47 protein-coding genes and 4 pseudogenes (1 of these 51 running past the window's edge) are annotated in these 57,671 nt (G+C 51.3%); 21 read left to right on the top strand and 30 right to left on the bottom strand.

Features of this window, described 5'->3' with window-relative positions:
• The 6 genes from ACR0MJ_RS20070 to ACR0MJ_RS20045 form a co-directional block, all read right to left on the bottom strand.
• Window positions 1-82, bottom strand: the 5' end (the start) of a protein-coding gene (locus tag ACR0MJ_RS20070) for an O-antigen ligase family protein (protein ID WP_480762337.1). It extends 1,286 nt beyond the left edge of the window; only the first 82 of its 1,368 coding nucleotides appear in the window; its start codon is at window positions 80-82; the stop codon falls past the left edge of the window.
• A 7-nt stretch (window positions 83-89) separates the two neighbouring features.
• A complete protein-coding gene (locus ACR0MJ_RS20065) occupies window positions 90-1,208 on the bottom strand; it encodes a glycosyltransferase family 4 protein (protein WP_170737441.1) in 1,119 nt (372 codons plus the stop codon).
• Complete coding sequence (locus tag ACR0MJ_RS20060) at window positions 1,190-2,116, bottom strand: sulfotransferase (protein ID WP_170737439.1); 927 nt, start codon at window positions 2,114-2,116, stop codon at window positions 1,190-1,192. The genes ACR0MJ_RS20065 and ACR0MJ_RS20060 overlap by 19 nt, the downstream gene beginning before the upstream one ends.
• A 33-nt stretch (window positions 2,117-2,149) precedes the next feature.
• Window positions 2,150-3,241: a glycosyltransferase family 4 protein gene (locus tag ACR0MJ_RS20055; protein WP_480762334.1), complete on the bottom strand. Its 1,092-nt coding sequence runs from the start codon at window positions 3,239-3,241 to the stop codon at window positions 2,150-2,152.
• A 146-nt stretch (window positions 3,242-3,387) separates the two neighbouring features.
• Complete coding sequence (locus tag ACR0MJ_RS20050) at window positions 3,388-4,353, bottom strand: methyltransferase domain-containing protein (protein WP_480762332.1); 966 nt, start codon at window positions 4,351-4,353, stop codon at window positions 3,388-3,390.
• A 2-nt stretch (window positions 4,354-4,355) separates the two neighbouring features.
• Complete coding sequence (locus tag ACR0MJ_RS20045) at window positions 4,356-5,399, bottom strand: glycosyltransferase family 4 protein (protein ID WP_170737434.1); 1,044 nt, start codon at window positions 5,397-5,399, stop codon at window positions 4,356-4,358.
• Between the two features lie 410 nt (window positions 5,400-5,809).
• Between ACR0MJ_RS20045 and ACR0MJ_RS20040 the strand changes: the two genes are divergently transcribed.
• Window positions 5,810-6,787 (top strand): UDP-glucuronic acid decarboxylase family protein, encoded by a 978-nt coding sequence (locus ACR0MJ_RS20040; protein WP_170737432.1) that lies wholly within the window; start codon window positions 5,810-5,812, stop codon window positions 6,785-6,787.
• 18 nt (window positions 6,788-6,805) lie between these two features.
• Here the strand turns inward: ACR0MJ_RS20040 and ACR0MJ_RS20035 are convergent, their stop codons facing one another.
• Window positions 6,806-7,783, bottom strand: a complete 978-nt coding sequence (locus tag ACR0MJ_RS20035; protein ID WP_480762329.1) for a replication initiator protein A — start codon at window positions 7,781-7,783, stop codon at window positions 6,806-6,808.
• A 453-nt stretch (window positions 7,784-8,236) separates the two neighbouring features.
• Between ACR0MJ_RS20035 and ACR0MJ_RS20030 the strand changes: the two genes are divergently transcribed.
• The gene (locus ACR0MJ_RS20030; protein ID WP_170408834.1) at window positions 8,237-9,628 is read left to right on the top strand and encodes an AAA family ATPase; all 1,392 of its coding nucleotides are present in this window, start codon (window positions 8,237-8,239) and stop codon (window positions 9,626-9,628) included.
• 114 nt (window positions 9,629-9,742) lie between these two features.
• Here ACR0MJ_RS20030 and repC read toward each other — a convergent pair whose 3' ends face one another.
• From repC to repA, 3 genes are all read right to left on the bottom strand, one after another.
• Complete coding sequence (repC, locus tag ACR0MJ_RS20025; RefSeq protein WP_170737420.1) at window positions 9,743-10,930, bottom strand: plasmid replication protein RepC; 1,188 nt, start codon at window positions 10,928-10,930, stop codon at window positions 9,743-9,745.
• A gap of 198 nt (window positions 10,931-11,128) precedes the next feature.
• On the bottom strand, window positions 11,129-12,064 hold the full coding sequence (repB, locus tag ACR0MJ_RS20020) for a plasmid partitioning protein RepB (RefSeq protein ID WP_170515644.1): 936 nt from the start codon (window positions 12,062-12,064) through the stop codon (window positions 11,129-11,131).
• Window positions 12,054-13,289 carry a plasmid partitioning protein RepA gene (gene repA, locus ACR0MJ_RS20015; RefSeq protein WP_170737409.1) on the bottom strand — a complete coding sequence of 412 codons (1,236 nt, stop codon included), beginning with the start codon at window positions 13,287-13,289 and terminating at the stop codon, window positions 12,054-12,056. The genes repB and repA overlap by 11 nt, the downstream gene beginning before the upstream one ends.
• A gap of 522 nt (window positions 13,290-13,811) precedes the next feature.
• On the opposite strand from repA, the gene ACR0MJ_RS20010 reads away from it, so the two are divergent.
• The 3 genes from ACR0MJ_RS20010 (at window position 13,812) to ACR0MJ_RS20000 (ending at window position 17,765) form a co-directional block, all read left to right on the top strand.
• On the top strand, window positions 13,812-15,395 hold the full coding sequence (locus tag ACR0MJ_RS20010) for a GMC family oxidoreductase (protein WP_170737407.1): 1,584 nt from the start codon (window positions 13,812-13,814) through the stop codon (window positions 15,393-15,395).
• Complete coding sequence (locus tag ACR0MJ_RS20005; protein WP_480762326.1) at window positions 15,392-16,417, top strand: Gfo/Idh/MocA family oxidoreductase; 1,026 nt, start codon at window positions 15,392-15,394, stop codon at window positions 16,415-16,417. The genes ACR0MJ_RS20010 and ACR0MJ_RS20005 overlap by 4 nt, the downstream gene beginning before the upstream one ends.
• 919 nt (window positions 16,418-17,336) lie before the next feature.
• Window positions 17,337-17,765 carry a hypothetical protein gene (locus ACR0MJ_RS20000; RefSeq protein ID WP_480762324.1) on the top strand — a complete coding sequence of 143 codons (429 nt, stop codon included), beginning with the start codon at window positions 17,337-17,339 and terminating at the stop codon, window positions 17,763-17,765.
• Between the two features lie 126 nt (window positions 17,766-17,891).
• Here ACR0MJ_RS20000 and ACR0MJ_RS19995 read toward each other — a convergent pair.
• Window positions 17,892-18,574, bottom strand: a pseudogene (locus tag ACR0MJ_RS19995) (IS6 family transposase).
• Between the two features lie 87 nt (window positions 18,575-18,661).
• Window positions 18,662-19,717 carry a tyrosine-type recombinase/integrase gene (locus ACR0MJ_RS19990; protein ID WP_170737401.1) on the bottom strand — a complete coding sequence of 352 codons (1,056 nt, stop codon included), beginning with the start codon at window positions 19,715-19,717 and terminating at the stop codon, window positions 18,662-18,664.
• Window positions 19,718-20,310: 593 nt separating this feature from the next.
• Between ACR0MJ_RS19990 and ACR0MJ_RS19985 the strand changes: the two genes are divergently transcribed.
• From ACR0MJ_RS19985 to rfbA, 7 genes and pseudogenes are all read left to right on the top strand, one after another.
• Window positions 20,311-21,042 (top strand): metallophosphoesterase, encoded by a 732-nt coding sequence (locus ACR0MJ_RS19985; RefSeq protein ID WP_170737399.1) that lies wholly within the window; start codon window positions 20,311-20,313, stop codon window positions 21,040-21,042.
• A gap of 689 nt (window positions 21,043-21,731) precedes the next feature.
• Complete coding sequence (locus ACR0MJ_RS19980) at window positions 21,732-22,511, top strand: FkbM family methyltransferase (protein ID WP_480762319.1); 780 nt, start codon at window positions 21,732-21,734, stop codon at window positions 22,509-22,511.
• 3 nt (window positions 22,512-22,514) lie between these two features.
• Window positions 22,515-22,772 (top strand): annotated as a pseudogene (locus tag ACR0MJ_RS19975) (ISNCY family transposase); the annotation flags it as partial.
• A gap of 219 nt (window positions 22,773-22,991) precedes the next feature.
• Window positions 22,992-23,561: a dTDP-4-dehydrorhamnose 3,5-epimerase gene (gene rfbC / locus ACR0MJ_RS19970; RefSeq protein ID WP_170737392.1), complete on the top strand. Its 570-nt coding sequence runs from the start codon at window positions 22,992-22,994 to the stop codon at window positions 23,559-23,561.
• Complete coding sequence (gene rfbB / locus ACR0MJ_RS19965) at window positions 23,558-24,598, top strand: dTDP-glucose 4,6-dehydratase (protein WP_170737390.1); 1,041 nt, start codon at window positions 23,558-23,560, stop codon at window positions 24,596-24,598. Before rfbC ends, rfbB begins: the two co-directional genes overlap by 4 nt.
• Window positions 24,595-25,476 carry a dTDP-4-dehydrorhamnose reductase gene (gene rfbD, locus ACR0MJ_RS19960; protein WP_170737388.1) on the top strand — a complete coding sequence of 294 codons (882 nt, stop codon included), beginning with the start codon at window positions 24,595-24,597 and terminating at the stop codon, window positions 25,474-25,476. Before rfbB ends, rfbD begins: the two co-directional genes overlap by 4 nt.
• A 3-nt stretch (window positions 25,477-25,479) precedes the next feature.
• Window positions 25,480-26,346 carry a glucose-1-phosphate thymidylyltransferase RfbA gene (gene rfbA / locus ACR0MJ_RS19955; protein WP_170737386.1) on the top strand — a complete coding sequence of 289 codons (867 nt, stop codon included), beginning with the start codon at window positions 25,480-25,482 and terminating at the stop codon, window positions 26,344-26,346.
• Here rfbA and ACR0MJ_RS19950 read toward each other — a convergent pair.
• From ACR0MJ_RS19950 to ACR0MJ_RS19940, 3 genes are all read right to left on the bottom strand, one after another.
• Complete coding sequence (locus ACR0MJ_RS19950) at window positions 26,335-27,303, bottom strand: hypothetical protein (RefSeq protein ID WP_170737383.1); 969 nt, start codon at window positions 27,301-27,303, stop codon at window positions 26,335-26,337. The genes rfbA and ACR0MJ_RS19950 overlap by 12 nt on opposite strands.
• A gap of 450 nt (window positions 27,304-27,753) precedes the next feature.
• Window positions 27,754-27,873 carry an integrase core domain-containing protein gene (locus ACR0MJ_RS19945; RefSeq protein WP_170737381.1) on the bottom strand — a complete coding sequence of 40 codons (120 nt, stop codon included), beginning with the start codon at window positions 27,871-27,873 and terminating at the stop codon, window positions 27,754-27,756.
• A gap of 567 nt (window positions 27,874-28,440) precedes the next feature.
• Window positions 28,441-29,142 (bottom strand): hypothetical protein, encoded by a 702-nt coding sequence (locus tag ACR0MJ_RS19940; protein ID WP_480762315.1) that lies wholly within the window; start codon window positions 29,140-29,142, stop codon window positions 28,441-28,443.
• Between the two features lie 562 nt (window positions 29,143-29,704).
• Here ACR0MJ_RS19940 and ACR0MJ_RS19935 point away from each other — a divergent pair.
• Window positions 29,705-30,099, top strand: a pseudogene (locus ACR0MJ_RS19935) (transposase); the annotation flags it as partial.
• Between the two features lie 166 nt (window positions 30,100-30,265).
• On the opposite strand, the gene ACR0MJ_RS19930 reads toward ACR0MJ_RS19935, so the two are convergent.
• The 3 genes and pseudogenes from ACR0MJ_RS19930 to ACR0MJ_RS19920 all read right to left on the bottom strand — a co-directional run bounded on the left by ACR0MJ_RS19930 (window position 30,266) and on the right by ACR0MJ_RS19920 (window position 32,213).
• Window positions 30,266-31,153: an SDR family oxidoreductase gene (locus tag ACR0MJ_RS19930; RefSeq protein ID WP_170737378.1), complete on the bottom strand. Its 888-nt coding sequence runs from the start codon at window positions 31,151-31,153 to the stop codon at window positions 30,266-30,268.
• 192 nt (window positions 31,154-31,345) lie between these two features.
• Window positions 31,346-31,519, bottom strand: a pseudogene (locus ACR0MJ_RS19925) (IS5/IS1182 family transposase); the annotation flags it as partial.
• 70 nt (window positions 31,520-31,589) lie between these two features.
• Window positions 31,590-32,213 (bottom strand): glycosyltransferase family 61 protein, encoded by a 624-nt coding sequence (locus tag ACR0MJ_RS19920; RefSeq protein WP_480762313.1) that lies wholly within the window; start codon window positions 32,211-32,213, stop codon window positions 31,590-31,592.
• A 989-nt stretch (window positions 32,214-33,202) separates the two neighbouring features.
• On the opposite strand from ACR0MJ_RS19920, the gene ACR0MJ_RS19915 reads away from it, so the two are divergent.
• Window positions 33,203-33,568 (top strand): integrase core domain-containing protein, encoded by a 366-nt coding sequence (locus tag ACR0MJ_RS19915; RefSeq protein WP_170737373.1) that lies wholly within the window; start codon window positions 33,203-33,205, stop codon window positions 33,566-33,568.
• A gap of 266 nt (window positions 33,569-33,834) precedes the next feature.
• Here the strand turns inward: ACR0MJ_RS19915 and ACR0MJ_RS19910 are convergent, their stop codons facing one another.
• Window positions 33,835-34,509: a sugar transferase gene (locus ACR0MJ_RS19910; protein ID WP_170737371.1), complete on the bottom strand. Its 675-nt coding sequence runs from the start codon at window positions 34,507-34,509 to the stop codon at window positions 33,835-33,837.
• A gap of 959 nt (window positions 34,510-35,468) precedes the next feature.
• On the opposite strand from ACR0MJ_RS19910, the gene ACR0MJ_RS19905 reads away from it, so the two are divergent.
• Together ACR0MJ_RS19905 and ACR0MJ_RS19900 are read left to right on the top strand one after the other, a co-directional pair.
• The gene (locus tag ACR0MJ_RS19905) at window positions 35,469-38,081 is read left to right on the top strand and encodes a right-handed parallel beta-helix repeat-containing protein (RefSeq protein WP_170737366.1); all 2,613 of its coding nucleotides are present in this window, start codon (window positions 35,469-35,471) and stop codon (window positions 38,079-38,081) included.
• A 201-nt stretch (window positions 38,082-38,282) separates the two neighbouring features.
• On the top strand, window positions 38,283-38,567 hold the full coding sequence (locus ACR0MJ_RS19900) for a PqqD family peptide modification chaperone (RefSeq protein WP_170737364.1): 285 nt from the start codon (window positions 38,283-38,285) through the stop codon (window positions 38,565-38,567).
• Window positions 38,568-38,574: 7 nt separating this feature from the next.
• Here ACR0MJ_RS19900 and ACR0MJ_RS19895 read toward each other — a convergent pair whose 3' ends face one another.
• Window positions 38,575-40,386 carry an ABC transporter ATP-binding protein gene (locus tag ACR0MJ_RS19895; RefSeq protein WP_170737362.1) on the bottom strand — a complete coding sequence of 604 codons (1,812 nt, stop codon included), beginning with the start codon at window positions 40,384-40,386 and terminating at the stop codon, window positions 38,575-38,577.
• A 296-nt stretch (window positions 40,387-40,682) separates the two neighbouring features.
• Window positions 40,683-42,581, bottom strand: a complete 1,899-nt coding sequence (locus ACR0MJ_RS19890) for an asparagine synthetase B family protein (protein ID WP_480762303.1) — start codon at window positions 42,579-42,581, stop codon at window positions 40,683-40,685.
• A gap of 90 nt (window positions 42,582-42,671) precedes the next feature.
• Here ACR0MJ_RS19890 and ACR0MJ_RS19885 point away from each other — a divergent pair, with 90 nt between their 5' ends.
• Entirely contained in the window at window positions 42,672-43,118 is a 447-nt protein-coding gene (locus ACR0MJ_RS19885) for a lasso peptide biosynthesis B2 protein (RefSeq protein WP_480762300.1), read from the top strand.
• Window positions 43,119-43,598: 480 nt separating this feature from the next.
• Here ACR0MJ_RS19885 and ACR0MJ_RS19880 read toward each other — a convergent pair whose 3' ends face one another.
• Complete coding sequence (locus tag ACR0MJ_RS19880; protein WP_170737356.1) at window positions 43,599-43,796, bottom strand: hypothetical protein; 198 nt, start codon at window positions 43,794-43,796, stop codon at window positions 43,599-43,601.
• Between the two features lie 321 nt (window positions 43,797-44,117).
• Complete coding sequence (locus ACR0MJ_RS19875) at window positions 44,118-44,642, bottom strand: class I SAM-dependent methyltransferase (RefSeq protein ID WP_170515600.1); 525 nt, start codon at window positions 44,640-44,642, stop codon at window positions 44,118-44,120.
• A 489-nt stretch (window positions 44,643-45,131) separates the two neighbouring features.
• On the opposite strand from ACR0MJ_RS19875, the gene ACR0MJ_RS19870 reads away from it, so the two are divergent.
• The gene (locus ACR0MJ_RS19870) at window positions 45,132-46,412 is read left to right on the top strand and encodes an O-antigen ligase family protein (RefSeq protein ID WP_480762297.1); all 1,281 of its coding nucleotides are present in this window, start codon (window positions 45,132-45,134) and stop codon (window positions 46,410-46,412) included.
• Here ACR0MJ_RS19870 and ACR0MJ_RS19865 read toward each other — a convergent pair.
• A complete protein-coding gene (locus ACR0MJ_RS19865; protein WP_170515605.1) occupies window positions 46,399-46,761 on the bottom strand; it encodes a VanZ family protein in 363 nt (120 codons plus the stop codon). The two genes, ACR0MJ_RS19870 and ACR0MJ_RS19865, sit on opposite strands and share 14 nt — an antisense overlap.
• 294 nt (window positions 46,762-47,055) lie before the next feature.
• Here ACR0MJ_RS19865 and ACR0MJ_RS19860 point away from each other — a divergent pair, with 294 nt between their 5' ends.
• Window positions 47,056-49,374 (top strand): GumC family protein, encoded by a 2,319-nt coding sequence (locus ACR0MJ_RS19860; protein WP_480762293.1) that lies wholly within the window; start codon window positions 47,056-47,058, stop codon window positions 49,372-49,374.
• Between the two features lie 355 nt (window positions 49,375-49,729).
• On the opposite strand, the gene ACR0MJ_RS19855 is transcribed toward ACR0MJ_RS19860, so the two are convergent.
• Window positions 49,730-50,050: a hypothetical protein gene (locus ACR0MJ_RS19855; protein ID WP_480762290.1), complete on the bottom strand. Its 321-nt coding sequence runs from the start codon at window positions 50,048-50,050 to the stop codon at window positions 49,730-49,732.
• Window positions 50,051-50,446: 396 nt separating this feature from the next.
• Here ACR0MJ_RS19855 and ACR0MJ_RS19850 point away from each other — a divergent pair, with 396 nt between their 5' ends.
• Window positions 50,447-51,592: a glycosyltransferase family 4 protein gene (locus ACR0MJ_RS19850; RefSeq protein WP_480762288.1), complete on the top strand. Its 1,146-nt coding sequence runs from the start codon at window positions 50,447-50,449 to the stop codon at window positions 51,590-51,592.
• Window positions 51,593-51,679: 87 nt separating this feature from the next.
• Here the strand turns inward: ACR0MJ_RS19850 and ACR0MJ_RS19845 are convergent, their stop codons facing one another.
• From ACR0MJ_RS19845 to ACR0MJ_RS19830, 4 genes are all read right to left on the bottom strand, one after another.
• Window positions 51,680-51,994 (bottom strand): hypothetical protein, encoded by a 315-nt coding sequence (locus tag ACR0MJ_RS19845; protein WP_170737348.1) that lies wholly within the window; start codon window positions 51,992-51,994, stop codon window positions 51,680-51,682.
• 163 nt (window positions 51,995-52,157) lie between these two features.
• Complete coding sequence (locus ACR0MJ_RS19840; protein ID WP_480762285.1) at window positions 52,158-53,516, bottom strand: hypothetical protein; 1,359 nt, start codon at window positions 53,514-53,516, stop codon at window positions 52,158-52,160.
• Between the two features lie 46 nt (window positions 53,517-53,562).
• On the bottom strand, window positions 53,563-54,174 hold the full coding sequence (locus tag ACR0MJ_RS19835; RefSeq protein ID WP_170408850.1) for a polysaccharide biosynthesis/export family protein: 612 nt from the start codon (window positions 54,172-54,174) through the stop codon (window positions 53,563-53,565).
• A gap of 207 nt (window positions 54,175-54,381) precedes the next feature.
• A complete protein-coding gene (locus tag ACR0MJ_RS19830; RefSeq protein ID WP_170737340.1) occupies window positions 54,382-55,365 on the bottom strand; it encodes a glycosyltransferase family 2 protein in 984 nt (327 codons plus the stop codon).
• A gap of 502 nt (window positions 55,366-55,867) precedes the next feature.
• On the opposite strand from ACR0MJ_RS19830, the gene ACR0MJ_RS19825 reads away from it, so the two are divergent.
• Window positions 55,868-57,043: a glycosyltransferase family 61 protein gene (locus ACR0MJ_RS19825; RefSeq protein ID WP_170737338.1), complete on the top strand. Its 1,176-nt coding sequence runs from the start codon at window positions 55,868-55,870 to the stop codon at window positions 57,041-57,043.
• A 95-nt stretch (window positions 57,044-57,138) separates the two neighbouring features.
• Here the strand turns inward: ACR0MJ_RS19825 and ACR0MJ_RS19820 are convergent.
• Window positions 57,139-57,671: malectin domain-containing carbohydrate-binding protein (locus ACR0MJ_RS19820; RefSeq protein WP_480762279.1), on the bottom strand; the 533-nt coding region annotated here is incomplete at its 5' end.

Genomic DNA, 57,671 nt, shown 5'->3' with positions numbered 1-57,671 from the left:
GGACATTCATCTTGGGAACGGCAGTCAGCATAAAAACAAAAACCGCCATTGCTATTGTACCGTGGGAATACTGCTTAAGCATGGCCGCTCTACCGCGCTGCGGCATGATAAGCCGCAATATATTTCTCGGACATCAGTCGCTTGTCAAAAGATTCAGCACGACGGAAACCAGCCTCTCCCATGTTCTGCCGTTTCTGCTCATCGTCAATCAGTTCCATCAAGGCCCCTGCAATCGCCCGTGGTTCTGTTGGCGGCACAAGCAGAGCACACTCCCCGTCGGTTCCCACAACCTCGCGCAATCCTGCAATGTCGGACGCAACTACGGGCAATCCGGCATTCATCCCTTCAACTGCAGCCAGACCGAACCCTTCCCAAAGTGACGTCATCAAAAAAATATCCGCCTCCTGCAAAAACGGGCTTACATCGGTGACATGCCCCTCAAAGCGCACTGGCGTTTTTACGGTCGCCGCCCTAGCTTCCAGATCAGCCCTTAGGTCACCATCACCGACAATACTGTAATCGCACTTGTTTTCAGGTATCAACGCAAGGGCCATAATTGCCGCCGAATAATTCTTTGCTTGGCGCAAGCCGCCCACAGAAACGATTTTGACTCGATCTGAGGTGGTCCGCTTAGTGAAATCATCAAATCTCAGATTGGCGCCGTTCAGAATGACCTCTGCTTTGTTCGACAAAGTCGGATAAGCGGCCACCAAGCTTTCCAGCGTACCATCACTGATACAATAAATTTTTTCGAACTGTTTATAAATCAGCGGGTCGACAATCCTCCCCACAAAGGATCCGCGGCGGTTGTTGGATGTACTATGTTCCGTAAAAATCACCGGACAGCGGATTGCACCGCTCTTTCTGAGACCGGCAACCCAAGCGCTGGTTGGAAAGAGGTGTGCATGCACAACATCGGGCTGCGGGGTCATCGCGCGCAGGTATTTGCGCAAAGCCAGAATGCCCCCTGGCTTGTAAGGGCTCGAAACCCCCAAAGATACGGCATTGCGCAGCCCGGCTGTCTCGCAACGTTCCAGCGCGACGAGATGCGCATCGACACCAGATGCAAGCAAATCCAGGTGAAGATCCTTAACAAGCCGCTCTGCTCCCCCCCCATGATAGCCGAAACTATTTATAATCTGCACAACTCTCACGATATCTTCACTGTCTTTCTTGTTTCTTCGTGTCTCTACGTTGTATTGCACCACTCAGACAGATCCTTACCGACAATATTAGATAGCTTCTCGATATCGTCTCGGTAGAATTGCGCTAGAAATGCCTTTGTTTGCGCGTCCATTTCCGGGCGCTCCAGAGTTTTAGAGAAAATCAAAGACCGCACTTTCACTTTGGCCGATTTAGGTATCAGAGCCTTTATTCTCTTCAATCTTGCGTGCTTTGAATTCAGCGCCCGGATCATCCACTTTGCTTTTGCAGCGCCGCCTTTTTGTGCATGAATTTCACGAACGACAAAGCTGTCATCGATCTTCAGCCAACCAAAAATATCCATCATTGTTTCCGCGGGAGCGCGGTTTAGATCATCAAACAACACCAGCTTGATCCGACCCCGCCCGAATTGAGCGATCCAAGGTGCAAGCAACTCGGCTTGAAGCCCCTTGTTCAGTTTTGGAACGTTGATCTTACTCAGGATCTTTTTGTCCAAATAATCCGACGCATAACGTGCAACGTAATCAGCAAAATTGCCGGTCTCAGTTCCATCGCGCAAAAACAGAAGATACTCGGAGAAAAGGCGATCCACTGGGTTGCGCAGACAGATCAGAATGCGCGCCTCAGGACAATCTTTGAAAATTTCAGCCGCGGTATCAGGATGGTAGATATAATGTGAGGCTTCGCCCACAATTTTTGCCCCCCTCACATTCTGAAACAGGCTTTGATAGGTCTCACCTGTCCGGTATTTTCCCTTTTTCAAGAATGTCTCCAGGAAATCCCTGTCTTCGGGTGACGGGTCTTTAATATTGCGAAATGCTTCAGCCAGATAGTATTCTGGTTCCTTGATTGGGGACATGTAGATATCCGGATGCTGTTCGAGCATCAGGTTCAGACTTGTAGACCCGCATCGCATGCCGCCGATGACGAAAAAGTTTGGCTGTGTGAACATCAATAAACCTCTGAAAAAACCGAATATATGTCATCACCTGAATTTCCGCAAAAAATCCTTCAGCCCCGTCGGTATTCGGTGTCGCCAGTAACCAGGAAAATTGGGGTCGGGCCTGAACGCGCACCACGGGCGGGGTGTCCAGTCCGGTGCGGATTCCGACATCACATCATGGATCAGGGCGGCATAAGCATCGGCAGCAACCTCATTTGTATACCGCGCCCGCGCTTCAGCACCCACAGCCCGGCTAAGCGCCGCGAGCTTCGCTCGATCACGGTGCAGGGCCACGATGGCGCTGGCAAAACCCTCCGCGTCCCCCAGTTCCTCGATAAACCCCGTGCGTCCTGTCTCAACCAGGAAATCGGTAATGCCTACGATCCGACCACAAACCGGCACGCATCCGGCCATCATCGCTTCTAGAAGAGCGTTCGGACAGCCTTCAAAATGCGAGGTGAAGAGATAGATATCAGTCTTGCCCAAAAATTGCGGTATCTCCGCAGGGGTGAGCGCTCCCATAAATTCAACGCGGCCCTCGGCCAGATGTGAGGCCATCGCCTCTTGCAGCCGCGCCCGGTCCACGCCTTTGCCCGCAATCCGCAATCGGAACGGCACCCCTCCCGCTCTGAGCGCATCAGCAATGGCGGGCAGATACATCACCCCCTTCTGGTTATGCTCGAGACGACCCAGAAACCCCAGTTCCAGTTGCGCGCCAGTGCCACGCTCAGATTGAGCTGCGGCCTCGAACTTGGCCGCATCGATGCCGTTGGGAATAAGCGCAACTTTCGCGGGGTCAGCGTCGTAATCGGCGACGAGGTCATCACGTAATCGCGGAGTTAGGGCTATGATCCGGGCCAAACGCTCCCGGCCTGACATAGTGATGCGATAGCCGTGATCAAACGCATTAGCGCAACGCGAAAAAACCCGCATATGTGTGGGTAAATGCGGGATTGCAGACAATATACCTTCGGAGTTTATCGCCATGACACAGTCTATATCGTTGTCTGCGCACCACTTCGTGAAAACCTGCGCCTGCCGTTTCATACTCAGAGAAGCCGGGGCCAATTGAACACAGCCGTCATCCACATAGGCGTCTTCCCAGAGCTGTGCTTGCGGCTTTCCTACGGTCACACAATAAAGCGAAACCCCCCGCGCCGCGAGAGCGGGGCGCATATTGCGGTAAAACGTGAAGGTCCCACTGTCTTTAGGCACGGAGCCGAAAGCGACTCTGATGGGCCTATCAAAACAAGCTGACGTCTCCGATTGAAAATCTGTCATCATGTATGACTAAAGCCCGAAACACCGTACCGAGCCACGACATCTGAAGGGTCGCATGCCTGCTGCTGACGCTTGCCATAAAAATATGTACAAGATGCTGCATCCAGGGCTTTTCGATTATGCTTAAAGATATGGTCCGCATACTTGACCCAGAAAAAAAGTGTTCGTGCAATCAAAGCCAGCCCGCTGGAGATTCGGGCATTCTGTGAGAGCATTCTGACGAAATCAACAATTTGCCAATTGAGATTTGTACCTGGCCCAGCGACCATCCCGGTCTCGATCTCTGCAAATTTTTCATAAAGCCGTCGATGACCAGATAAAGTATAACGTGTAAAATCATAGGCCCCTTCATGAACACCTTGCAGAAACGGTATCTCTGAGTAGATAAACCCATCATCTTTGAGCACACGATGCATTTCTTCAGCGACTTGGTCCGGGCGGATTACATGCTCCATGACTGCTGTTGTAATGATTCCATCAAAGCTTCCGGATTTAAACGGGAGCTCGTGAGCATCGCAGAAGATATCCGCACTTGCGCCCTTGTCGACATCGCAGAAAACGAAAACCGTGTCATCATCCAAAAAATGCTTTTTTAGTTGTGCTTCCTGATTGCCGCAGCCGACAACCAAAACCACCCTACCTGATTGGCCATAATCTTTGGCAATCGTTCCGAACATCCGTTCACGCGCCAAGTTAAGTGAGCGTGATGGAACGATATTCTTGATCCTTGTTCGCAAAGTCTTTTTCTGGGCCGTTGGACCCCTTCCTCCGGTTTCCGTTTTATAGGCGGATCGTGGAAAAAGATCGTTGGTATTACTCATCAGAACCGGGATTGAATTGCAGTTGATGCTCTCGTTCCCACAATCGCCACACACCAATACCCCGCTGGCAGAAAGCGTTAATTCTCCGCCGCACTCCAAGCATAGAAGGCTGGGTTGAAGTTCATTTATGGATAGTCTTTTCAAACCTATATCTTTCCGATTCTAAAAATGACTGATATCTGGTGGGCCAGAGCTTTTGTGCTGTAATGCCCTTCTATCTTGGCCCTACCATGCGTACCAAAGTTTCGTCTCTCGCCCTCATCCGCTATCAGCCGGGACAGGCTAGCGGTCCATTCCTTGTCTGAGGAAACCAAAAAACCATCCAATCCATCGGTGATCACATCACCATTGGCCCCTACCCTGCTTGCCACTACAGGAATGGATGTGGCCATATATTCCAGAGCCTTGAACGCGCATTTATAGATGTTGAACGGGTTATCAATAAGCGGATAGAGGCCAATGTCGAAATCGGCCACTGCAGCTGCTACCGCCTCGGGATCAGACCAGTTCACTTCATCCACTAGATCGAGTACCAGCCCGTCAATATCACCAAAGACCTCAGCCAGTTTTGGTTCGCCGCAGGCACCGACAATTTTAAGGCGGATGTCGTGTTTCGCGGCAAGACTGCGCAGCGGTGCTTCAAGAATCGAGGTCAGATCTTCGACATAATGGGCGCCGTTGCCGATCCAGCCCAGACACACTTGTCCCGCGTCACCTGCAGTGCGTGCCCTGTACTGATCCAGGCGAATGCCCGAGGGGACGAAATGCGCCCTACCACCCGCCTCTTGAACCAAAGTTTCCAGATTGCGGCTGCCGGCAAAAACACCGTGCGCATCGCGCATCATGGTTGCCGCATTGCGTTGCGACACCTTACGCTCTGCCCGCGAGGGCGCATCATCGATATCGAAAAACACTCGCTTGCCCATAAGCTTAGCCATGCGCAACAAGGCAATATCATAGCGAGAATACTGCTTCTGGAAAATTAGGACATCGTGCTGCATCGTAACCGCCAACATCCGCAGGTAGTCTCGCCGGCGCGGCGCGTGATGGTAGGAAACACGATAGCCCAACGTCTCGAGTTCTTCGCCGATCCAATAGCCACGCACACGCGAGCTGGCCTTGTTGCGATCTCCCAGCAGAATAAACGCAACCCTGAGGTTTTGAGGGTCTGGAACGGAAGGTGTCGTCATGGGAGGGCCGGACCTTTTCCTTCGCCGGTATCAGTAAAAGTCGGCCTGAAGGTTGCTCTAGGCATGGCGCGCGCGCCAGCACCGTTTCGACCCTCCCAAAACATAATCCAACCTTTTACAAAACCGCCAACAAACCGCAGTCTGAACAAAAATTTGTACGAAGCACACCGAAAAATTTTGACACTCCAAACTTATTATCGAAAGCCGTGGCAAATGACACCAGGTATCCGGCTAAAACAAATACGCACCGCACAGAGCCTTGGGAAACCATAGCTCAGATAAATCACAGGACTGTCATGCGCTCGCTATCAAACCGGACCAGTCGGACTAGGTTACCCGGAATTGCAGCGTGACCAAACGAGAATCTATGTTAAGGCGGTGAAACAACACTTTTCCCAGGGCGACCGCTTATGAGTGATACAAGTATTAGCAATCCTACTTCCAAACGCATCATGGTTACCGGCGGTGCTGGATTTCTGGGCAGCCATCTGTGTGATCGCCTGGTCAAGGCCGGTCATGAGGTCCTGTGTGTCGACAACTATTTCACCGGACGGCGCGGCAATGTCAGCCATCTCATGAACGCACCCAATTTCGAGTTGATGCGCCACGACGTGACCTTTCCGCTTTATGTGGAGGTGGATGAGATTTACAATCTGGCATGCCCTGCTTCACCGATCCATTATCAGCACGATCCGGTCCAGACGACCAAGACGTCGGTGCATGGTGCGATCAACATGCTAGGCTTGGCCAAGCGTGTGGGGGCGAAGATCATGCAGGCCTCCACATCCGAAGTGTATGGCGATCCCGATATCCACCCCCAGCCTGAAAGCTATTGGGGCAATGTGAACCCGATAGGCGTCCGCTCGTGTTATGACGAAGGCAAACGCTGCGCCGAGACCCTGTTCTTTGATTACTACCGACAGCACAAATTGCGCATCAAGGTCGCCCGGATTTTTAACACCTACGGGCCGCGTATGCATCCTCATGACGGGCGTGTGGTCTCGAACTTCATCATGCAGGCGCTCAAGAACGAAGATATTACCATTTTCGGAGACGGTCAGCAGACACGCTCGTTCTGCTATTGCGATGATCTGATCGAGGCCTTTATCCGCCTGATGGCCACGCCAGACGATGTGACGGGCCCAATCAATACCGGCAATCCAGGCGAGTTCTCAATGCTGGAACTGGCAGAAGCGATTATTGAGCTGACGGGCACCAAGTCCAAAATCGTTCACAAACCCCTGCCGCAAGACGATCCCAAACAGCGCCAACCCGATATCACGCTGGCCAAAAAACACCTCGACTGGGAACCTAAAGTCCCCCTTCGCGAAGGCCTTGTCCCCACGATCGATTATTTTGAGCACCTCGTGAAAGCGGGCATCGCATGAGGCTGGGGTAAGGAGCGCCTAGTTCATTTTTCTGGCAACCCACCCCAGAAACGCCTTGTCGGCGTTTCGCGGAGGGGTGCGAGCGGCGAAGGCCTGCCATTCGGCTTCCAGCGCGTAGATGTCCGCACCGGGGGCCAGCCTGCGGGCTTCATCCAGCGTCTCGGGGGTCAGCGACAGCCTGCCGCCTTCATCCACCACCGTATCGCGACGCGTGACAGAGATGATGTCGCCGGGTTCTTCTTCCAGCTTGTAGTCCGGCAGATTGTCGGTGGCGATGATATCGCGCACCATAGCGCGGAAGACGCGCCGCGGGCTGGCGGAACCCGACTTCTTCAGCAGCACCTCCAATGAGACGCGCCAGCCTGATTGCTGACCGCAGTGTTTGCGCGCTAGCGCGTACAACCGCCTCTCCAACGGACGGCGGAGCGTAAAATACGCCCGGCTCAGCGTCAGAACCGAACGCGCCAGCACCGCCTCATAGATCCACTCGCTTAACGTGACAGATACCGAAACCATGCGCCCTGCCCGGGTTTTGCGTACGATTTCCCAGCGTTCAATCAGGCCAAAACCTGTCGTGATCTCGCGCTCACCTGTGACTATATTGGTCGTGATGCGAGTTCCCGCGAGCCGCTCAAAGGCCTCTTTCAAGCGGCGGTAGGCATCTCCGCTGGTTTCACGACCGGTGGCAAGCAGCAAGTCATGCGCTGTAAGCGTGAGCTGCCGCGATACAGCACGACCCGCGTTCAGCGCCGCCATCAGTTGGCTGATACAAAAGATCAGAATGTCGGCATCAAAGATCGTGGCCCGCCCTTTCACCGAGGGTGTCACAGTCACTGCCACATCATTGTGAGTATAGTTCAGAATGCGCCTATCTGGGCGCGTAGCCAGTGAAAAGAGCGGATGCTCCAGTGAAGCCAGATCATGTTTTGGACTAGCCGCAAAGAAGTCACATACAAAGAAATCGCCCGGGCCTGCCGCCGGTATGCCTGTCGTCATCTGCCTCTCCATCCGCCGGCTTGCCGGACTATGCATTACTTACATTTTTTGGTCGGGGAAGGACTGCTCGGCTCCCCTAAAATGGATTCGTCGTTTCATTGACACCCAAGTTATCCACAGGGTGAGCTCAGGTATAGTCTTTTACCCGCACAAATCGGGGGTTCAGAGTCAGCCCTTCGGGGGTTCAGAGTCGTTTTATCGGGGTTTTAGAGTCATTCTGAATACAAAAAACCATAAATAAATGTTTTTATTCAATACCTTATAAAGGTAGTTTTTTACCTTAACTACAAATAACAAAATTTTAACACCATAAGCAGGCAAGAAACTGACCAAAACCGCGATTTGGCAAGGGATGTCCCTATTTTCATAGAAAAAATAAGGGAGTGTACAAAAAATCATCCATGCTACATATTTTGTGTAATCAGGCAGAAAACATGATACATGGAGGCATTGATGGGCAATAACGGCCAAGTCCCCTATCTAGGCATTTCATCAGATGATGCGCTGGCAAGTATGGATGCGCCGATCAGCACAGAAGATCTCGCAGGAATTGCAAAAACATGCCGGAATGGTCGGGATATTCTTACTGCCTACAGGCAGAATACAACCGATCAGAAAACCCTGCGCCGCTTCTCGACATGGGAGATCACCAAATATCTCATCCCCGTGGCCCCGGCCCATTTCCGCCGGGTGCTGCGCCAGAACCCCGAGTTGCCACAAGGTCTGACGGAAACCGAAGGCGGTGCCAAATGGTTCACGCTCGATGAGGTGCTACATTTGCGAAATCACTTCGCGGCGGAAGGCAGCAAGCATCGCGACTACCTACCCTATCGCCCCCCCGGTTTGCCTGCCAAGATCGTGACCGTAGCCAATTTCAAAGGTGGTGTGGGCAAAACCTCAATGGCGGCTCATTTGGCGATGTCAGCTGCTCTGGATGGTTACAAGGTGTTGATCATTGATCTTGATAGTCAGGGATCAATGTCTTCGATCTTCGGCGGGCAAATCAAAGACAAATGGGAAACCGTCTTTCCTCTGTTTGCTCGCCATTACGGTGATCACTTGCGGCGGGACAACCAGTCGCGTCTGGATCGGGGTGAACCTCCCCTTCCCCTTGATGGCACCGTTGCCCAAGCCATAGAAATGACAGCCCAAGATGTGGTGCAGCGCACCCACTGGCCAAACATTGATCTTTTGGGCGCACAGTTGGATTTGTATTGGGTTGAATTCCAGGCACCAATCTGGCGCACCCAGGCGCGGACATGGAAGCTGTGGGATGCGCTGTCCGATCGGTTGGACGCAGATGGGATACTGCAGGAGTACGATCTTGTAGTCCTGGATACGCCCTCCTCTCTGGGGAATCTGACGATTAGCGCGCTGGCCGCCGGCGACATCCTGCTGGTACCCACGGGTGCCTCGTTCCTTGAGTTTGAAGCCACCGGTCGATTTTTTGACATGCTGCATACGACTTTTGCTTCGATTGAAGAGACCGAGAATATCGCCGCCCAGGCGCTGGGACATACGGGCCTGAGATTTAACTGGGACGCCGTGCGCGCAGTGATCACTCGTTTTGACAGCAGCAGACAAGCGGAAACCGCCGCCCTCATGCAGGGCCATCTCGGGACGGTGCTTTCCCCTTACCGTCAGGATTTCACGCCGCTTATTGGGCAGACAGACGAACAAGTCACGAGCGTCTACGAGACTGACTACCGGGATTTCAACCGCGAGGCTTACGCGCAGGGACGTCAGGCCTTTGATGCGACTTACGCTGGTTTCAAACGCCTGCTCCTTGGAGCCTGGCGCCGGGATGAGTTGGCCGCCGCCGAGAGAGCCCGTGACGGTGTATAAGCATCTCGCTTCCTTTCCGAATTGAGCCGGACCAGCCTTTAAGTTGACAGCTGTCAACTCGAACCGGTTGCCTCTGGTAGACTCTGAAAAAACTATCGTCTGACACGAAAACATTCAGGCTGCAGCACGGTTCACACCGTTCAGCAGGGCCATCACCATCGGTCCGGGAGAGAACTCTCCGACCACCGCCTTTCCCGTCAGGGCCCGCAGATACCCGCCGGGGCTGTTGATGTTGCCAAACCTTTGCAGAATGCAGACGACGGTTACAGCGGCGGTTTCCGGGCCCATCACCTCTTGAGCTTCCTGCCAGGCCGAGGGACTGATCCCCATCATTCCGCGCACATAGCTGGCGGCTATCACCAGATCACACCATTCGCGCGGTTCGCGTTCGCAATAAGGTAGGATATCAGGGCATGCCTTCAGGATCAGTGGCAGGGGCACCCTTGGCAGTTCCCGATCCGGTTCAGAAGAACCAACCGGGCCGCCTTCGCCGTTATCCCTTTCAGGGCAATGTTCAGATTCAAGGTTATCTGGTTTTGAATTATGATAGTGCCGCCCGGAATCGTCGTCATTGCCGCTCATTTTTTCTGTTTCCAAGGTAAGCAAGGCGCGGATGTTTCCGAGGATGTCCGAGGTCCGGCGTTCCAACTCGGACAGCGCTTCAAGGCCCAGCTTGCGGCGCATCTGCTTGTGAACCTCCAGCAGATCGGCCAGAAGTGCGTCCCAGTCGCCAGGAAGGGCGATTTCCTGTCCATAGAGCGCCAGTTTTAGAGCGTCGCGCTTAAGTAAGGACAGCTTCTCTCGAGCAGCCTCCAATTGCGCCTGAGCGGCGCGGGCTTCTTGGGCGGCAACGTTAATCTGCACAGCGTGCTGGAGCAACGGCCGCAGATCAAAGCCAAACGCGCAGGTAATCTCTCCGTCGACGTCACGCCGGGCGTAACGCTTGCCGTTGGGGCTGTCGTGGCGTGCAATCAGCCCTGCACGCACCAGTGCTACCAAATGACGACGCAGCGTGCTTTCGGCCATGCCATGCGCACGGTTTGACAAGGCTGCATTTGATGGAAAGACAATCAGGCTGTCGTCATCTGACAGCGCCATGTTCGGGTGAAAAGAAACCAGCGCGTTTAGCACCGCCAGATCCCGATCGGTCACGCCAAAGGCGCGGCGGGCGGTGCAAAGATTGCGCAGCAGTTCCCATTTGTCGATATGCGATATCTCGGGTGCGGTCTGCATAGCCGCCACCTGTTTGATCAGTCCAGCCGTTACCGGCCGCCCAAAAGGCGTTGTTGTAATGTGTTCCATTTGCTGTCACGAGACAAAACTTTTTCACCCGCCGGGCTCGACGCCAGTTGACAGCTGTCAACTCAAAGCCATAAAATCGGAGGTGCTAAATCACCAATTCAGGCCTCTTGGAACTTCGGTTCTGAGGGGTCTTTTCTTTTCGTCCTGCCTGTTCGTGCCTCCTTGTCGCTGCTCCACGATTATCCCGCGGTTGCGGGGTTATTCATCCTTGTCGGTTTTCCACCGGTGGTGAATATCTGCGATGTTTTCGACCAGCCAGTTCTCGAATCCTCTGGTCGCTTTGGTATCAAGCGTCAGCACGGCTTTGGCACCATTGCGGCGCATCTGACCTAATGCAGTACCATCTGCGCATCTCAGCAGCACATCGGTGCGCGGAGCAGGGGGCTTGTGTGGGGTGAGGGCGGTCAGAACTGCCTCGAAACGGTCATCGGATGTGTCGCCCTGTGCAGCATCGATCACGTTTTGCATCTGATCTTGCGGCAGTAGGTCAGCCAGCTTCAGCCAACGATCCCTACCTATCGACGGGGCGGCCCCGATGGCCTGGATCACTGGCTCGGGGATGCGATCGGATACGGACAGCATTCTTGATATCAATGTTTTGTCCACATGAAGCGCGTCGCAAATCACCTTGCGCTCATAACCCATATCCTGCATCTGGCGGGCGAAGTTGACCTTTTCGATAAAACTCAGATCACGCCGCGCGCTGTTTTCCTGACCCTGAGCCAAAATGACGGCACGGTCGTCCAATACCCTGATTAAGGCTTTGACCGGCAGCCCCAACTCGCGCAGTGCGGCCACCCGACGGCGACCATAAACGACCTGAAACCGTTCCCCATCATTCGGATTGGGCCGCAGCAGCACTGGCACCTGCTGACCGTACTCCCGGATTGACTCGGCCAGCTCAGCCAAACCGGTGGTTTCCTCCAGACGGTCGCGCAGGCCACCGTCATCAATCATCCGCGGGTCGATTTCCTGAACCGAACGTGATTTCAGGTCCGAGATCGACTGGCTGACTGCCCCGATCGCACCCGAGCCATAGCGCGGTTTGGCCACATCAACCCGTGAAGGTGCGTCATCGGATACGGGGGCAGGGGGGGCTTCCATCAACCCCTTGAGCAGGTTCTTACGCGCCATTGCCACGCCCCCATGCAGATTGGACCAGGGATGCAATCTCGCCGTTCACGGCGTCCAAGCTTTCCATCGCGCGTTCATAGGTCGCGCGAGTGAACTGACTTTTTTCGACCTCATAGAGGGTCTGCTTGGTTATCCCGGCGTCAGAGATTGCGGTGGATTTCAGCACCGGATGGTTTAGTACATGGTCACCAAACATCGAGCGCATGAAGCTGACCATCTGGTTCTGAGGGCCATCGCCGGGCTCATACCTCGTAATCACGTAGCGCATCCAGTCATAAGACATGTTGCCGCCGGCCTCGGCCACCACGCCCAACAGGTTCGAGGTCATCAACAGGAACTGACACATCGACATCACGTCGAGCATCTGCGGGTGTACCGTGACCAGAACGGCTGTCGCCGCGGACAGGGCCGCCATGGTGAGGAATCCAAGTTGTGGGGGGCAATCGACGACAACGATATCGTACTCCTGTTCTACGGTGGACAGCACGTCGCCGATCCTCGTGAAAAACAGGTTACCGTCCCGTTGCGTGAGCGCACGGGGGGTGTCGTGCTCGAACTCCATCAGGTCCAGATTGCCCGGTACGATGTCGAGATTGGTGAAGTAGGTCTTTTGGATCACGTCGCGCAGCGGTATCGGATCATCATAGCGGATCGCGTCGTGCAGCGTGCCTCCGTCCAGCAGGTCAAATTCCGGCTGAAATCCGTGCAGCGCCGACAGGCTGGCCTGCGGATCCAGATCGATCGCTAGCACCTTATAACCATCCAGCGCCATTTTTTGCGCCAGATGGGCGGCGGTGGTGGTCTTGCCAGAGCCACCCTTGAAATTGATGACAGTGATTACCTGCAGATGATCTCCTTCGCGCCGTCCGGGCAGGTAGTTGCCGGGCGCTTTGGCTCCGACTTCAAGCAATTCGCGCAAGGCCTGAATGTCTTCGGGTGAGTAATAGCGCCGCCCCCCAGCACGGGTTTCGGGTGACGGGCCGCGCCCGTCCAGATGCAGTTTGCGCAGGTAAGCGTCCTTAACGCCGAGCAAGTCTGCCGCTTCTCCCGACGTGAACTTGCGCAGGGATCGCCTGGCATCCGGCGGGAACAACTGAGCGCGATGCGCCTGCAGCCGTTCTGACAAACGCTGGGCGTGATCTCCGACCAGCTGGTCAATCCGTTCCCTATTATAGCTAGATTGCTGGGCCTCCGGTATGGGGACCCCTGCAGTTGCTTGCTCCATCTCTGCCCTCATTCGGCTCCGCGTTATTACGCTTTAGGCCGTTTTATTCACTTATTTCCGTAATTAATGCCGTGCTTGTGGCGATTCTTGCAAGCGTTTTTTCCATATCCTGTAGCAAACAGAGCAGTGGGTACGAGATTGCGCGGTTTAACTTGTTTGCGGGAATGATCGGGTGCTCCCGTGAAGGTATGCCTCAACAATCATCAAATCCACGCCCAGATTTCCCGGTCGGCATCACCAGTTCCTGAGGGACAGGGTGGGCGAGGGGGCTATGCCTCGGCCGTCACGGCCTGGATCTTCGTCTAGGCTGCCGGTCTGTGCCACATCTATCCGCAGGTCTAGATCACATGGGTTTTCACCTGGAACGCAGGCCACAATATCACGCGCCTCGACGAATTTGTGCCGTGGCATTACGTTGCTTAGACAGTCTGGTAGGCAGTATCCGCAAAGCGCCAGGATACCTTCATAGGTTGGACATGGCGGCAAGAATCGATTTTTAGTTGAACTTGGGCCGAACTTATCATGATGCACCAAGAAAACACCTCCGACGTTCCGGCTACGCTCGACGTAGACTTGTGCATAGTCGGTGCAGGTGCTGCTGGTCTGACTGTGGCACATGAACTGGCTGACGTGGGCTTGACGGTTGCGATTCTCGATACTGGTGACCTTGATCGAAACCACGCTGCACAGGTATTTTCCGACGTTGAAAGCCTTGAATGCGAGGTGCCGCGTTATGCGCGAATTCGCCAGTTCGGAGGGTCAACTACGGCTTGGTCTGGGAAGTGGTTGCCAGTAACGCCGGAAGATTTGCAAGGACCAAGTTGGGTAAAAGACGGTGGTTGGCCCATCGGTCCCGAAGACCTACAGCCATACTATGCGCGCGCCTCCATAATTCATAAAGGACCTGCTCTTGAAGATTATGCGCAATGGACAACCATACCCAAGATAAATGCGTCGGATACGCGTTTGAAGCCAGCCTCGGTCTATTGGCTTGACACTGGGCAGTTGGACTTTGGCCAAACGATAGGTAAGGCCATCGCAAAAAGCGAGACGATAACCGTGTTTCTGCAATGCACAGCAACCAACATCGTCCTGACAGATGACTTGTCCCGGGTGGCGTATCTCGAAGCTCAGTCCAAACCGGGCCATAAGACGATGCGAGTGGCCGCGCGAGAATATGTTCTGGCTTCGGGGGGCATCGAAAACGCGCGTCTTATGCTGGCGTCAAATGGGCAGATGAAGAACGGGATTGGAAACACATACGATGTCGTTGGTCGCTATTATATGGATCACCCCAGCGGAAGTGTCGCGACGGTGACACTCAATCGCGGGAAGACCTTCCCGGACGATCTTGGCATGACTATTCCGTCGAATGGCCAAAACAGGATGGATACCGGGTCATACATGACCCCTCAAACGCGCGAGAATGGGCGCTTCGTCAATTCGTACTTTGTTTGGCGGGCCGCGCTGGACGTGGTGCCGACCGCTGAGATACGCAAGCTCTTTTCAACACTTGTGTTGATCAAACACCGCCCGAACCATTTCAAATTATACGTCGAACTATTGCGCGATCTGTTTAAGGTGCAGAAGATCCTAGCTGTCCGATACCTGTGGTTTCTTGTGTCTAAGAAAGCGGGGCTTCGGGGGCCTGACCGCAAGTTCCGGATCAATTACCATATCGAAATGGTGCCGGACCCTGAAAACAGGGTGACCCTGTCGGATAGGTTGGACCCTCTCGGAAAGCCATTGTCAAAGGTGCGCTGGAAGGCGTCAGAGGCTGAATTGCAGTCAGTCCTAAAACTGCATGATGAAATCCGGACCCTTCTGGATGACACTGGTTCTGGAACTCTTTTCTGGGACACAGGTCGGCCTCCGAAAACCGATGAGTTGCCGTATTCCAGCTCCTCACACCATATGGGTACGACCCGAATGGGCGAAGACCCAGCGAGTTCCGTTGTTGATGTACAGTGTCAGGTACATGGCATCGACAATTTACACATTGCCGGTTCTTCGGTCTTTCCCTTCGGCGGCTTTGCCAACCCAACTTTCACCATTGTTGCATTGGCTATTCGCCTTGCGGACCGACTTAAGGTTAAGCTTCTATGACACCAAAAATTGCTATCGTGGGTGCTGGAAAACGCGTCAGGTTCACAGTTCTACCGGCCATTCTGGCCTTAGGAAACCAGGTCGTGCTCTCTGGTATCCACAGCCGCAATCCTCGTTCTGTGGCGCTACCAGATGGCAGCGAGCTGTCCACGATCACATCCTTGGATGCCAAGCACTTCGAAGACATCGATATAGTTATCGTTGCTGTGCGTACGAACGCGATCCGGGGCGTTCTTAAGGCGCTCAACGATATCCCGCACAAGAAAGACATTTCTATTGTTATGGATACGCCTCCTCTTCAGCTTTCTGATTTTGTAAAAAGACGTGCATTCTCAGGGTTCAAGTCGGTCATCGTAGGGGAGGACTGGTTCAAGCTCTCCCCAATACTGCTCATCAAAGATCTCATTGCAGGTGGTGCGATCGGTGCGCCGCGACAGATCATGTTGGACCGCATGAGCTATCGCTACCACGGGCTTGCGACCTTGCGATCCATCGCCGATACGCGTTGGCTCCGCTCGATAAAGGCAACGATGTCGGAATATGGCAAACCGTCATATGTGATTGTCACCGGGAACGGCATTTCCTGTCGGACGATCATGCCAAGAGACTACGCACGTGGTACCTTATTTGTAACCGGAACCCGCGGCTGGATATCAAACCATGCACCTGATGGTGACGCAGGCAGTGGTCATCTTATTGGATTTCCGCAGGAGGCGTCTGGCTGGTATCAGCCGATATCACTCAATGGAGATATGTTGCCCGCCGATGCAGTTGATCGATATATGACAGCTCTCCCAGTAGAGTATCTCGAAGACAAAACTGCAATCAACCGGCTGAAAATCCGGGGATATGCAAGGTTGATCGAAGACCTAATATCCGACACCGTGGAGTATGACATTATTGACGGCCTATACGATTACGTTGCCACCGCAGCCGTAGAGCGCTTAAAATATTTTCACGATCTGCGAGTGCCCAATTCACAGCAAAGTGTCCTACGCACCGCGTTGTCCATTCACCGGTAAGAACGGTAAGCTAACGGGCGTGACTTATAAAAGTCCGCATTGCAGAGGCGCAGTGTTGGGCGGGGCAGTGGGTTGCTAGGTTCGGATCAACGCTGCACTTAGTTGTTTGATCCCAAAGTTTGGTAGTGAGATCCATTTGATGGAATGGAAAGACGCCTAATCCAGCGGTTAAAGGATGTCGACAAAGGCACCGTGGTCGCATTTTGTGCCTGTTCTTTTGAGAAAACACGAGACCCAACCCGATCAGCAGGAACAAAGAGTAGCCTGATTTACGCGGAAGTCTGTCCAAACATTGGGGAGTAGCTCACTAATCTGGGAAGCCAATCCGTGCAACAAGGTCAGCCCAAACATGGCTTGGGAATAAGCGATTGGCCAAATCCGCCTGAGTTTCTGCTCAAATTGGATTTCTCAACGCGAAACAATCGTCAAACTGTGACATTTTTCCATCCATTCTGAAAATAGTGGAATTAAACATGATTTCCGCCCGGGAAGAATTAATTCTTGTTTTTCCTAAAGATTTCACCGCTGGCGAGAATCTCAGACGCCACATCTCACGCGACGGCTCTGGAAATGCGCCAAGAGAAAGGTGTATTTATGACCAAACTGTGGCGTGGTTCATACAACGCATGGTTCTGATCGTGCATATGGTCGGTGTAGTTCGTAATGAGTATATAGGAGTATAACTATGGGCATTCGGTCCTATGGAATATCCGCAATAGCCGCTGCGGTTTTGTTTCAGTTTAGTGTAGCAAGCCCAGCCGAGGCATCTGCCTGTACCGTCTCAACCGCCCGACAAGCTTCGAGTTCACCAGAGATACTGTGTGAATGCGATGCCGTCACATCGGATATGATCAAGTACATCCAAAGACGTGCTGACTTCAGCAACTACCTTACTAGGACCGGTGCAGAGTGCCCCAAGTTGGCTGCACTTCTGTCGGATTTACCAACAGCGTCTATTGGGCTTTCCGAACAACGCTCCGGTGAAGGACCTCCAGATGAGCGGCCGAACGATCCAGAACCTGATGATCAACCTGATCCGAATGACGATCCAGACCCCAAACCAGATCCAAAAGAAAATGAGAATGAAGCTTGTGAGTGTAGTATACCCGATGACTATGCTGACAAACTTAGAGACATAGTTGAGCAGAACACTGTTGGTGAAATCGACGAAGAAGCATTCAATAAGCTACTTGAACAAATCGAAAAGAAAAAAGGGCTGCAACGCAACAAGCGCACTAAGAATTCGACACAGTCGCAGCAGCGGGTGGACAACTACGACAATGAACAAAGGTCTAGCGCAAAAGAGCGCAAAGCCGAACGCTTGAGAGAAGACGATATTGGTCGTTAAAGCGTAATGCGCCCCGTAGGTCTTATTGCATAGACAAGCAGTTTGGCTTGTTCAAAACTAGGTAGTTGGGAAGGGTTCTGTCCCAACTACCTTTGACAGCAGCATCAGCGGATTTGGCATTATTCGTTACCCTGCCAGTTGGGTAAACTGCTGAAACGGAGAGAGTCCAGGTGTGAATTGACCTTTCCGTATCATGTTTATCAGTTCGATGCTGGCTAGGGCCGATGCAGCTGAAGCGAATGGCTTGAAATCCAGCATGGGCCCGATCCGACGTTTGATGAAACGATGATCTTGTTCATTGATGTAATTGAGATATTTCCGCCTCACCATCTCTGTCGGGATCGTGCAACCAAAGCTTTTGGGCATCTCGTTGATCGCTTTGATCCTAGCTGTGTTCACCCCGCTTTTGTCGATGAGGATATTACGTGGCAGCACGTTGACTACGAGCGCGCTGGCAAAAATTTTGTTGCCGCAGCTTTGTTCCGGCGCATGCACAGCATGAAACCAAGCGTTCTACCGAACTTGTCGATGGCCCGATAAAGGTAAACCCATTCGCTCTTCACTTTCACATAAGTCTCATCCATGCGCCAAGAACGACCCACGGCGCGCTTTCGACATCGCGCGGCTGCAGCCACGAGCCCGGTATATTTGCTTACCCAACAGCTCAGCGTCGCATGATCCAGGCCAGCGCCGCGTTCGGCCATGATCTCCTCGAAATCCCAGTGCGAAATACCGTAGCGCAATTAGAAAAAGACCGCGTGCGAGATCACGTCTTTTGGAAAATGTGCCCCTTTGAATGAGATCGTCACAGTCTGCTCCTGTCATATCCGAACGCGCGCCATCAGATACGCAGGCGGAATGACAGTTGGGAATAGAGTTTGCGAAAGAACCACATTTCACCCCAACAAGTCCGCCGCTGGATTTTCAGTGATGTCGACATCGTCATAATATTTCTGCGCCTGCGCCATGGAGCGGTGCAGCGACAGGCGCATGGCGGCCTGGATCGGGGCACCGTCGAGGGCGGCTTGGGTCAGAAAGCCGGAGCGCAGCCCGTGGGGCGAGGCAAAACCCTCCGGCAACCCGGCCAACCGGAGGCGATGTTTGACGATCTGATAGATCGCCTCCGGGGACAGGCGGCGCTTGAGCACACGATCCGCTTTGGAGATCGGGCGGAACAGCGGCCCATCTCTGATCTCGCCAACCTCGATCCAATGCACCAATGCCTGCGCCGGGCGGCCCTTTAACACCAGCCGCGGGGTCTCGCCCTTTCCTGTGGTTTTGGTCTCCAGCAACGAGATCCAAACGATCCCACTTTTGTCGAACTCTTTCATAGACACATCTTCGCGCATCAATCCGGTGATCTCAGACCGGCGGCGACCCCCGGAAGCCCAACCCAGCATCAGGAGCGCCCGGTCACGGCAATCCCGGCGGCTGCCGCGACATGTGGCGAGCAACTGTTCCAACACCTCCCGGGTGATCGGGTGCTGCGATTTCGGGGCAGGGGGTCGGGCGGCGGCCCGACGGGCCTTGGCGCGGGCCTGTTTCACTTGTGGCGTGCCAAAGGGGCTGGTCAGGTTCTTCATCCGATGAAAGGTCAACCAGGAGGCGATGCGCCGGTCCAGCGTCGACGGTGCCGGGCAGGCGAGGGACTTGCGCAGCCCTTGCGCGATGAGTGTCTCCGCCGTTTGAAGTGCGATGTCTGTGTCCGGGGCATCTCCGAGATCGCGGGCATGATCGAGAATGAAAGCCAGGGCTGTGGCCTCACTCTCAGGCCAATCCAGCGCCGCGCTGAAGCGCGCTGACTTCCAGGCGGTGACATAGAGCAGGTCGCGCTCATAAGCGCGCAGCGTATTGGCCGGCGTGCCGCGGATATAGAGGTCCGTCAGCGCCTCTTGATCGGCTTGAGACAGGGCAGGGAAGGCGGCCGGGAGATATGGGGCAGGGGGCTTCATGTGGTCCATTCTGCGTCTTCATTCCAATAGATGTCCGAGAGGCCGTCATTGTAAGGCGGATTCACTTTATGTTGATAAGAGATACTTATCAGGTGTAATAGAAAGTTAGCGGTGTGGCAAAAGTAACGTGCAAAAGGGCGTAGTCTTGCGCGTAACGAAGGTAGGGAGTTTGCCAGAAAAGAGGATTAGCGATGCCGCTGAAAGTTGTTCTTTGCTAGATTCTGATCGATCATGCTTATCTCCGCCATTCAGGCTGTTTGCTAACCCACAATGGCACACCGAGGCCAACGGGAGCGTTCACACCTTCACAGCCTAAGGGTCAATCCACGCTTGGAGCCTCTCGGTTCCAGCAACTCGCCGAACTTTCCACTTAACCCCGACACTGGTCCTGAGTTGGTTGCTATCGACTTCAATCTTCGTAAAAGAAACTTAAATCGTTTGGGGGCGATAGTAGGTATCGGGCTTGTTCAGATCATGAAAAAGGATACGATTCCAATCGATTGATCTTGTCGCAGCAAACGTTTTAGCACAGGCGCTGCCTTATTTGGCGAGCGAAATCTGAGCACTGCCGTTGCGATGGATTGGAGCAAAAGATGTTGAAAGCCTGGGCCGCCAAGCGGCGAGAGAAATATCAAGTATTTCAGCCGATAGAGCCTGAACAACCGTTCTATGCAATCGGTGATATCCACGGTCGTTCTGATCTGTTGGAGCGTGCGCTGTTGCAACTGCCAGAGGCCGCCCAGATTGTTTTTGTTGGAGACTATATCGACCGCGGCGAAGATAGCGCAGGCGTTTTGCGCAGACTTATTGGTCGCCCCAACTCTCATTTTCTCATGGGAAACCACGAGGAGATGCTGTTGGCATTTCTAGAAAATCCACGTGCGAATGGGTCTAGATGGCTGCGCTATGGTGGTTTGCAAACACTGGCTAGCTTTGGTGTTTCGAACGTTACGGAAACCTGCGATCCAAACAGGCTGGAAGCTGTACGGGACGCCCTTCGCCAAGCGATGGGGCCAGAGCAAATCTTCTGGTTGCATAATCTACTTTACCAGCACCGAAACGGCAATGTCATCGTCGTACATGCCGGAGCTGACCCAAAGCAAAAAATCGACCTACAAGACAAACATAGCTTTATCTGGGGCCACCATGACTTCGGAAAGGTCATGCGAGAGGATGGTTTGTGGATCGTTCACGGTCATACCATCGTTAGCAACCCAGTTGCGGAGAAAGGTATTATCTCGATCGATACCGGCGCTTACGCGACCGGACAGCTTTGCGTTGCTAATATTTTTCACGGCGGTGTTAGTTTTAATGTTGTCGGCTGAGCAATAAAGATTGTGAAGGTGAGGCGTCGAAGCTGCATAGCTTGGCTGTGGCTACAGATTTAGGTACGCCTTTCGGCACGGGGCGGCTTTCCACGATCAAAAACCGTGCGAGACCCTAGCAGGCCGGGCGTTTGTAAGCTCAGTTTTAAGTTAAACGATTTACCGACTGCGGGTCCATTGGAGTGTCGATAGCACAATCTATATTATCCCGCAAAGGAAGCATAGGATGTAGACGGCCCGGGCCGGGAGGAACAGCAGGTTAAAACCTGCAAGCGTTACGGACTGTTTTGGGAAACAATAGCGACGCTATCAGTGTGCTACAGCTGGGCGCAGACCCGGAGATCAAGCCGGAAATCCATACCCCTGTATCCGCTTCCAGAAATTAAAGGCATAGTGACAGCCGGTATGTTGGTCTCGTAGCTGATGCTTCGCTGTACCGAAAGCGTCCCACCAACCGTTCATGACGTATGTATGAGATAGAGATCGGTGGCAAGAAGATTGAGCGGCTTCTTTTACAGTTTTGGAAAACTCTGTGAAGCAATTGACTAAATCAAACTTGAAGGGCTTATTGATGCTATAGAGAAGACTAGATAAAATTATACTGGCGGCTTTGGAGGAGAGAGGCAATTAAGATACTTAATTCTCTGTTTACTGAAGGCGTTCCGTTTTTGTTAAGGTAAAACAATCCTATGATTTCACTCTATGAGCCGTTTCAACCGTACTTTCTATTAGGGTTAATTCAACGATCGCAGTCAGACGTATATATCGACGTTGGGGCGCACCGCGGAGTCTACTTAAGGTTGGTTGCAGAAGCCAGTCAAGTATCGCGGATCGAGGCATTTGAGCCCGACCAATACTCGTTTGAAGTGGTTCGCGGATGTCTAAGTAAGTGGCAGCCATCCGTTGAAATCAGGCTCCATAATCTTGCTGCATCAAGCAAAAATGGAGAGATAGAGTTCGGTTTCTTATCGCCTGGTAGCCCTATGAACCACGCCATGGCAACCTCTATCCATAGGGATAAATCAGTACCTATTGTAGAGCGGATTAGTTGTGTATCTTTGGACGCCCATCTGGGGCTACAGAATAAACGAGTTTGCCTCAAAATCGATACAGAAGGGCACGAAGTAGAGGTTCTTAAGGGTGCGGAAGAAATACTCTCGTCATGCAGTGTCGTTATGCAAGTCGAAACATTCGATGAAGTTAGCGCTTTGGAGTTTCTGGAGGCTCGAGGATATCAAAAGATTGCAAAAATTGGGCCTGATACTTTTTTTTCAAATATTCCAGAGATGTGCGCACCGAGTGAGTTGAAGAATTGTTTCGAAATTGCTGCAAACATGCTGGTGGAAGACGGGATGAAACAAGTCGCCGAAGGGTTTAAGATAGCCGACGGTCGTAAGAAGCCACAAAGGGGCTCGAGGCTTCCAAGGAAGCTATTGAAGAGGCTTAGGCGCGCTATTCGGATAAGATAAGCAAAGGTGTTGCGCGTGACACTGTGCAAATGGATGCAGGCAGACGGAATCTGGCTATCTCGCAAACAGCGCAGGAACTTCCACCAACCGCGCTCGCACCGGGAATGCTTTGGCGAGCTCATCCAGATCGACGGTTCTGACCACCGCTGGTTCGAGGATCGCGCTCCGGCCTTTACGTTGCTTGTCTTTATCGACGATGCGACCAGTACATTGATGCAGCTGCGGCTGATGAAATCGGAAAGCACATTCTGTCATTTCAAACAATTTGTCGAACTGGTCACCTAAGCTCAATCTAATCGCCGAAATGACGCCCCGTGTTCAAAACTTTGCAGCAAATCGTCAGGACGTGATACATTTTTATCCCCGAAAAGTATGAGCTCGATTTACAAGAAAGTTGATAAAAGCTTTGGCGTTGCCGGAACAGGTATGACATGGTCCCGGAAGGCGGCAACATCGCATTGTGGAGTGAGATTTGTAACTATGGAATTGGTACCACTTGAAGTCCCGGAGGTGATCCTGATCACCCCTAGGCGATTTGGTGATCATCGCGGGTTTTTCGAAGAAACTTACAACGTGAACAGTTTTGCCGCCGAAGGAATTGAAACGGTCTTTGTGCAGGACAACCACTCGCTTTCCAGCGCTGTCGGCACGGTGCGGGGGCTGCATTTTCAAGCTCCTCCTAGGGCTCAAGCCAAACTGGTACGCTGTGGGCGGGGGCGGCTTTTTGACGTCGCAGTGGACATACGAAAGGGTTCGCCCACATTTGGTCAGTGGGTTGGTGAAGAGCTCAGTTTTGAAAATGGCCGGATGTTGCTTGTTCCGGCTGGCTTTGCCCATGGCTTCATGACATTGGAGGCGGATACCGAGATCATCTACAAATGTTCCGACACCTATGCGCCGGAAGCAGAAGGTGCAGTTCGATGGGATGATCCCGATATTGGAATTAATTGGCCGCAGGACGTGGCCGAGCCGCTATTGTCAGAAAAAGACAAAGCTGCACCATGCTTGCGGGATATCGAAACTCCTTTTGAGATTGAGGGCATGCAATGAAAATTCTGGTGACAGGTGGTGCGGGATTCATTGGCTCTGCCGTGATCCGGCGCGCCGTTACCGCAGGCCATGCCGTCATCAATGTCGATGCGCTGACTTATGCAGCCTGTCTGGACAATGTTGCCTCGGTGGTAGATGCGCCGGGCTATACCTTTGAGCATGCCGACATCCGTGATGCGACTGCGATGGCCACGATCCTGAACACACATCGACCCGACGCGATCATGCATCTGGCGGCCGAAAGCCATGTCGACCGTTCGATAGATGGGCCTGCGGCCTTTATCGACACTAACATCACCGGCACTTATGTTCTCTTGGAAGCCGCGCGCGCGTATTGGGCAAAATCTGATCGCCCGGAAAGTTTCCGCTTTCACCACATCTCGACTGACGAAGTTTTCGGATCTTTGGGCAAGACCGGGTTTTTCACCGAAGATAGCCCCTATCAGCCCAACTCGCCCTATTCGGCCTCGAAGGCCGGGTCCGACCACCTTGTCCGGGCCTGGCGCGAAACCTATGGCCTGCCGGTGGTTCTGACCAATTGCTCGAACAATTACGGCCCCTATCAGTTTCCGGAAAAACTCATCCCGGTGGTGATCCTGAACGCGCTGGCTGGCAAACCCATCCCGATCTATGGGGCAGGGGACAACATCCGCGACTGGCTGCACGTCGAAGACCATGCCGAGGCACTGCTGTTGGTGCTGGAAAAAGGTGAGCTGGGCCGCAGCTACAATATTGGCGGTGAGAACGAGATGACCAATCTCGATTTGGTCAAAATGCTCTGCGCGATACTCGATCGGTTGAAGCCGGGCAAAACGCCGTACGCCGATCTGATCACCTTTGTCACTGACCGCCCCGGTCATGATCGTCGCTATGCCATCGACCCAGCCCGTATTCGGAACGAGTTGAGCTGGCGCCCCTCTTACACGCCTGAAACCGGGTTGGAGCAGACGGTTCAGTGGTATCTGGACAACGGGGAATGGTTTGCAGCTTTGAGGGACCGCAGCGGTGTTGGAGCGCGCTTGGGGATTTCTGGATGAAGGCGCTGGTCTTTGGTCATAGTGGGCAGGTGGCCACGGAATTGCGCAGACGTGCGCAGCCGCGCGGCATAACAGTCGAGGCGCTTAGCCGTTCTCGGGCGGACTTGTCCGATCCGCAAGGCTGTGCTGCGATCGTCAGGCGGACGGATGCAGAGGTGATCATCAATGCTGCCGCCTATACGGCGGTCGACAAAGCCGAGGATGAGGCGGAACTGGCCCGATTGATCAATTCGGAAGCTCCGGGTGCCATAGCGCGCGCCGCTGCCGAGCGCAATCTCCCTTTCCTGCATATCTCAACTGATTATGTGTTCGACGGGTCGGGAGACGCATCCCGCACCACAGAAGATCCGCCCGGCCCTCTGAGTGTCTATGGCAGGAGCAAGTTGGAAGGAGAGCGCCAGATCGCCCAAGCAGGGGGATGGCATGCGATCCTGCGGACAAGTTGGGTGTTTTCGGCGCATGGAGATAACTTCGTCAAATCCATTCTCAGGCTCACCGAAACCCGCGACAAATTGGCTATCGTGTCGGATCAGATTGGCGGGCCGACGCCGGCCGCCGATGTTTCCGATGCTTTGCTGACCATTGCCGAGACGGGACAGCGCCTTAACGGCGGGTTATTTCATTATTCCGGCGCGCCAAATGTTAGCCGAGCAGATTTCGCTCGCGAAATCGCAGCACAAGCTGGTTTGTCAATTCAGATTTCTGGCGTTCCGACAAAGCACTACCCGACCCCGGCGCCCAGACCCCTGAATTCGCGTCTGGAATGTTCGCGTCTGAGTGATATTTACGGGCTCCGGCAGCCTGACTGGAAAGCTGGTCTGATGCATGTGCTGGCCGAACTGAAGGCCCCAGGCGGGTCCGCTGTGAAAGAGGGATAGAGCATGCAACGTAAAGGCATCATTCTGGCTGGTGGATCCGGCACACGGCTGTATCCGATCACCATGGCGGTCTCGAAGCAGCTACTGCCGATCTACGATAAACCGATGATCTTCTATCCGCTGAGCGTGCTGATGCTTTCCAACATCCGCGAGATCGCGATCATCACTACACCGCAGGATCAGGATCAGTTTCAGCGCTTGCTGGGTGATGGCGGCCAATATGGCCTATCGCTGACCTGGATCACGCAGCCGTCTCCTGACGGTCTGGCTCAGGCCTACCTGTTGGCAGAGGATTTTCTAGCGGGCGCACCATCCGCAATGATCCTTGGCGATAACATATTCTTTGGCCACGGTCTTCCGGATTTGCTGTGCGAGGCCGACGTACAGGAGAGCGGCGGAACCGTATTTGCCTATCGGGTTGCGGACCCCGAACGCTATGGCGTGGTCGATTTCGAAGGCAAGAAAGCCCGCGGCATCATCGAAAAACCTCAAATTCCGCCGTCAAACTACGCAGTGACCGGATTGTATTTTCTGGATGGCGACGCGCCAGCCCGCGCGCGCCAGGTTCAACCGTCCGAACGCGGTGAGCTGGAAATCACCACATTGCTTGAGATGTACCTCAAAGAAGGACTTTTGAATGTTCAAACCATGGGCCGTGGTTTTGCCTGGCTGGATACCGGCACCCATGGTTCCCTGCTGGATGCTGGAAACTTTGTCAGAACCCTGACGGATCGGCAGGGCATGCAGACTGGAAGCCTTGATGAAATCGCATGGCAAAACGGCTGGATTGACGCCGCCGCGCTTGCCGAACGTGCGCAACTGTTCGCTAAGTCCACATATGGTACTTATTTGAAGCAGCTACAGGAGTGATTTTGATAGTTGCGCTGAGCCTCCGGGGTGTGCATCACCGAAGCGCTCAATCAGATAGTGTATTGAAGCCGGCATACGCTCGACGGACCAGGGTCGGCTAAATCTGAAGGTCTCAATTTCGCTCGCGATATCTGCTGCGTTTTGCATGGTTGCCGGCAAGTCTCCGAAGAGACGCGCGAGGTCGGGTCTATAAATCGTGTTCATGACTTGGGCAAATGCTTCGGATGGCCCCAATAGATCCAACTTTGGTTCATCTGCAACATCTAGGATCACAAGCTTATGCAAGTGACGTGGTTCAGTGACGAAAAACTCCGGCGAAAAGACGTGGAATTTTTCAGCGCGGGTTGTATCGCGTGTAAGGGTATCAGGCTGCAATCCGGCGCGTTCGACTGTATCTTTCCACAGCTTTTGACGGAAAATACCACAATGGAGCAGCGTCTTGCTTTCAGTCGGGTCGATGACCGCAACATCGTCAGATAACAAGCGCCAACCGGTTTCCTTAAGGATTTCGTAGGCAGTTGTCGACTTTCCTGCGCCACTTTGGCCGGTAAAGGCCAAAATACCATTTGGGGTCTCAACGGCGCTCACATGTAGCGGAAGAAGCTTTCGTTGATGCAGGAGGGCTCCGAATATCGTGCCGAACAGGTAATACCTGATATCAATCAACGAGGCATCGGTGTCGGGCTGAATGACAATCCTTCTTCCTTCAGATATCAGGTACTTTCCAACGTCTTTCACAAAATACATGCATTCGGTTCTGTTGAACTCCAGGAAATCCTCTACTTTATGACTGTCTTCCAAGCTGTTCGGGACAGAGCCTCTTGTGATGTGAACAACCTGATCTGATGGCGGCGTGTGAACATCCATCGCTTTGGGTGCGGCGAGTTCCGGAAGTTCAAAATCAGACACAACAGGAAATCCGAATACGTGGTACAAGTAACGTGCTGTCTTGGTCATGAGTTGTGTTTAAACCAGTTCTGTTTTTAATTAACTAATTCGAAGCAATGCAGAAAGATAGTGGCCGATTGTGTTGAAAAACTCAAAAAATTGGCTCTGGTATTTTTCTTCCGAAACTCCATTTGTCGGAAAAGAGGGATATGTTTGCCCAGAAGAGTCCGTGAGCGCTTCTGGGCAAACCATTAATTTGTCCGACCCCTTCGCCCAATCATCCGATTGGCACTTTTTGTGCCGGGTTTCGGAAAATTCGGAGTTTCTCAAGAATATCGGCTCAGCCCCTTAATCCTGGCCATTTGGATGTAAATCTGTTCCTGTTTCTTTCTCGTGATTAGGTTGTGGTCAAGATCTGTTGAGCGAAGCAAGCCGGGTGGTCCGGTTGAGAATTGGTGTAGGCGGCAGGAGCTAGTTCACCAATTGATATGTATGGCGTTGTGTGTTGAGGACGGTTCTTCAATCGCCGAAGATGTGTTTGTCCAGACATTCGTCCGGCAAACGTTCATTGAATGAATCGACGATGGCATTCTGCATAGGTTTCCCCTGCACGATGTAGACACAACTGTCTTGCAACATTTTAGAATGGGATGAAAAGTCATTCCGCCCCGTTGTCTGAGACAATCATGTCCGGCTGGCCACGGCGGCAGATCAGTTCGTCCAATTCACGGGTCATGCGGGCATCAAACAGAGAGTAGATCCACGACGGGGTTAGTGCCTCCCGCGAGCAATCTCCACGATTCACAACACGTGGAACTGCTGACCATCTTTGAGGGGCAGGGACACAAAATCCAGAGGTGGCACTAGATTTTTGACCAGTTTGCAGCCCGGTTTAAGGTGGATTTTGGTTTCACTTCAGGTTGCTTTTTCTGCTCCAAGCTGACTCAGTATGCGTCGTCGGGTGGGGATCACGCAATAAGCGTGTCGGTAACGACCTGTCGCTCTATCGTCTTCGCAACTTGGTGGAGCGCTGATTCAATAAGCTGAAGAATGCCCGCCGTGTCACCACTCGTAATGAGAAGACAGCCTAATGCTTCATTGAAGACACATAAATCCACCTTTGGTTGGGTCATTTTCAATATGGCTTAGCCAATCCATACTGGTAATCATAATTGGACCGAAGTCGGAGCAGCCTATTCAACGATGTCATGTGAGCTTTTTTATGATCGCCTTAGCTTGCCTCCTTATGGCCTTAGCTTGCTTCCTTAGGCCAAAGCTAGAGGATGCGGTGACCGACCATGCCTCTTGGTCAACAAAGAAAGGTGTGGTTGATTGCGAAACTAGAAATTGCTTGGTGTCATGGCTTACGCTTTCCTCCCACCCTGCTGGCTGTGCATCTCCGAGTGAAATAACTTCATCCAATGTCATCTTATTCAGAAGATCGCGACGAATTAGACTTGCACACGTACCAAAGAATTTTGCGGGATGGGCAAAACTATTTGAGGGATCTCGGCTGTAATCTAGTTTTGGTTTCCATTGTTTCTGACTCTCGTCGGGCTTATCAAGCGTAAGCAGGTTAATGCCTAGTAAGTTTCTGTCGTTATCCATTAGTTCGACGGCCTGTTGGATGGTTTGAAGGAGTTTTTGCCTAGACCCTCGCACTTTCACATCATCATCAAGATGAAGTATGTATGGTGCATCAGCGATATCGAAGCTGTAGACAATACCGAAATTGGAGTGAGGTGGGTGGCAAAAGGGCGTATAACGAATGTCATCGAATTTCGACGATACGCTTGTCATTAAGAGAGCATTGGTAGCGGAACAACTGGGGCTTCTGTCATCCACAAAAAAACGGCGACAAAACCCTAAGTCTAGCAGTCCATCCCATGTCTCAAGAGCTTCCTTCACGATGCGGGCACGAGGGCTTCGCGTTGACGTAAGATATGAGCATGTTGAGAAAGCCACTTGCGCGATACAATTTTGAGCCATTAGCTGATGCCTTGTTTATTTTGCATTTGGTTTTAACGTCTACGTTTTTGTGCCATTTAAAATTTTGATATGTAACTATAAAAATACTGCTCTAATTTTTTTGATTAAAGCGGTTTGAGCTTCGAAGTCCAAGATCATTCCCATACCGAGGGTGATTGTTCGTGGCATCTGAGACAAAGCGGTCAATAAAATAGTTTGGCATTGATGGTCTGGAAAAGAGTTTTAATGGCAGCAGAAGCGTAGCTTTTTTGCCTCGCTCATCACCATCTAGTATTTGAGTGATTTTCCGTTCTCTTTCCTTCCCAGCAAGATAAGGGATTTGTAGCAATTCAGTTTAGAATGGGCCGCGGATGGGGCTCCCGTTGCAACCAAACAAAAATGTCACGCGGTCCACAAAGCAGAAGTGTCACTAGGAGGCATGATAGTAGCAATGTTTGGCAGCCCGCAGGTTTCAAATATCGCAGGGCCGGACATCACGGGCAAGATCCATCTCCGCGTGAACGTGCATGGTCTACCCATGAGAACAGAAATCAGGTCAGGCCAGACCTCCGACCGTCTCGGCTTTAATCTGGTCATGGCAGACAATCTGCCCCGTTGCGCGTTCTTTTGGTAGACCTTGGTTATGAGGCTGACGGCATTCGCAAAACTATGGACAACCGCGATATGCTGCCAGTCATCCCCATGTGGAAATCACGCAAGAATCGTGTTGGTGTCGTCAGGCCGCTCTATTGCCTTCGTGACTTGGTGGAGAGTTGCTTCAACAAGCTGAAGAATGCGCGCCGTGTCGCTACCCGATATGACAAGACCGCCGAAAGCTACCTCGGCTTCATCAACATCACATCGATCCGCCTCTGGCTGCGCCATTTGTCAACATGACCTAGACGTCGATAGGGATTGCTATCCTCGAGATGCTTACCTGTCTCCCTGGGGTGGGCTCGACCGGCATTGCCGGCTCCATCCGATTAGGTCGTGATCTGGCGCCTGTTGATGTAGCATTGAACCAATGTTCTGCTGAAGGAATGTCGTCCTCTGAGGCAAACAGTTAGCGCGCGGCGCTCATCGCAGCGAGGCCCTCATCCACCCCTAACGGATTAATCCCCAAGACTTTCTGAATTTTTTCATTTGTAAATGACGTATCTTTTGGCCGGTTCGCAATGTCGCCAAAGTAAGAACTCGGGACCGCTTTGACCTTCTGAAGATCGAAGCCAAAGTTCCGTGCAACGGCACTCGCTAGCCCATGCAAAGTAACGCGTTCCCCGCCACAGACGTTAAACGTACCCTCAAACCTGCCGTTCAGCACAGCCCAGCACGTCTTTGATGCGTCGTCCACCCAGAGAGGCTTGCTCCATACATCGTTGACTGCAACGATTTCCTCTCCTGCTTCGAGCTTAGACAACCAAAAGGTTACGAGGTTGCCGCGACGCCCCTCATTCGGCCAACCATACATGAGGATTGGGCGGACGATGGATGTCAACCCGCCAAACTCTCTGGTCACTTCCTCCCCCAAGACTTTAAGCTCGCCATAATAGTTTACTGGCGAAACTGGGTCATCCTCTGAATATGGTGGCTTCTCACCGTTGAAAACAGCGTTGCTCGAGAGGAAAATCATGTGGGCGCCAAGGCGTTCGGCAGATTCAGCAACAATGCGGGTTGCATCCACATTAATTCTGTAGGAAATCTCGCGGTTTTTTTCTGCGAAATCGACGCTGCCAATAGTGCCTGCATGCACGATCGCGTCGGGCTGGATCGTATCAATCAGAGACTTGAGGGCGTCCTCGTCGGCGAGATCTACTTTATGCCAATGAGTGTTTGGATTCGGTTTTGAGAATGCTGAATGATACGTTGCGTGGATATCCAGCTTGCCTGGATTCAACCTAATCATGCTATTGCCAAGCAGACCAGATCCCCCTGTTATCAAAACCTTCTTCATCTTATTTCCTTTTCCCGCAGACCTCTCCAACAGGCCTTAAACGGACATTAATGCTGTTCACTGATTGCAGGATCGTTTGGCTGTGTCAAACAATTAAACAAAAGAGTATGGGAGTACTTGCGACGACAACGACACTTAGTATGACGCGCAATGAAACGAGGGGTGGGATGGATCGTCACCCTATCGCTTTCAACGTTTGTACAAGGTCGTATGTGGCCCTGGAGTGCCCCATTTGATTTGGATTGCCGTTATTGTTTGAGAAACGGAGGACACACCTGTTATCAACGGGAGGCTTGCCATGGGGTTTCGGGAAATAGGGCGCTAGTCGGCAATTTTCTCATCGCTCAACCAAAAAAGATCAGACATTGTCACCGCTTGTTTTGGGCGAGATGAAGCATGCCGAAAAACAGAAATCAATGGGTCCTGCCCCCATGATTCACCGCACTAATTCAGCATCTGATGCGTTCTGATAGGTTACGTTCACTTCTATGGCTGAAGCCTCTTCCGGGCTAAGCTTCCGAATAGTCAGTCGATCTTGTTTTTTTGTTCCGTTTTCAATGTGCTCAGTTATCTGCTTGCGAAGCTCACTTTCAGATCGATGCGAACTCCTGATTATCCCGTGATATACTGCTCCGCAGGCGGCGCTCAAAAAAACAAAACACGGCCACCACCACCCATCTTCTACAATCTCGATTACTACACGGGGCTTCCATTCCATTATATGAAAAAGAGCACCCCCATGGTCCGCTATTACGATATCTGCTTCATCTGCAATCTTTTGATAGTACTTTCTGTCCTTCCCATTGGTATCAATGACCCTACCGCCGAGCTCTTCAACAATTTTACCTATAATCTCACTAGGGTAGTTGCGGCCCGCCATTTCGAAAAGGCGAGAGAATGACCCTCGTGATAGATAAACTATGCTGCCGGGTTTAGGTGTAACATCGGGGGAATTGTATGCGGCTTTATACGCTTGAACATCATCTTCGAATAACAGGTTGCACCTGCTCTTTTTTTGAAGAACATAAGCCTTGCGAATGAAGATGTCGCTATCTGCCAAGATATACTCAACTCCGAGGTCTGAAAGGTCCTTTTTTACATACGGACGATTTCCAATCCACGAAGGTAGTATCAGGGGGGTAGGAAACTTCTTAGCAGAAACTATCGAGTTTCGTTGATCGCCAGCCCAATCTCCATATGTGAATGGTGTGGTAGACTGTACGATGGTACCCTCCTTTATCCGACGAGATGGTCGGATGGATATTTCTTTAAAGAATCGTAGCGGGGATCTTATGTTGGCAGATGAAGCGCTACGGTCCAAACAACGTCCCACCCAGGCATAGCCTCTTGATGTGTATGTGACGTTTGAAGCGAAATAATTAGCTGGTGTCGCATATAGATCGCGTGAAGCTACGAAAGAACGTTCAAGTCTGCTGCTCCCAGAACACTTAGTGTCGTCTCGGCCAACGATGTAATCACGTAGCTTAACTCTTTTCTTTTGTTGTTCCGGTTGGTCTCCCCAAAAGTGAGCATGATACACTAACTCTTGCGATTGGCCGTCAGTCCGCGCATTCATAAGCCGCAACCTTCGAAGGATTCGCAAAGTTAGAGACGAAAATTTGTTTTTCTGTAATAAATTCACCTCATGGTAAATTTCCTGATAAGTACTAGTTGACTTGTCATTTGACACTAAACAACTCCTTAAAACCATTTTTGCACTTAGAATTCTTGACTGTCTCGTGCCTGCCCGATGAACTCGCTCTTTTGAGCATGATGAGTTCGAGTTATGCTGCGTCGGAAGCGTAGCGGTATGGCATTATGTCGTCCAGCCGAGTGATTTTATGGCTGGCGATTATCTGACGTCTGGGATTTTCTGATAGGTTTAGGGGTTTGAGTTACGAAAGATTTCTGGTTCATCGAAGCCTATATGGAGTGCAGATTAATAAGAAACCCGGACCATCGAAGCGCGCTGCTGACAAGTTGGTTATTCTCGACGATTACAGCCGCTAATCGTCGATTGGGAGATTTGCACCACGATGAAGGCACGCGATGCAACAGATACACGTGGATGCTTCAGGCCGCGATAACGCGACCGTCGCGCACAAACCGCGACTGCTCAGTGAAAATGGCTTATCTTACGTGGCCACTGATCTGGTCAAATACCTCGACGACAATGGTATGGATCGTGTTCATGGTGCAGCGTATCACACTCCGACCCAGAGCAAGATCAAGCGTTGGCCCCAGATCATGAAGATCCGGGTTTTGCTGGAAAACTACTTCCTGCTCGGTGACCTCGAACAGCGGATTGGCACCTTCGTCAACCACTACAACAACCATCGCTACCACGAGAGTCTGACTAACTTGACCCCGGTCGATATCTATCGCGGCCGCAACGCGAAAGTCCTGAAAATGTAAGCAGAGATCAAAAAAACGGACAATCCGAAAACGCCGGTTGCAGCACCAAGCCGCTGCCGCTTAGATGGAGAAGAAATCAAACCAGAGCCTCGGCTAAGAAATGGCCTCAGCTTTCGGAGAAACTTTGACGATGAACACCTTACTCTGGGGTTAAAGGAATTAATGTGACAGCAACAATGCCATTCATGCGGATATCAACAGGCATGTGTTCAGAAACCGATTTGAGATATTGAACGTCGGCAATCAAATACAACCAAACAACCTCGTTATCGCGCCCCGTGAGAAGTAAGGATAACGCGTGCTGTCAAAAGAAGTACTTTGAGATCAAGCCACCAATTCATATTGCGCACATAGAATACATCATGTTTTGTCTTCTCGCGCACCATTTCCTCAGAATCCGTATAGCCCTGCGTCACCTGCGCGTAACCCGTGATGCCTGGCCGCACGGTTCCCCGCACGTGGTAGTCAGGCATCGCCTTGTAATAGGTTTGAGCAAATTCAAACATTTCGGGACGCGGCCCGATCAGACTCATTTGCCCCATGATAACGTTCAGGAGCTGTGGGACTTCGTCCAAACGCGTCATTCGCATAAAGCGACCGAATGGTGTTATCCGCCACTCCTCCAGCCCATCAAATGGGCCGCGCTTGACGGAGCTTTCTTCGGGCAGCATCGTGCGAAATTTGACCATCTTGAACTTGCACTGATCCTTACCCATACGCGTTTGACAATAGAACAGGGGCCCTGGGTTCCAGAAGATATTCAATACGGAAACAACAATACAAAGGGCCGCAAAGATCGGCATTGCCGCAATGCTCACGATGATGTCGGCAACGCGCTTAGACGCAAAGTAAACGGCTTTGCCTCTATTTGTGGTGTTATTAATTGTTGATTTAAAATGCCAGCTTCCACTGGCAGCAGTGTCATCAGTCAAACCGGTCATACTCAAAACCTCGTACTAACTTAACCCAAGATACGCTGAAAATCAGCGAAGCAACTCACTATTTTACGGCTGAAAGCCCCCAGTACCCTTATAGCTCAAATACCATCAAGAATGTATCCATTTTTACTCGTAATGTGCAAACGGCACTCACACGAGAATCTGTATACCACACTCTCACTACACTGTCGTTAGGTAAAGTATTGTTAGAATTATGAGCAACATATTTTTGACAAATTTCGACCAGACCGCCCGTAAGGCAGAACAATACGGCAAAATTTACTCGATTGATGACCTCAAGGTCCATTCATTGAGCGCTTGGTTAAGTTGAAAGACGGCATTTCTCATTGCGATATTGTGTCGGATGACTGAGGTGCTCGCGCGACCATACTTACAGGTTCGGCGATACAGAGATGCGCTGGCACTCACCACAAAAAAGAGCCAAAGCTGCCGTGCTATTGCTCTGGCCCGAACGGCCAATCTACACCGCTTTGACGAGCTTGAGTGGAAAATGGGCAGGCTCGCGCTGAAATTATCATTGTCATAAGCGAAATTTCTCCGGTTTTTGATTGCCTGCCCTAGGGTCATGTTGTGCTGACCTTGCCTCATATTTAAGACTTCTTTTCGCCACCGAAAAACCGGAGTTTCGCCCACCAAGGGCCAATAACAACCGGCATACATTTGAATATGAGTAAGAGAGCAGGGAGCAGACGTAAGAAACATTGCAGAGCCGAGGCTCCGCGCTTCCGGGCGGATCTATATTCGCGCGCATTTGAAGCGAGTCCTTCTGTTCAAACGCGATGTCGATCAAATCCCTGGCGGTACATAGTTCGTCAAGACAGCGCGGTTGGCGCTAATCCACAAATGCCACTCACATGAACACCAAGGGGCCCTGACTAAGATCATTCGAAACTCTTTTGCATCGCATGATCGCTGCCCACAAATGTAGACAGGTTACCAGAATGACGATAATCCACTCATCCGACCTAGGCTGGACCGAAGGCCAGGACATCTCCAAAGAGTTTGCTGCACTGGCGAAAACGTTCAAGCCAGGCGATACATTTGTCTTCGACCACATGTATGACATCTCCGGAAACGGCATACAGCTGCCCGACAATTTCACGCTTGCCGGGGGAGCGCCGGGGGCGGGTATCAATGTGATCGATACCGCCTCAAATTCGAACCCGCTGATCGAATTGGGGAATGCTAATACCCTTGTTGATTTAACCGTTACGCACAGCAATGCCCCTCAAACAAGGACAGATTCGACTAATCCGAAGTCAGGTGTCGACTATCATAACAAAGTCACTATTGTTGCTGAAAACAAAGACGACGTAAAAGTTCTGAACAGTTACTTCGAAGGTAACGTCGGGATTCAGCTCGACATCCGGGGGGGCGATAACCTTCTGGTCGAGAATACAGAATTTAATGGTGGTTTCTACCAATTGCGGCTTGGAGGAGACCTCAGCGGCCCCACTATCCAAAACTCATTGTTTCAGAATTCCCTGGGGGATGGCATCAAAACTGTCCCAGGTGGTAACGGAACTGGTGTCTCCGAAGCGACAGTTATTGGTTCTGTTTTTCTCAATAATGGCAGAGATGGAATCGACACCACCGGAGGGTTTGCAGACTCGCTTGTTACGGGCACTTACTTCGTCGGCAACGGCGTGTCCGGAATGGACATCAAATCAATCTATGATTCATCTGATGACCTTATGGGAAACCGGAATGACGGCATCCTCATTACGGATTCTGAGTTTATTAACAACACCAATGCCGTTGTTGTCACAACTGAGGATAGAGGTTCGTATCTGAATACGAGTAATGCTCAACAATACGCCGCTCAGAATATTGCCATAGAAAACTCCGTCATTGAGAATACTTCGTCGAATTACTCTAGTCGCATGCTGTTGGTGAAAGACGGATATAATGTACATTGGAGTGATGTAAGCCTTCTGGGTTTGGTGCATGAATCCAGAGAAATTTCAAACCTTAATATAGGGTTACCTCAGAACGTCTCCGGTACGGGCGTAACAGAAGGTGAAACCCGCGGACAGGCTGGCGACGCCTACTATCAGAACTTGGCGGGGCCAGATTGGTCGAACATCTCTTATCCGGTTGATGGGACGCCAACACCACCGGAAACTACTCAGCCTGGTCCGGGTGAGGTCGAATCGGGTGTCGATGAACCGGTTGTAGAGGAGCCGATCAAGAGCGATCCTGTTGAGGACGATCCGGCACCTGTCGAAGCGAGCAACTATCTCGATATCTTCCTCGCTTACACTGACACCGATCAAACGGTATCGCAGCTTGGTGACGGTTCGAGTGTTGATGGCAGCCTCACGGATGGCCGTCCGCTGACCATCGTTGCCACCTCGCAGGACGGCGCGCCGCAGATCGGCAGCGTGAAGCTTACAGTAGATGGCGTTGGTTCCCGTGTGGAAAATGTGGAACCTTATGCCCTCTTCGGAGACGACGGCAAAGGCGACTTCTTTGGTGGACAGAAACTAACCGAGGGAACTTATAGCGCTGAACTCGTCGTGTTTGATGGTCAAAAGGGCTCGGGCAGCGTGCTTGAAACTGTTACATTCGAATTCACTGTTGGTGACACAGGCTCGGCACCGGTTGTAGAAGATCCCATCGTTGAGGATCCGGTGGTAGAAGATCCTATCGCTGAGGATCCGGTGGTAGAAGATCCGGTTGAAGTGGTTGCACCTGAGGAAAATCTAGCGCCGGACGCAACCCCACAGGAACCCTACAGCCAACTTCTGGATCTCCAGTTGATTGACACCAGCACAGACACGTTTCTGACAGACCTCTACCAGGGTGCCAAGCTCTCCAGCAGCGACCTCTCTGGTAAAACAGTTACGCTGTCGGCCGAGGCACTCAACCCAAACGTCAACATTGGCAGCGTAAGGCTTGAATTGGACGGACAGTATAGTCGGGTAGAGAACGTTGAGCCCTATGCCTTGTTCGGGGACAACGGCAAAGGTAATTTCTTTGGTGGAAAGCAGCTCTCTGACGGGGCCCATTCCATTACTCTTACCGTGTACTCAGACAAAAACGGCAAGGGGTCGGTCCTTGAGAAGGTAACGGTGGAATTCGAAGTCGGAGATTATGACAGCGTTCTCATTGACGGAAGCGCACATATTGTTTCGAGCTACTCCGAGGCGCAGGATGAAGGAGTCGCGACGGTTTCCATAGATCAAAGCGCAATCGAGCTTGAAGGTAGTGCTTGGAAATCATTGGCTATCAATGAGGATATCACGGAGGCGACAGTTCTTGAGTTTGATTTCAAGAGCGATGCTGAAGGTGAAATTCAAGGTATTGGATTCGTCAACGAGGATGGCGAACTGGAAACCACGTTTTTCCAACTCGACGGGTCGCAGACCCTTGGCATTCAGGACTTCAATGATGGCTATGAGACAGGATCGGGCTATACTTCCTATTCAATTCCCGTAGGTCAGTATTTCACCGGCTCTGTGCAACAGCTTGTTTTGGTAAACGATGACGATGCCAACCTCGCCGCGATGAGCACATTCGACAACATCAGCTTGATAGATGCTATTGTCTAAGGCATTGGGGCTGGATTAATTTCCAGCCCCTGCTATCACTGGCGCAGTAAACGCGGACCATTCTGGAGCGCGCGATCCGGAGCATGTAACTTTCTCATTCGACAAACACTTTTCAAAGCCCGTTGCCCGCTAACCAGTTCCGGGAGGGGCAGCTTCCAGAATTGTCCTGTTGGGAAGGCGTTTAGTACGAGGTATGAAATTATGACCATCACAATAGAAAGTGTCATTACGATGGACAGAACTTTGGCAACGACGAAAGTCGGGGACGAGACGGTTATTTTCGACGACGAAAGTGGGACGTATGTTGGCCTGAATGAGGTCGGAACAGTCATTATTGAGGAACTCAGCGAGCCTAAATCAGTATCCTCGCTGGTTGATACCCTAATATCTACATATGACGTTGATCAGAATATTTGCCTGGAAAACGTTATCTCATTCCTTGACGACATGCTTGAAGCGAAGCTTATCTCGATCAAAGCAGCTTGACTCTCTTTTACGATGTCAGTTCCTCAGAGAACGTGTTGTCGGCCAGAAGTTCATCATATGTAACCTTTCTGGCCAATCGACCCTTCTCCAGAACGAGAACATAATCGCAATCTTTCAAAGTGCTGATCCGATGCGCAATCATGATGATTGTTTTGTCACCTGAAAGCGCATTTATCTCTTTCATCAACTCTCGCTCTGTGGCGTTGTCCAGAGCGCTGGTCGCCTCATCAAATACGAGTATCTCGGGATTGTGATAGAGGGCGCGGGCAATCCCTATTCTTTGCCGCTGGCCCCCGGAAATGCGGACGCCGCGTTCACCCACATGCGTGTCGAATCCTTCGGGCATCTGTGTCTCGATAAATTCGAGCAGCTGGGCCGACGTTGCCGCTTTGCGCACAGCCTCATTGTCAATTTCATCCTTGGGGATGCCCAGTGCGATATTCTCGCTAACTGAAGCATCCACCAGAAACACTTCTTGGGGGACATATCCGACACTTGCTTGCCACTGACGCACACGACTAGGAGTCAGGTCTTTGTCATCTATGACAATACGACCGTCCGTCGCCGGCAGTAGGCCAAGAAAAACGTCTACGAGTGTCGTCTTACCAGCGCCGGTGGTTCCAACCACGCCGACCGTCTGGCCACGGTCTATACCGAATGTCAGATCTTTGAGTCCACCTTCGTCTGAGCCTGGGTACTGATAGTTTAGGCTTATGAAGTTGACACTTTTTGTAAGACCTAAAGGTGTCACGTGGGATTTTGGAAAGTCGGTCGACTCGGTGGGTAGGTTTAGGTCATCGTAGATAGCGTTCACGGCCGCCTCTCCGAACCTAAGGGAAGAAATAGATGAGTACATAGTTTGCATGGTTGGAAGCATTCGATACCCGGCAAACGCATAAAGGCCCAATATCGGCAGGATATCTGCAACTGTTTCACTTCCTGGACCGCCATTGCGTGCTACTAAAACCAATGTCAGGATAATAATTCCGCCGAACGCTAGGGCTTCAAGTCCAAATTTGGGCACTTGCCGAAGAGTTAAACTTAGAGCACGAATTTTTGCCTGTCGTGCGGCGGCATTTGCAAATTCTGCTACGTAGCTTTGTTCCCGCCCGAGAAGCTTAATCTGTTTTACTCCATTGAACGCCTCAACAACTATCTTAAAGCGTGCTTGGTTTGCCTGGAGAACGTCGTCCCCCATACGCGAAATCATAGCTTTGAGGCTATAATAAAGTAAAAAATAACATCCTCCGAAAGCCAATACAGAAATAATTGTTGTAGTTGGTTCTGCCCACAGAAGAAATGAGGCGATCAAAAAAAATGTCATTAGGCTGTTTATTATTTCAGTGGCTGGTCTGAAAGCGTTGGCTACTACTTGAGCACTTTCGTTGAGTATATATGTGCCGAGCTGACCTGTATGCCGGTTCAAAAAAAACTCGTAAGGCTGGCGCAGATAAACGGATAAGAGCCGAAGAGAGAGGCTGTATTCTCTCATGGATATCCAGCGGTTTAAGGCATATGCTGTGACGCTCCTCAAAATACCCACTGCTATCAGCATGCACACAAATGCGACACCAACCATCGTGATAAACGAGTCTACGGTCCGAAAGTCAAAGAGGACGTAAAAGTAATTTGCGATCGGGTTTGTCTTGACTAGGTCTGGGTTGCCCAGCAACGATAGGAATGGCATGATTGTCGCAACACCGATCATGTCGCCAACACCCTTTACAATGATCAAGCACAGCAAGAGCAAACCGGATTTGCGTTCTCTTGGCGTCAGCATCCGGAGAGCTTTTTGAAATGTTGTTAATTTTTGGGACATAACTTCCAGCTTAGTAAATGAATTTAGCTAGCCTAGTCTGGCGATCAACTCCACCTGAGTGGTTCGACCTAATTGTTAGTTCATGACCGACTTTAGGTCTATAGGGGTAATGACCTCTAGAGAACAACGGGTGCTGGATTAGGGTCCTAAGAAGCCACTTTGTAGCGCGTATAGCGCCAATAGAACGCCATCGCAGGGCACTGATCGTGCACGCTTCAGTGGCTCAACTGGATGGCAGTGTTCGTATGATACCATGCAAGTCAAATCTGACAGGCCGCTGTCTCAGCACGACACAGTTACGGTTTTTTAGAGATCGAGCGGTTTCTTTGTTCAAGGTACCAGATTCTAATAGACAACGAGAGGCGCCTGAATAGCAGTGTCTCCTCTTTGCCGAGAGGGCCTTGGGATTTTCGGATTACTTCTCTAACTTTTGGCATATCAAGCCATGAACTCTCTCCATCAAACATCCCGACGCGCTCATACTCCAATAGAGCCTTCCAATAGTCCAACCGGCGTTTGGAGCGCAGCGCTTCATTGGCGACGTCATATTTCTGCAAATCGTCGGGAAGCACGTCCTTAGTCGCGTGCCGGGCTAAAAACCGGGGCTTCCCATCCGCAAAAAGAAGTTCATTGGGAACACCCAGGATAAACTCCATAATGCGGCGATCCATCAGAGGATATCGATATTGGATACCGAACCTGGATGACCACGCGGCCCATGTATCCGCCCTTTCGGCCAAATGACCGTAAAGCTGGAGATGCGCCAAATACACTTTAGGGTTCGCTGGTTCGGGCAGTTCCTGACCATACCACCAGGTCTTCAAACTGGGGTCGCTTTTCAGAAATATTGGATGGATAAAGGATGCGGGCTCACCAAAATTCGGGTCCTGCGTCAATCGTCGCTTCAACCATTCAGGCATCAGCGGCAGCAGACCGTGATAGTAAAGACTGCGCAGAAGGATTTTGGGCTTTCTACGGCCACCGGATACGATTCTTAGAACCCGAAAAGCCTCAGCAAACCTGAACCGTTTCAAGCAATATGGTAGATAAAATCTCCCCATCGTAGAAAACGCCTCATCTCCGCCCCAGCCGGAAAGAAGGATGCGAACGCCATCGTGGGATGCCTGAGAGAGAATGCCGGCCTCTTGAGTTAGGTCTGCGAATCCCTCAATTTCGAATTCCCGCTGATGGAACGCTTCCAGTTCTTTGTAATCCTGACTGCCGAAACGTATCGAAATACCTGAGCTCTCGCATATGCGATTGATATTATGACGTTCGTCAACCTTACCCTTGTCTGGAAAATCGTCTGAAAAATCAGGTGCCCAAGCGTAAGCTGACACCAAAGATCGATCTTGCGATCTGAGCGCTCTTGCCGACAACGCTGTTACTGCCCCAGAATCTATTCCACCGCTCAAATGCGCACCCACGGGCAGTTTGGTATCAATATTATCTTCCATCACTTCAGTAAGAAGATCGGTCAGTTCTTGAACACAATCTTGTGCCGAACGCCCGTGGGCCGTCTTGACATCATGTGGATTCCACCAGCGTTTTTGTTTTTGCCCAGATTGGTCAACAGTCATGTAACAGCCGGGATCAACGAAATTTATTCCTTTAATGAGCGTCTTTGTCGGCAGCCAGGCAACTTCGCGCACCATAAACCGCAGCAGGATGTCCTGATCAATCTCACGACTTATGTCATCAAACTCCAAAAGGGCGGCAATGTCCGTGGAAAATGTAAAGCTGTTGTCTCTGCGGGCCCAATAAAGCGGGCGTTTACCAATATGGTCCCGCGCCAGAAACAGCTCTTGGGTCTCGGGATTAAACACCGCAAAGGCATAGTCACCGAACAGGAAATCCGGACTGCGTTGCCCCCATTTCAGATAGGCGCTTCTGATCAGTTCAAAATCGGTTAGGCCGTTCTCTGACGATGGTAGCGGCTCCAATTCGGCCGCCAAATCTTCGCCCGCATCGATGATAGCATCTGCCGTCAGAATACAGCCATTGCGTTCCAGTTCTAAACCATCAGACTGCCCGGCCTTGACGCCGAAATACTGAAGGCCAAATGCAAAATTTTCTCCGTAAACGGTGGATTTACCATCGGGCCCATAGTCGGATAATGTCTTGAAGGCCCTGTCGAATTGGGACCTGTCAAGCGATCGTCCGCTGTATTCAATTCGACCAAGGATTGCGCTCATAGTTTTCTCAATAACTACAGATCATCTCAAACTGGACGCTAGCGACAAATTTGGGATGACTGAACCCACCATCTGTGCGAAGTACTGAAAATGTCGCGATTTTCCCAGTTCATATCTTTACCTGCTCAAAAGAAACGCATCGTTTTCGAGGCATTTTTTCGACTTTGCCAAGCCTGGATTTTGGTGAGGTGTTTTCCGTTTAAAAAATGGAAAGGGCGTCTGGGGACATCCTCACCTGGCGAAGTGTTTCCCGCAGAGATTGAAATAACGTTGGAAATCAGGTTGGTCCGTAAGGCTATCAATCAACTGAACCGCATATTTGGCGGCGTATTCACGTGTTTGATGGTCGGGATGGCAGGACAAGATATGTTGCGGCGAAGGGGGGTCAGCTCATCTCTGGTATTTGGCGTGAACACAGGTCGTTCCGAAGCCAAAGAAGACATGCACGCGCATGCCTGGCTTTGCGTGGGACATGAAGTGTTGCTAGGGGAAGATCAGCGAAAAAGATATTCACCTGTTGTTAGCTACAAAAGCTGACAACAGGCTACCTGTTAATTCCAAGGCAGAAATGTCTTGGAATTTTTTTTTAAAGTCGCTCAGGAGCCTTGGGGGCCGCCAATGCCAAAGCAGTACAATTCAATTTCCCGGCGAAGAGTAAGAGGGCCGCTAAGTGTCTTTTCAACGTCAAGCGTTTTCAGCTTAGGGGCTTCCCAGGTTTTAAGTTTTTTGGCCACTATTCCGTTCCTTTAAATCGTTAACCTTCCCCTTTTTACCAGCAAATTTGAACCGAAGCAATACAGTTGGTACAGGCACAGGACCGATGTGCGCGAAGCGCTACAGTCTTGCGTTTCAAGCCTTTTTTGCGCAAAATCGGAAACAATCTTATGCGCTCGATCGGGTTTTGTTTCCTTGGGAGATGGGCCCATCATAAGCGTGTAAAGCGGAGATACCTACTTATTCACCCAGCGCTCAAGAATCGGCGCCATATTTCACAAACCGCGTTCAATGAGCCTTGAATCAGGTAAATTTCTCACTGTGGTTCTGTGTGTTGTTCATATCCCGAAACGCCCATTGCAAAACAGCGAGCACAAATATGGTGGCGGCACCGATCAGTGTGCCCCACATTAGACCTGATATGAAACCGAACGACAAACCAAACCACATGGCAAAAGTGGCTGCCCATCCCACCACAACGCCAATGAGAAATGTGGCCATTTTTTAGCTTGTCCTTTTTTGAACGTTATTGCACCACTCGCCTTAATAACAAGTTAACAGCCTTTTAGACGCTTATGCTACAATAATTGTCCCGAACGGTGGAGTTCTGCCTATCTATGTTGAGATGGATCATAACACGTAAAAGGAAACCAGGCATCAGTCACTTTTACTTGAAGATGTATTCAATCACACCGATAGGTATACCCGATTTGTCCCTGACTGGTTTGAACTCTCTGAAAACGCTCAACCAGAAGGTAGTGGTATCCTTCTCCGTGACAGATCCATGGTCCAAAATGTCGCCAAATTTCACATACGCTCGGCTTAACTACTGGAGTGTATAATTCCGAAATCACCTAGTAACGAGCGAACCGGGTCGCCATCGGGCATCAGGCGCTCAAAATGGATCGGAGATTGCGCGTTCAGCACCTTGCCATCTCGATAGGCTGATGCAATCTCCTGATCGGACAGGATCGTCACTTGTTCAGGCAAGTGAAGATTGGCGTAATATACCTGCATCACAAGCTGCAGCCGCAATGGCGCAAGCTGCACGTTATAGGGGGCAAGCTCCCACGACCGCTCCAGACTGTCACGCATGGCATCGATATCACCAGCGCGGGCTTGGGCCTGTGCCAGATACGTCCAGCCAGAGGCGTTTGCGGGGTCAAGACGAAGAGACCGATTGATTAGGTCCAGCGCTTTCCGGGTTCGCGCCCCTTGTTCCTCTATACTAATGACCATCGCATCACCGGTGGCCGGATCATAAGTCAGGTCAAGCTCGTTGAGAAAGCTGTACGCAAGTTCGAGCAGGTATTCCGATTTGTCGTAATGGGCGGCGGCGTTGGGCACTCTCCAATTACCTCCCACGTTTTTATCTCGTGCGTTGCTATTGAAGGCAGGACTGGTTTCGAACACCATCGCAAAATTCATAATCGCGCCAATCAGGACAGCGACACAAAAAATGCGCACCAAAATTTTTCCCATTGTCACACCTGGCACATTAAAGATCGCAATACTTAGTGTAGGCGCCAGTTCTCCTGCCTGTCTATTGGGCTGCAGCTCTGTTTTGCGATTTGGGGTCAATCGGTGCAGATGTATCCTCGCCGCAACGTTTGCCCGCATAGCGTATCGCCGGGGCTTTTGTCACAGATCTGCTGAGATAGTCTCGCAATTCCGAGGAAACGTGGTGCTATGAAAACACGTGAACGATTCTCTATTTTTCAATGGGCTATCCTATGGGCGCTTATGGGGTGCGTATTACTTGCAGCTGTGCCCCTGGGAGCGAACCGGCCGGTATCATGGTCGCTGTTGTCCCTTGCCATCCTGGTGATTTTCGTAATGCAGGTGCTTGTTGACAGCATCCAGCGCCTGCCCAAACAAGTTAGGGGGCTGTGGTTGCCTGCCGCTCTGTTCCTGGGCGCGGTTATTTGGGGCTGTATCCAGCTTCTTCCCGGGCTTCCGGCCCCTCAAACACATCCAGTCTGGACTGCCTTGGGCGATATACCCGGCTACATCTCGGCTGATCCCGGACAGGGGCGGCAGATTATCATGCGTTATCTGTGTTACACGATGATCTTCTGGATCGCATTCCGTGCCTCTGTGGCCACGGCTCGCGTGGAAATGATGCTCAGGATTATTGCCATCACTTCAACCGCATTCGCGATCTACGGCCTTTATACAATGGCAACCGGGTATAATCCTGTTTTGGGCGACGGCGAGCAGGTGCTGGTTGTGACCTCAACGTTTGTCAACCGCAATAACTATGCCACCTATGCGGTTTTTGGGTTTCTGGCAAATATTGCAGCCTATCTGCACTTCGTTAGCCGTGCGCCGGTCAACAACGATAGTTGGCAAAGCTTTCTGCGTGATATGCTGGAGGGGTTCTTTAGCGGTGCATGGATCTATGCCCTTGGCGCCCTTTTGTGTCTAGGGGCGTTGACTCTGACACAGTCCCGCGCAGGAGGGCTTGCAGGACTTGTGGGGCTGTGCGTGTTTTTGGTGTCATGGAAAGGTGGAGGACGGCGGTGGAACCCGTGGCTCTTAGTGGTTGTGGTGGCCGTGGTCGGGTTTGTCATTCTTACAAGCGCGACAGGCATGATTGACAGAATCCTAACGACAGAGGCAGGAAACGCTCGCTTTCTGATTTATCCTGAAGTCGTCAGGGCAATCATGGATCGCCCGGCTTTGGGCCATGGGCTAGGGTCGTTTCATGATGTTTTTCGCCAATATGTACCCGCGGAAGCGGCCATTGGCGAATGGGTCAGAGCGCACAACTCATACCTGGAGAACATGTTCGAGTTTGGCATTCCCGCCGCGATTGCCTTTTATCTGGCGCTTCTGATCATCGCCCTGCGCATTTACCGCGGAACCGTAAACCGCCACCGAAACCGAGTGTTCCCCTGCTTTGCGCTCGCCGTCATTGCAACGGCAGCCACTCATTCTCTCTTTGATTTCAGCTTGCAGATCCCCGCCGTTGCAGCATTGTTTGCAGTCATCCTTGCAATGGGGTGGGCCCAGAGTTTTTCGACACGGAATCCGCGGACAGGCAGAGCCACACAAAAACCCGCCACTCCGTCACAGACATCCACAGACCAAATGGCCACGTCTACAGTCGAATAGTCCGTTTGAAATTCAGCAAAACCCTGAAAAAGACCCAGGCCAATCCCACGCCGATCAAATTTCCGGCAAGATCTAGCACGGAAAAAGTACGCCCGGGCAAGGCAATCTGGACGACCTCAAGTGCCACTGCAAGGATGACCATCAAAACAGCCACGCGGGCGGCGGCTTCCACCCAGCCTAAATGGCAGGCCGAACCGAGGAAGAAGAAGGCCACCAAATGCACAAGGAAGCTTGAAATCGGCGTCGGGGCCACAAGCACTGTTTCCCCGCCCAAACACACCCACACCAATGCCAGAAAAACGACAATGGTGAAGACACGGACAACGCTCTCGATAAATTCAATTTTCACAATCCGCACTCTCTAACACCCAAATTCGAACAGGAAAGCCTGGGCATCGCCTTCTTTTAGACAACGTCTGCACATTATTTCAACGTGATATGAATACAATATTCAGACGCTTGTCAGTCTCGGCAAGTAAAAAAGCTGATGCCTTAAGGTGGATATAGGCTGTAGAAAATGCATATAAGTGGGCCAATATAGTACAGATAACCGGTTTCCGGCGCATTTTGGTGCGCGCTGGTGAAGGCGCGTGTTTAGAGTTTTTTACGGTTGTAAATTGGTTCTAGTTCAGGTGTGTATAAAGTGAATAAGTCAGCTCAGCCATTAGTCCTGTCGAACCCGGTGAACACGGCCAAACCACGGAACAACCCCTTGGACAACATCGACGACACGATTGATATTCGCGGGCTTGTTTCAAAGTTTTGGCATGGCAAGTGGATCATAGCGATCTGCCTGCTGATTGCCTATGTGCTTGGCTATCTCTCGATATCCCAGATCGTACCCACATACCGGGCAACAGCAACGGTAATGTTTGATGTCCAGCAAAGCAACGTCATCGAAAGTATCCTGAACGAAGAAGGTATTGATCGGGGCAATTTGGAAGATCAGATAATGATCCTGTCCTCAACCAACCTGATCGAACGCGTAGTGGATGACTTAAATCTGGACAACAATCCCGAATTCAACCCGACTTTGAGTGAACCAATACCCAGCTTGCTGGAACGTGTTGGAAGCTATATTTCGCTCCCCCCCGAGATTACCGATATCATGAAGGATCTCGGTCTGATCGCCCCCCCTCCGCCCCCGATCACCGATCCCGAAGCGCGTCAACTCGCGCGGGAAGAACGCCTGCGTGTGTTAATTGTGCGCAATGTGTTGAGGGGCTTAGACTTGGCTCCCTTGGGCAATTCCAATGTTCTGGGCATTTCCTATGTTTCGACCAACCGGAACACCGCAGCAGATATCGCCAATGCCATAGCAAATCAGTATATTGTCGACCAGCTTGAGGCAAAGCTTGAAGCAACACAGGCTGCTACAGGCTGGCTCAGTGTCCGAGTCGATGAACTGCAGGCCAATGTGGAAACTGCAGAAAACAAAGTCGAAGCCGCCCGTGCAGCCCTTGCCGCCGAACAGGGTCAGAGCCTTGACATCACCCAACAGCAGCTGGCTGCGCTCAACGCCGCGTTGGTAGGGGCGCAAAGTGACACCACGCGCATTCTAGCGGAGTATAACCGGCTGGAAGCCGCATTGGCAGACCCGGATGGTTTGGACACGATTTCGACATTTCGAGCGTCACCAATGATCTCGCAGATCAGACGGCAGGAATCTGAACTTGCTGCACAGGTTCTCACACTGAATGCATCTGTCTCACAGGACAACCCATCCTTGCAGCTCGCCAAGCGGCAACTCGCAGATGTACGCGAACAAATCCGCGAACAAGTCCTCGAGGAAGCTACCAAAATCGTGGCAGCCACTCAAAACGACCTTATCGCAGCACAGGAGCGGGAAGCTGTCCTCATAGCGCAGGTGCGTGAGTTGGAGCAGAAAGCCTTCAGCCAGGCTGCGGATGAGGTGGCACTGCGCCAACTGGAGCGGGAGGCGCAGGCTAGCAGGGTTCTCTATGATAACTTTCTGGCTCGGCTACAGCAATCAGACGTGCAAGAAGATTTGCAAACCGCAGATGCCCGCATTCTGTCCCCAGCAGAGGTCCCCCTCTTTGCACAATCACAACAGCAGCGCCGCACGATGCTACTAACCCTGTTTCTGGGCGGGGCGATCGGAGTTGGTATCGTTTTCTTGCTTGACTTCCTGAACAACACCTTCCGTTCGCCGGCACAGTTGGAGGAGATGTCTGGAATAACAGTTCTTGGCACATTGCCATCGATCGGCTCACGGATGAAACGCCAAGCCCTATTGGATAATTTACGGAACAAACCCAATTCCTCGCTGGCGGAATCCGTCCGAAACCTTCGAACCAGCATCCTCCTGTCAAATGTGGATAATCCGCCAAAAGTGTTAATGTTCACCTCCAGCGTCCCGCAAGAAGGTAAGACCTCAAGCGCAATGCTAACGGCAATGACCAGCCGCCAGATGGGAAAAACGTCAATTATAGTTGATTGCGATCTGCGCATGCCCGCTTTGGCGCACATGCTCCAAGACACCGATGAACGTCCCGGATTATTATCGGTAGTCGATGGGACAACCCCGATCAATGAAGCGATTTACACCGAACCTACCTCAGGCGTCCACGTACTCACAGTCCGAGAAGGCGAACGTCTTGGAACAGTCAATGCCGCTGATGTTCTGTCCTCTAAACGCTTTGAGAAACTTATCGAAGTCCTGAGTTCGAACTATGATATGGTGATCCTTGATGCGCCACCGGCCTTGATCGTAGCTGACGCGCGGATTCTGTCAAAGCTGGTGGATACGATTATTTATGCGGTGCGATGGGACAAAACCCCACGCGGTGCTGTGCTGGAGGGCTTAAAGGAAATGCGATCTGTAGATGCCCCGATTGCTGGTGTTGTAATGACGATGGTAAACGAGGCACGGGCCTCGAAATACGCATATGACGGGTATAATTATTACAAAGGAAAATACCGAGATTACTATATCTCGTGACAAAATGTACGCTTGCCTTTCCGGTCTGTAAGGGCGCTCCTGGTACGGTGGCGACCTCGACAAAACCTACCCCTGTACAGCCTATCATTATAGTCATATTGCTCAGGCTACTAACCCAGCCCCCTGAAATCAGGCCGACGAGATATTAGTGATCCTTCTAAACAATGGGTACAATATGCAACGTAGATTTTCAAACGAACAGATCAAATTCTCCAGACCCCACAAGATCAACAAACTGCAAAGTAGCTGATGATGAAGCCGATGAAACGACAAGGATTTATCCCCAAGGAGCTCATCACAAACAAGCTTCGGTCTTACGGCGGCGCCAAGCGCGAAATTGCACTGGCCTTGACTGCTAATTGCATGAAAGGTTGAATAACTGCGCTGAAAATAACCGCCTGCCGTATCGAAAGCAGGAACGAACGATACAGGGCCAGATCAGGTAACCCCCAGTTCCCAAATACGTTGAAGAAGCGGAACATCGTCGTGGGCAGGTTCCAGAAATACTCATAGGAATGACCCGTGCTGTCATTAGTATTTTCGTTGCGGCATAGATAACAAGCGGTGTGTCGGCCTTATGGGCTTCGACAAAGAGTATGTCCTTATTGGCTCCATAACATGAGCCGGCTGAGGCCATCAACAAATGCCTCACCTCATGCTGGCGCACTGCATCCATAACGTTGAAAGCGCCTACGACATTATCGTCGAAACAAGAGTTAGGATTTTCGAGGGTGTAGCACCCTTCGGCACGTCTGGCCCATCGCGGTTTGTTCAGAATAAGGCATGCTCAAAATAATTCGTAGGTCTGCGCTATACTGAATCCATCGTCTACTTTGATCGGACGGCACGCGGGCTACCTTGGCAATGCCTTCGCGGGATGGGGAATGGCTCGAAACCCATAACCATAAGCAGCTCAAATCCGCCCTTGGCGACGAGCTACTAGCCATGGTCTATTGACCGAGAAGAAACGAAGCCTGCCCCGCTCATCAGATGCAAAGAGTAGCTTAAAGTACATCGAAACTCATCTAAAGACTGGGGAGTAGCTCAACATAATTGAGCGGAAAAGAGTTGGATGAAAAAGCCAGTAATTTCTATTGTCTACAACAGTTCCAGACATATTGCTCAGTCACGTATGCGTCTTATCGCTGAAATTCAGACTGCTGGGTATGATGTCTGTGTCTTGTCTCCAAAAGATGAAAGCACTGATTACTTAACAGATCATGGAATAAGGCACTATCCAATAGGTATGAGCCAATATGGATTAAACCCTCTTTCCGAGATACGATGTGCGTTGCAAATCGAAAAACTATTGAAAGAAATCAAACCCGTCGCCTCTCTGCACTACACCGTAAAGCCAAATATCTTCGGAAATTTTGCCGCCAAGCGGGCCGGGCTTCCGGTCATAAACAACGTAGCAGGTGCAGGGCAGGTATTTTCTGGCAAGAGTACGATGTTGAGGTCGCTTGTACTTTGGCTATACCGAAGAGGACTGCGGCACTCGTCTCGAGTTTTCTTTCAAAACTTCGACGACATGAAAATGTTTGTTAACAAAAAGGTCGTTGCAAAGGAACTCGCGCAGAGAATCCCCGGAAGCGGGGTCGATTTGGAACGGTTCTCGGTCAAACCTTTCCGAAACGGAGCAATCAGATTTATTTTTGTTGGACGCATGCTGAAGGAAAAAGGCGTACGAGAACTTCTAGAGGCTATTCAAAGCTTTTTGGGGCAACCCGATCGAAAAAATCGAGCTGAGTTTCATTTTGTTGGCGAGCATCTTAATCATAGCTCATATGTGGATTTTTCTATTTTAAATAAAATGGTAAAAAAAGGTCAGGTGGTGTACCATGGCGCTGTTAAGCCTGAAGAAATAGATCAATTGCTGGCGAGTTCGCACTGTTTAGTTTTGCCTTCATATTATGGTGAAGGTGTACCTCGGGTTTTGTTGGAAGCCTGCGCGGTAGGGCGCCCAATCATCACAACCGACAATGTAGGTTGTCGTGATGTTGTTGATGATGATGTCAATGGATTTATGGTAGAGCCCCGTGATGTAAACTCTTTGCTCATTGCTTTAGAAAGATTTTGCGATTTAGATGACGAAAAATTTATGCAGATGTCCGTTCAAGCAAGGGCAAAAGTAGAACGGGAGTTCGACGAAAATATTGTCCTAAGAGAGTATTTAGATGCAATTTCCGCAGTCGTGGGAGAACAAAAAAACCGATAGCTACCGCCGCGCTCGCCCCCTATCCTCCACCGTTGACCAAAACAGACAAAGAGCAACGTTGGGACGAGTCTTTCTGCATCGCTGACTCTAACTGGGGCTTACATCATCCTTGCATCTGTTGCGCTTCTTCTTGTGGTGTCCAGTATTTTTCGACTGTTCTAGATTGTATTCGGCATCCATGAGCTTGTTCTGCATCGTGTAGTAATACGGGTGATGTCTTTTATGCTTTGACAGCCATATTTTCAGGTCGGCGGTGATTTTCTCCCAATCGGATGATCTATAGGAATCGTATATTTCGTCTTTGTAGTGGTAGCATCCAACGGTGTCCGCATGAGCGGTTGAAATAATCGACGCGGGCCATACAAAAATGCCAGCTAATGCAACGGCTTTAAAGGTTGGCATGAACAATCCTCACTAATTACAAGCTAAATAATAGCGGCTTCACCTTTGGAAGTCTATTTGAAGGAGGTGTCCTCGAGCTTTGTATTCAAAGCTGTCAGCACACAGTCAGATGTAACCCATGCCTCCGCTAGCCTCCTGATCCGACAAAAGTAAGTAAGGTCGATCAGGGCGAAAAGCTGAAGGATCTTTCCAACCCGACAAAGAGGGTTGTACGGGATCGGTTTTCCTCATTGTCTTCGGTCTCGAAAGTATGCGCAATCCCGCTCTCAAGCGCCCAATCCCGGGTCAGGTCATGGCGGTACACCAATTCAACATCAAGTCGCTGACCATCGTTGTTACCGTCACCCAGTTCGTTGCGGTCGAAAAAATCGACGCTGATCCCAAAGCTGGAAAGGCTGTTGATCTCCTGATCGTATGCGGCACGCAGAGAGGTATTGATATCTTCGTTGTCATCTTCGTCGACCACAACTCGTTGACTTAAACCAAAGCTCAGTTGGGCGGCCGGTAACTCATATATGTAGTCAATCTCTACTAACGGATCTGATCCAACCGCATCGGTGCCTGTCACCCCTAGTGACACGGCTAGAGCACCGCGGGGCAGGTCCATGTCCCGACTTACGCTCAGGAAAGACCGCCGACCGTCGACGTTCGCAAAGACCTCTGATGCATAGCGCAACCCAATGGTGCCGTTGGGTAGCGCTCGCGTGAACTCGATCTCGCCACTAATGCCATCGTCGTCCCGCTCTGTCCCGCCGGTCCGTTCAATTCGGTCGTGGCTCAGCTCGGCATCCACTGTCAGGACGGAACTCAACTCAAGTTCGGTCGCCAACCCAAGGCGTCTGGTTTTGCGGTTTGTACCGTCTACGGCTTCAGTGGTGAAGTTATTGTAGCCGGCTGTCAAACCCAATGTTATACGCGGGTTGATCCGGAAATCGACCTGACCAGAGATATCATTCTGTGTGCTGTCACTGAGGCCGGGGTCGTCGGTATCCCTAAATCTGATCTCGTTATAATCCCAGTCGAAACTGGCCCCCAGCGGCCCCTCCTCGCCGACGGCCCCGCCCAAAGCGAAACCATAGCTGACCCGTGTACCGCTATCCTGATTGATGATACTACTGTCCTGATCGAAATCCTCGTCAGAGAACGTCGAGTCGGTATCAGATTCGCGATACCGTGCATCCGCTCCGAAAAAGGCATTACGAGTTGTCCTGTCGTAGGAAAGCGTCGCAAATGTGTTCGTGAAGTCGAAGCTGTTCGGATTATCCTCGCGAAATTCTTCAATATCAGTTCCAAGATTTAGCGAAAAGCGCTGGATGTTCGTGACACTTTCCAAACCAAAGTCCAGAACGGTGCGCCCATAAAAATCAGAAGTGCCATCGACATCCAGATCTGGATTGTCGCTGTACTCCAAGCGCTGCGAAACATCGAAGGTCGCAAGGAGTCCTGAAGGGGATTCCTCTGCAGAAGGCACACCCTGTGCGTGAACTACAACTCCGGCACAGCAAATGAGGGTGACAGCCACCGCCCCTCGCTGCACGGTAAAACTTTTTTTCTTTTGCGCGGGTCGGTTATTCGAACAAACGCCGTTCCGGGACCAGAATAACATCACCATCCTTAAGCTCGATATCTGTTGTTACAGCTCCGTTTGCCAGAGCCTTATAGTTAAGAATTGTTACTCGCTGGACACGCGTGCGCGGATCGGTTCGGCGCAACTGGATACGCTTGATTGCTGCAAAACGCGAAACACCACCGCTGACAGCCACTGCCTGCAGTAGGGTCGTGCCCCTTTCAACCTGGATCACTCCAGGGTTGTTCACTTCTCCAACAAAATAGACATCAATTGTCGGGCCGGTTGTAGTTTGTGTCGTTGCGTTGAGGTCCAGAAACGGTTGCACACCGACAAAAACTGTTGGAGGGGAAGTGAAATTGGAGCTGAGCCCCTGGCGCAATGAGGTCTGCACCTGACTTACGGTCTGTCTGCCCGCTCGGACGGTACCTACAAATGGGAAGGTGATCTGCCCATTGGGTAAAACAGTAACCGCCCGGTTAAGGCTAGGATCTTCCAGCACTTCGATTTGTAGCACATCGCCCGGTCTGATGCGGTAGTCACCCTGCGCATTGGCCGTCACTGCACTGATCAACAAAACCACAACAAAGGAGATCAGATTAAAAAATTTCATAGTAGACGCCTCCATCGCCTTTAACGGAAGTTGTCGCAAAATTGCTTCGGCAAAACAATCCGCAAGGCAATGAGGCGCCAAAATCAACGTATCAATGTATTGATTTCATCACGGTTTTGGTGTTTGATCAGTTTTCTGACGCTTTTGGGAACAATCAATTCCGACGGCCTCATATTGAATGCATCTCCGCGCGCTCATCATTTCAAGCTATCCCGCAGAGAGAACCTCAAGTTGGTTGCACGTAAACTCAATTGTTTCTTCATAGAGGCTTTTCAGTTGTGGGTCGCTAAGCCAATCTTTCATCAGTTTGTTTTTATGTGTCACATAGCGAAGCACAGACCGGTCTTCTTCGTGATTCAGATTCAGGCGGTTGAAGTATGAATCGGTCCCATAGGTAGCCTGGTTCCTGTTTACATCGCCCTTATAACGTTTCAGTTGGCACAGTTCTCGTGTGCGGACCGAATAATGGTTGATTTGAGCTGTTTTGCTTTGTGCGCCATGATGCCGAACGGACTCTATTACGCTGTCAAAGGAAGCATTTTGGGGAAATACTAGAATTTTACCATCGCAGTAGTATTTCAGCTTCTGTAAGCGATACGGACCAAAGCGAGCGCGTGGCCTCCGCACCCTCGTTAGCGCAACACTCATTTCAAAGTTATGGTGTTCCCTGACAAGGGCCTTGAAGTAAGAGTTCTGAGGGTCTTCTCGCTGAGCGGATTGAAAGAGCTTTTCGGTAATCGGCGGATCAACAAACCCAGAAATGCCACTATCGCCGAAGATGCGCCAGCGCACCGGAATCCGGTGGCAACCTTTGCCTGCTTCAACTAGCGCCTTCACAGTACCATCACCGATATTGACTACCAAAAACTCATCGGCGTCGAGCGGCATAAGCCACTCGCATTGCCGCATGACCGGGAGATTCTGCAGCGCAAAATAGGCATCCATCTGGATTGTACGCTGATATGGACCCGGATTATCAATATGGACCAAGAGACCCAAGTCTTGCATGCGGTCCAAAATCTGGTCAGTTCCGTCGGAGCAATCGTTACTGGCCACAGCGATTTCGTCAAAACCCAGTACCTTGTTATGCGCGACCCATTCGATCAACCACGGGCCTTCATCTTTGACAGTACCAATCAATCCAACAGTCCCGGATCGAACGGGCGGAGGAAATGGATCAAAGAAATTCATTGTGTCCGGTCTCAAAAGAAAACGCTAGTTTTTAGTTCTGCGCTTGATTGGTGCCCTAGTGGCGCGATGGTGGGCAGGATTTGAATGCTTCGCCCGACCCTTGGTTTGGGCGAAGGTGACTTTCGCTGGTTAGAAACCCTGTGCCGCGCGACAGTGGCCCAGATGGAGTAATGTGTTTATCATAGCCAAAACGTTATTGTTAAAATGCCTTTAGATCAACACAATGCACATGCATTACTACTACTCATGGAAGTTTTTGTTAAAGCCCGGATGATTGGTTCAGATACATCGGGCGAGCCTTTGACCGACGCTGGGTTCCGCAGCTCGGCGGATCGTCGAGATGGAGGCTGTTGGAATGACTATCTTAAGAGAACCCTTCGTTCAGTGGTCGTTTACCGTCGTACGTGCACATTTTGCGCCCGAATATCGATGGATATGGATATCTTACCCCTTTTTATGAGTTATTATGCATTCCAAAGCTTTGAAGCTCGGATCAACGTTTATGACAAATTTTAAGTCTCCTCTGGCGCTGATGCGCCAAACAATGCCAACCCGATACAGACAGCTGAAACGACTGAAGTTAACAGCTGATGGCATCTTCACTGATGCCTGGATGATGGATCAGCAAATTCCAATGCAGTCGCTCAATCGAACGCTGTTTGATTACGATGTGGTGTTTTTCGGCGACCACCAGATTTATGCCCCGGTCTTGCCTGAGAACAATCCATGTAGCAACTACAGGCAACTGAGCTTGCATTACACACCGCAGGCCATACCCCGCCCGTACTATTTTCATATCGAGAGCGCGGGCGTGAACCTGCCTCATATCGTGGACCCCGTCAGACCCAACCGAGTCATCATGGAAACTTTAGCCGACCCAACACCGACAGTTGAGGGCAAACACTGGCGGTTCAATTCTGCTGGCCGACGAAGAGCGTTTAAACACGCGCGCGAAGGCGAGTGTGACTTTGAAGAGGCTTACATCTTTTCAATGCAATGGTGGAGAAATTACTATCATTTTCTAGTGGATTGCTGCGCCACATATCTTCAACTAAGAGGCTGCGGAGCGATTACACCCAACACCAAAATTCTAACCTATGGCGTCCCCTGGGACTGGCAACGGGAGTATCTTAAAATTCTAGGGGTCAACCCGGATGACTTTATCGATATTACGGATCGGTGCGTCAAAGTCCGGCGGCTATTGATCGGATCGCCAACGCGATATCGTTTTGCCCTTTCAAGAAACGCAATTGAAAATTTGAGGAATTTTGTTCTGGATGCAGTTGCGCCCGACCGCTCAGAGCCGTTCAAAAAAATCTACGTCACAAGGCGTTTGGCAGACCAGCGCCGGATATTGAACAACGACGAAGTCTCCGCATTTCTACAGGACCGCGGCTTTGAGATTGTCGAGGCAGAGAAACTCTCTGTACATGAACAAATTAAGCTGTTCTCCGAAGTCAAAACTATTGTTGCGCCCCATGGTGCCGGCCTGACCAACATGATCTTTTGCGACAGGCCCGACGTTATAGAATTTTTTGCCGAAGACGTGTTTGATCGGGGATATTTCATAACACTGACAAACATTCTTGGCGGCAAACACACGCCGCTGGTGTTTGAGCCGCAAAACGCTTTGAACGATTACTATGTCGACGTCAATCAGTTGAAAGCTCAGATCTAGCCAGCCTTTCCGCACCTTGTCGCCATTGGCTCACCGGGACGACAGTTGCCGACATCGGCGGGAAGTAATCCGGGCTCTATGACTGACGCGCCAGTTTATACAAATGCAAATTCATCAGCGCCGGTATCGAGTTGAACAATCTCGACTCCATTGATCAGCGGGTTTTCGATGACACGCTGGAAGTCGATATCGATGGTGCCATCGGACACCTCTCCGATCCACTCGAACATACCGCCATTGCCCTTGCCCAGAGTACCTGCAAGATCAAGGTCATCAAGGAAGAGCTGATCTTCGACCAGTACATCAAACTGCCGGACACCTGGGTTATAGTAGCTTTCACCCATAAAGAGACGGACTGCATAAGTGCCAGATTCTAGCGTGCCATCGCCAAACTCAAGGCCCATTTCCGAGCCACTTGACGGATCCCAGCGCTCCTGTCTGAACAGGTCCGTCGGAACTTCTGTCGCATCCACTCCGGAATCCAGAGAAGAGACATTGCCGGTGTAGATGTTCGTGGGCCCGCCCACAACGGCTGACGCATCTGCGATCCAATCCCCTCCGCCGTCAACAGCCGTCACATTGGAACTGCCCGCATTCCACCGATACAAAATCGTGCTACCACCCGGTG

This window comes from Ruegeria sp. C6, assembly GCF_056537625.1.
This window is presented reverse-complemented; position numbering and strand designations above follow the sequence as displayed.

What these genes read in the sequence shown, in the direction of transcription:
- repB (WP_170515644.1), bottom strand. Translation starts at nt 12,064, where the DNA reads ATGGCGCGTAAGAACCTGCTCAAGGGGTTGATGGAAGCCCCCCCTGCC.
- ACR0MJ_RS19910 (WP_170737371.1), bottom strand. Translation starts at nt 34,509, where the DNA reads ATGACCGGTTTGACTGATGACACTGCTGCCAGTGGAAGCTGGCATTTT.
- ACR0MJ_RS19950 (WP_170737383.1), bottom strand. Translation starts at nt 27,303, where the DNA reads ATGACCAAGACAGCACGTTACTTGTACCACGTATTCGGATTTCCTGTT.
- ACR0MJ_RS19870 (WP_480762297.1), top strand. Translation starts at nt 45,132, where the DNA reads ATGCAGGTGCTTGTTGACAGCATCCAGCGCCTGCCCAAACAAGTTAGG.
- rfbA (WP_170737386.1), top strand. Translation starts at nt 25,480, where the DNA reads ATGCAACGTAAAGGCATCATTCTGGCTGGTGGATCCGGCACACGGCTG.
- ACR0MJ_RS19915 (WP_170737373.1), top strand. Translation starts at nt 33,203, where the DNA reads ATGCAACAGATACACGTGGATGCTTCAGGCCGCGATAACGCGACCGTC.
- ACR0MJ_RS20010 (WP_170737407.1), top strand. Translation starts at nt 13,812, where the DNA reads ATGATGCACCAAGAAAACACCTCCGACGTTCCGGCTACGCTCGACGTA.
- ACR0MJ_RS19900 (WP_170737364.1), top strand. Translation starts at nt 38,283, where the DNA reads ATGACCATCACAATAGAAAGTGTCATTACGATGGACAGAACTTTGGCA.
- ACR0MJ_RS19895 (WP_170737362.1), bottom strand. Translation starts at nt 40,386, where the DNA reads ATGTCCCAAAAATTAACAACATTTCAAAAAGCTCTCCGGATGCTGACG.
- ACR0MJ_RS19850 (WP_480762288.1), top strand. Translation starts at nt 50,447, where the DNA reads ATGAAAAAGCCAGTAATTTCTATTGTCTACAACAGTTCCAGACATATT.
- ACR0MJ_RS19825 (WP_170737338.1), top strand. Translation starts at nt 55,868, where the DNA reads ATGACAAATTTTAAGTCTCCTCTGGCGCTGATGCGCCAAACAATGCCA.
- ACR0MJ_RS19855 (WP_480762290.1), bottom strand. Translation starts at nt 50,050, where the DNA reads ATGGATGCAGTGCGCCAGCATGAGGTGAGGCATTTGTTGATGGCCTCA.
- ACR0MJ_RS19885 (WP_480762300.1), top strand. Translation starts at nt 42,672, where the DNA reads ATGTCGCGATTTTCCCAGTTCATATCTTTACCTGCTCAAAAGAAACGC.
- ACR0MJ_RS20060 (WP_170737439.1), bottom strand. Translation starts at nt 2,116, where the DNA reads ATGTTCACACAGCCAAACTTTTTCGTCATCGGCGGCATGCGATGCGGG.
- ACR0MJ_RS19905 (WP_170737366.1), top strand. Translation starts at nt 35,469, where the DNA reads ATGACGATAATCCACTCATCCGACCTAGGCTGGACCGAAGGCCAGGAC.
- ACR0MJ_RS19835 (WP_170408850.1), bottom strand. Translation starts at nt 54,174, where the DNA reads ATGAAATTTTTTAATCTGATCTCCTTTGTTGTGGTTTTGTTGATCAGT.
- ACR0MJ_RS19890 (WP_480762303.1), bottom strand. Translation starts at nt 42,581, where the DNA reads ATGAGCGCAATCCTTGGTCGAATTGAATACAGCGGACGATCGCTTGAC.
- repA (WP_170737409.1), bottom strand. Translation starts at nt 13,289, where the DNA reads ATGGAGCAAGCAACTGCAGGGGTCCCCATACCGGAGGCCCAGCAATCT.
- ACR0MJ_RS19945 (WP_170737381.1), bottom strand. Translation starts at nt 27,873, where the DNA reads ATGTTGCAAGACAGTTGTGTCTACATCGTGCAGGGGAAACCTATGCAG.
- ACR0MJ_RS20030 (WP_170408834.1), top strand. Translation starts at nt 8,237, where the DNA reads ATGGGCAATAACGGCCAAGTCCCCTATCTAGGCATTTCATCAGATGAT.
- ACR0MJ_RS20035 (WP_480762329.1), bottom strand. Translation starts at nt 7,783, where the DNA reads ATGACGACAGGCATACCGGCGGCAGGCCCGGGCGATTTCTTTGTATGT.
- rfbD (WP_170737388.1), top strand. Translation starts at nt 24,595, where the DNA reads ATGAAGGCGCTGGTCTTTGGTCATAGTGGGCAGGTGGCCACGGAATTG.
- rfbB (WP_170737390.1), top strand. Translation starts at nt 23,558, where the DNA reads ATGAAAATTCTGGTGACAGGTGGTGCGGGATTCATTGGCTCTGCCGTG.
- ACR0MJ_RS19880 (WP_170737356.1), bottom strand. Translation starts at nt 43,796, where the DNA reads ATGGCCACATTTCTCATTGGCGTTGTGGTGGGATGGGCAGCCACTTTT.
- ACR0MJ_RS19930 (WP_170737378.1), bottom strand. Translation starts at nt 31,153, where the DNA reads ATGAAGAAGGTTTTGATAACAGGGGGATCTGGTCTGCTTGGCAATAGC.
- ACR0MJ_RS20005 (WP_480762326.1), top strand. Translation starts at nt 15,392, where the DNA reads ATGACACCAAAAATTGCTATCGTGGGTGCTGGAAAACGCGTCAGGTTC.
- ACR0MJ_RS19845 (WP_170737348.1), bottom strand. Translation starts at nt 51,994, where the DNA reads ATGCCAACCTTTAAAGCCGTTGCATTAGCTGGCATTTTTGTATGGCCC.
- rfbC (WP_170737392.1), top strand. Translation starts at nt 22,992, where the DNA reads ATGGAATTGGTACCACTTGAAGTCCCGGAGGTGATCCTGATCACCCCT.
- ACR0MJ_RS19990 (WP_170737401.1), bottom strand. Translation starts at nt 19,717, where the DNA reads ATGAAGCCCCCTGCCCCATATCTCCCGGCCGCCTTCCCTGCCCTGTCT.
- ACR0MJ_RS19980 (WP_480762319.1), top strand. Translation starts at nt 21,732, where the DNA reads ATGATTTCACTCTATGAGCCGTTTCAACCGTACTTTCTATTAGGGTTA.
- ACR0MJ_RS20040 (WP_170737432.1), top strand. Translation starts at nt 5,810, where the DNA reads ATGAGTGATACAAGTATTAGCAATCCTACTTCCAAACGCATCATGGTT.
- repC (WP_170737420.1), bottom strand. Translation starts at nt 10,930, where the DNA reads ATGGAACACATTACAACAACGCCTTTTGGGCGGCCGGTAACGGCTGGA.
- ACR0MJ_RS20045 (WP_170737434.1), bottom strand. Translation starts at nt 5,399, where the DNA reads ATGACGACACCTTCCGTTCCAGACCCTCAAAACCTCAGGGTTGCGTTT.
- ACR0MJ_RS19830 (WP_170737340.1), bottom strand. Translation starts at nt 55,365, where the DNA reads ATGAATTTCTTTGATCCATTTCCTCCGCCCGTTCGATCCGGGACTGTT.
- ACR0MJ_RS19985 (WP_170737399.1), top strand. Translation starts at nt 20,311, where the DNA reads ATGTTGAAAGCCTGGGCCGCCAAGCGGCGAGAGAAATATCAAGTATTT.